General features: G+C 52.0%; 53 protein-coding genes (1 of these 53 running past the window's edge). 9 read left to right on the top strand and 44 right to left on the bottom strand.

Annotation, left to right across the window (positions count from 1 at the left end; genetic code table 11):
* Positions 1-398: 398 nt before the first annotated feature.
* The 3 genes from NST08_RS12060 to NST08_RS12050 form a co-directional block, all read right to left on the bottom strand.
* Positions 399-1286: an aldo/keto reductase gene (locus tag NST08_RS12060; RefSeq protein WP_007130038.1), complete on the bottom strand. Its 888-nt coding sequence runs from the start codon at positions 1284-1286 to the stop codon at positions 399-401.
* Positions 1287-1408: 122 nt separating this feature from the next.
* Positions 1409-2182: an SDR family NAD(P)-dependent oxidoreductase gene (locus NST08_RS12055; protein ID WP_007130037.1), complete on the bottom strand. Its 774-nt coding sequence runs from the start codon at positions 2180-2182 to the stop codon at positions 1409-1411.
* Positions 2183-2257: 75 nt separating this feature from the next.
* Complete coding sequence (locus NST08_RS12050; protein ID WP_028403501.1) at positions 2258-2770, bottom strand: GNAT family N-acetyltransferase; 513 nt, start codon at positions 2768-2770, stop codon at positions 2258-2260.
* A gap of 223 nt (positions 2771-2993) precedes the next feature.
* Here NST08_RS12050 and xerS point away from each other — a divergent pair, with 223 nt between their 5' ends.
* On the top strand, positions 2994-4079 hold the full coding sequence (gene xerS / locus NST08_RS12045) for a tyrosine recombinase XerS (RefSeq protein ID WP_007130035.1): 1086 nt from the start codon (positions 2994-2996) through the stop codon (positions 4077-4079).
* Between the two features lie 11 nt (positions 4080-4090).
* On the opposite strand, the gene mobB is transcribed toward xerS, so the two are convergent.
* From mobB to NST08_RS12010, 7 genes are all read right to left on the bottom strand, one after another.
* Positions 4091-4597: a molybdopterin-guanine dinucleotide biosynthesis protein B gene (mobB, locus tag NST08_RS12040; protein ID WP_341341783.1), complete on the bottom strand. Its 507-nt coding sequence runs from the start codon at positions 4595-4597 to the stop codon at positions 4091-4093.
* Entirely contained in the window at positions 4594-5883 is a 1290-nt protein-coding gene (locus tag NST08_RS12035) for a molybdopterin molybdotransferase MoeA (protein ID WP_340900782.1), read from the bottom strand. Before NST08_RS12035 ends, mobB begins: the two co-directional genes overlap by 4 nt.
* A 257-nt stretch (positions 5884-6140) precedes the next feature.
* A complete protein-coding gene (locus tag NST08_RS12030; protein ID WP_007130032.1) occupies positions 6141-6872 on the bottom strand; it encodes a DUF4247 domain-containing protein in 732 nt (243 codons plus the stop codon).
* A gap of 11 nt (positions 6873-6883) precedes the next feature.
* Complete coding sequence (locus NST08_RS12025) at positions 6884-7390, bottom strand: DUF4178 domain-containing protein (protein ID WP_007130031.1); 507 nt, start codon at positions 7388-7390, stop codon at positions 6884-6886.
* Between the two features lie 30 nt (positions 7391-7420).
* Positions 7421-7825 (bottom strand): DUF350 domain-containing protein, encoded by a 405-nt coding sequence (locus NST08_RS12020; RefSeq protein WP_028403504.1) that lies wholly within the window; start codon positions 7823-7825, stop codon positions 7421-7423.
* Positions 7826-7957: 132 nt separating this feature from the next.
* Entirely contained in the window at positions 7958-8629 is a 672-nt protein-coding gene (locus NST08_RS12015; RefSeq protein WP_007130029.1) for a PspA/IM30 family protein, read from the bottom strand.
* Between the two features lie 84 nt (positions 8630-8713).
* Positions 8714-9736 (bottom strand): NADH:flavin oxidoreductase/NADH oxidase, encoded by a 1023-nt coding sequence (locus tag NST08_RS12010; RefSeq protein WP_340900784.1) that lies wholly within the window; start codon positions 9734-9736, stop codon positions 8714-8716.
* A 162-nt stretch (positions 9737-9898) separates the two neighbouring features.
* Between NST08_RS12010 and NST08_RS12005 the strand changes: the two genes are divergently transcribed.
* A complete protein-coding gene (locus tag NST08_RS12005; protein WP_007130027.1) occupies positions 9899-10759 on the top strand; it encodes a polysaccharide deacetylase family protein in 861 nt (286 codons plus the stop codon).
* 203 nt (positions 10760-10962) lie between these two features.
* Here NST08_RS12005 and NST08_RS12000 read toward each other — a convergent pair whose 3' ends face one another.
* From NST08_RS12000 to NST08_RS11990, 3 genes are all read right to left on the bottom strand, one after another.
* Positions 10963-11682 (bottom strand): 3D domain-containing protein, encoded by a 720-nt coding sequence (locus NST08_RS12000; RefSeq protein ID WP_007130026.1) that lies wholly within the window; start codon positions 11680-11682, stop codon positions 10963-10965.
* A 185-nt stretch (positions 11683-11867) separates the two neighbouring features.
* Complete coding sequence (locus tag NST08_RS11995) at positions 11868-12590, bottom strand: amino acid ABC transporter ATP-binding protein (protein ID WP_341341782.1); 723 nt, start codon at positions 12588-12590, stop codon at positions 11868-11870.
* Positions 12577-14019: an ABC transporter substrate-binding protein/permease gene (locus tag NST08_RS11990; RefSeq protein WP_341341781.1), complete on the bottom strand. Its 1443-nt coding sequence runs from the start codon at positions 14017-14019 to the stop codon at positions 12577-12579. Before NST08_RS11990 ends, NST08_RS11995 begins: the two co-directional genes overlap by 14 nt.
* Positions 14020-14677: 658 nt before the next feature.
* On the opposite strand from NST08_RS11990, the gene NST08_RS11985 reads away from it, so the two are divergent.
* The gene (locus tag NST08_RS11985) at positions 14678-16426 is read left to right on the top strand and encodes an alpha-glycosidase (protein WP_007130023.1); all 1749 of its coding nucleotides are present in this window, start codon (positions 14678-14680) and stop codon (positions 16424-16426) included.
* 108 nt (positions 16427-16534) lie between these two features.
* Here the strand turns inward: NST08_RS11985 and glgA are convergent, their stop codons facing one another.
* Both glgA and glgB read right to left on the bottom strand, forming a co-directional pair.
* Entirely contained in the window at positions 16535-17968 is a 1434-nt protein-coding gene (gene glgA / locus NST08_RS11980; protein WP_213615064.1) for a glycogen synthase GlgA, read from the bottom strand.
* Positions 17965-20007 (bottom strand): 1,4-alpha-glucan branching protein GlgB, encoded by a 2043-nt coding sequence (glgB, locus tag NST08_RS11975; protein WP_244869201.1) that lies wholly within the window; start codon positions 20005-20007, stop codon positions 17965-17967. Before glgB ends, glgA begins: the two co-directional genes overlap by 4 nt.
* Before the next feature lie 225 nt (positions 20008-20232).
* On the opposite strand from glgB, the gene NST08_RS11970 reads away from it, so the two are divergent.
* Positions 20233-21447 carry a glucose-1-phosphate adenylyltransferase gene (locus NST08_RS11970; RefSeq protein WP_341341780.1) on the top strand — a complete coding sequence of 405 codons (1215 nt, stop codon included), beginning with the start codon at positions 20233-20235 and terminating at the stop codon, positions 21445-21447.
* A gap of 175 nt (positions 21448-21622) precedes the next feature.
* Here NST08_RS11970 and NST08_RS11965 read toward each other — a convergent pair whose 3' ends face one another.
* The 6 genes from NST08_RS11965 to NST08_RS11940 form a co-directional block, all read right to left on the bottom strand.
* On the bottom strand, positions 21623-22153 hold the full coding sequence (locus NST08_RS11965; protein WP_213615071.1) for a GNAT family N-acetyltransferase: 531 nt from the start codon (positions 22151-22153) through the stop codon (positions 21623-21625).
* Positions 22154-22219: 66 nt separating this feature from the next.
* Positions 22220-23671, bottom strand: a complete 1452-nt coding sequence (locus NST08_RS11960) for a sensor histidine kinase (protein WP_007130018.1) — start codon at positions 23669-23671, stop codon at positions 22220-22222.
* Positions 23671-24366 (bottom strand): response regulator transcription factor, encoded by a 696-nt coding sequence (locus tag NST08_RS11955; RefSeq protein WP_007130017.1) that lies wholly within the window; start codon positions 24364-24366, stop codon positions 23671-23673. The genes NST08_RS11960 and NST08_RS11955 overlap by 1 nt, the downstream gene beginning before the upstream one ends.
* A gap of 3 nt (positions 24367-24369) precedes the next feature.
* A complete protein-coding gene (locus tag NST08_RS11950) occupies positions 24370-25698 on the bottom strand; it encodes a hypothetical protein (RefSeq protein ID WP_007130016.1) in 1329 nt (442 codons plus the stop codon).
* A gap of 53 nt (positions 25699-25751) precedes the next feature.
* Positions 25752-26471, bottom strand: coding sequence for a phosphonate ABC transporter ATP-binding protein (locus tag NST08_RS11945; protein WP_007130015.1), 720 nt, complete (start codon positions 26469-26471; stop codon positions 25752-25754).
* Between the two features lie 87 nt (positions 26472-26558).
* On the bottom strand, positions 26559-27737 hold the full coding sequence (locus NST08_RS11940; protein WP_341341779.1) for an MFS transporter: 1179 nt from the start codon (positions 27735-27737) through the stop codon (positions 26559-26561).
* 129 nt (positions 27738-27866) lie between these two features.
* Here NST08_RS11940 and NST08_RS11935 point away from each other — a divergent pair, with 129 nt between their 5' ends.
* Positions 27867-28784 (top strand): ArsR/SmtB family transcription factor, encoded by a 918-nt coding sequence (locus NST08_RS11935; protein WP_213615075.1) that lies wholly within the window; start codon positions 27867-27869, stop codon positions 28782-28784.
* A gap of 60 nt (positions 28785-28844) precedes the next feature.
* Positions 28845-29582, top strand: coding sequence for an HAD family hydrolase (locus NST08_RS11930; protein WP_028403520.1), 738 nt, complete (start codon positions 28845-28847; stop codon positions 29580-29582).
* A 108-nt stretch (positions 29583-29690) separates the two neighbouring features.
* Here the strand turns inward: NST08_RS11930 and NST08_RS11925 are convergent, their stop codons facing one another.
* The 8 genes from NST08_RS11925 to pdhA form a co-directional block, all read right to left on the bottom strand.
* Positions 29691-31973, bottom strand: a complete 2283-nt coding sequence (locus NST08_RS11925; RefSeq protein ID WP_028403521.1) for a type IA DNA topoisomerase — start codon at positions 31971-31973, stop codon at positions 29691-29693.
* Between the two features lie 120 nt (positions 31974-32093).
* Positions 32094-33581 (bottom strand): glutamate synthase subunit beta, encoded by a 1488-nt coding sequence (locus NST08_RS11920; protein WP_007130010.1) that lies wholly within the window; start codon positions 33579-33581, stop codon positions 32094-32096.
* 333 nt (positions 33582-33914) lie between these two features.
* Positions 33915-34406 carry a dihydrofolate reductase gene (locus NST08_RS11915; protein WP_210094601.1) on the bottom strand — a complete coding sequence of 164 codons (492 nt, stop codon included), beginning with the start codon at positions 34404-34406 and terminating at the stop codon, positions 33915-33917.
* A gap of 111 nt (positions 34407-34517) precedes the next feature.
* On the bottom strand, positions 34518-35312 hold the full coding sequence (gene thyA, locus NST08_RS11910; RefSeq protein WP_028403523.1) for a thymidylate synthase: 795 nt from the start codon (positions 35310-35312) through the stop codon (positions 34518-34520).
* A gap of 191 nt (positions 35313-35503) precedes the next feature.
* Entirely contained in the window at positions 35504-36919 is a 1416-nt protein-coding gene (gene lpdA, locus NST08_RS11905) for a dihydrolipoyl dehydrogenase (protein ID WP_007130007.1), read from the bottom strand.
* A gap of 3 nt (positions 36920-36922) precedes the next feature.
* Complete coding sequence (locus tag NST08_RS11900; RefSeq protein WP_007130006.1) at positions 36923-38248, bottom strand: dihydrolipoamide acetyltransferase family protein; 1326 nt, start codon at positions 38246-38248, stop codon at positions 36923-36925.
* A 30-nt stretch (positions 38249-38278) separates the two neighbouring features.
* Positions 38279-39256 carry an alpha-ketoacid dehydrogenase subunit beta gene (locus NST08_RS11895; protein WP_007130005.1) on the bottom strand — a complete coding sequence of 326 codons (978 nt, stop codon included), beginning with the start codon at positions 39254-39256 and terminating at the stop codon, positions 38279-38281.
* A gap of 149 nt (positions 39257-39405) precedes the next feature.
* Positions 39406-40473, bottom strand: a complete 1068-nt coding sequence (gene pdhA / locus NST08_RS11890; protein ID WP_028403525.1) for a pyruvate dehydrogenase (acetyl-transferring) E1 component subunit alpha — start codon at positions 40471-40473, stop codon at positions 39406-39408.
* 256 nt (positions 40474-40729) lie between these two features.
* Here pdhA and NST08_RS11885 point away from each other — a divergent pair, with 256 nt between their 5' ends.
* A complete protein-coding gene (locus tag NST08_RS11885) occupies positions 40730-41458 on the top strand; it encodes an alpha/beta hydrolase (RefSeq protein ID WP_007130003.1) in 729 nt (242 codons plus the stop codon).
* Positions 41459-41784: 326 nt separating this feature from the next.
* On the opposite strand, the gene NST08_RS11880 is transcribed toward NST08_RS11885, so the two are convergent.
* Together NST08_RS11880 and NST08_RS11875 are read right to left on the bottom strand one after the other, a co-directional pair.
* Entirely contained in the window at positions 41785-42249 is a 465-nt protein-coding gene (locus NST08_RS11880) for a low molecular weight protein-tyrosine-phosphatase (RefSeq protein ID WP_007130002.1), read from the bottom strand.
* Positions 42250-42342: 93 nt separating this feature from the next.
* Positions 42343-42984, bottom strand: coding sequence for a trimeric intracellular cation channel family protein (locus NST08_RS11875; RefSeq protein ID WP_007130001.1), 642 nt, complete (start codon positions 42982-42984; stop codon positions 42343-42345).
* Positions 42985-43119: 135 nt separating this feature from the next.
* Here NST08_RS11875 and NST08_RS11870 point away from each other — a divergent pair, with 135 nt between their 5' ends.
* Together NST08_RS11870 and NST08_RS11865 are read left to right on the top strand one after the other, a co-directional pair.
* Positions 43120-43764 carry a thiamine diphosphokinase gene (locus NST08_RS11870; protein ID WP_007130000.1) on the top strand — a complete coding sequence of 215 codons (645 nt, stop codon included), beginning with the start codon at positions 43120-43122 and terminating at the stop codon, positions 43762-43764.
* 269 nt (positions 43765-44033) lie between these two features.
* A complete protein-coding gene (locus NST08_RS11865) occupies positions 44034-44531 on the top strand; it encodes a C40 family peptidase (RefSeq protein ID WP_007129999.1) in 498 nt (165 codons plus the stop codon).
* Between the two features lie 36 nt (positions 44532-44567).
* On the opposite strand, the gene NST08_RS11860 is transcribed toward NST08_RS11865, so the two are convergent.
* The 13 genes from NST08_RS11860 to NST08_RS11800 all read right to left on the bottom strand — a co-directional run.
* Entirely contained in the window at positions 44568-45287 is a 720-nt protein-coding gene (locus tag NST08_RS11860; protein WP_007129998.1) for a response regulator transcription factor, read from the bottom strand.
* A gap of 253 nt (positions 45288-45540) precedes the next feature.
* Complete coding sequence (locus NST08_RS11855) at positions 45541-46611, bottom strand: ThiF family adenylyltransferase (RefSeq protein ID WP_445933645.1); 1071 nt, start codon at positions 46609-46611, stop codon at positions 45541-45543.
* Between the two features lie 112 nt (positions 46612-46723).
* Positions 46724-47536 (bottom strand): phosphotransferase, encoded by an 813-nt coding sequence (locus NST08_RS11850; protein ID WP_251536778.1) that lies wholly within the window; start codon positions 47534-47536, stop codon positions 46724-46726.
* Positions 47537-47938: 402 nt separating this feature from the next.
* Positions 47939-49492, bottom strand: coding sequence for an ABC-F family ATP-binding cassette domain-containing protein (locus tag NST08_RS11845; RefSeq protein WP_007129993.1), 1554 nt, complete (start codon positions 49490-49492; stop codon positions 47939-47941).
* Positions 49493-49606: 114 nt separating this feature from the next.
* The gene (locus tag NST08_RS11840; RefSeq protein ID WP_007129992.1) at positions 49607-50605 is read right to left on the bottom strand and encodes a hypothetical protein; all 999 of its coding nucleotides are present in this window, start codon (positions 50603-50605) and stop codon (positions 49607-49609) included.
* The gene (locus NST08_RS11835) at positions 50592-51146 is read right to left on the bottom strand and encodes a hypothetical protein (RefSeq protein ID WP_007129991.1); all 555 of its coding nucleotides are present in this window, start codon (positions 51144-51146) and stop codon (positions 50592-50594) included. The genes NST08_RS11840 and NST08_RS11835 overlap by 14 nt, the downstream gene beginning before the upstream one ends.
* Positions 51147-51152: 6 nt before the next feature.
* Positions 51153-51557 (bottom strand): hypothetical protein, encoded by a 405-nt coding sequence (locus NST08_RS11830; protein ID WP_260842865.1) that lies wholly within the window; start codon positions 51555-51557, stop codon positions 51153-51155.
* Positions 51558-51570: 13 nt separating this feature from the next.
* Entirely contained in the window at positions 51571-52029 is a 459-nt protein-coding gene (locus tag NST08_RS11825) for a hypothetical protein (RefSeq protein ID WP_007129989.1), read from the bottom strand.
* A 77-nt stretch (positions 52030-52106) separates the two neighbouring features.
* Complete coding sequence (locus NST08_RS11820) at positions 52107-54179, bottom strand: hypothetical protein (RefSeq protein ID WP_028403532.1); 2073 nt, start codon at positions 54177-54179, stop codon at positions 52107-52109.
* Positions 54169-56073, bottom strand: a complete 1905-nt coding sequence (locus NST08_RS11815; RefSeq protein WP_210094602.1) for an ATPase, T2SS/T4P/T4SS family — start codon at positions 56071-56073, stop codon at positions 54169-54171. The genes NST08_RS11820 and NST08_RS11815 overlap by 11 nt, the downstream gene beginning before the upstream one ends.
* Positions 56060-56911: a hypothetical protein gene (locus tag NST08_RS11810; protein WP_213615095.1), complete on the bottom strand. Its 852-nt coding sequence runs from the start codon at positions 56909-56911 to the stop codon at positions 56060-56062. Before NST08_RS11810 ends, NST08_RS11815 begins: the two co-directional genes overlap by 14 nt.
* Positions 56908-57615 (bottom strand): ParA family protein, encoded by a 708-nt coding sequence (locus tag NST08_RS11805; RefSeq protein ID WP_213615097.1) that lies wholly within the window; start codon positions 57613-57615, stop codon positions 56908-56910. Before NST08_RS11805 ends, NST08_RS11810 begins: the two co-directional genes overlap by 4 nt.
* 41 nt (positions 57616-57656) lie before the next feature.
* On the bottom strand, positions 57657-57671 hold the final stretch of the coding sequence (locus NST08_RS11800) for an SAF domain-containing protein (RefSeq protein WP_007129984.1). 1077 nt of this gene lie beyond the right edge of the window; 15 of the gene's 1092 nt are visible here — the last part of the coding sequence; its start codon lies beyond the right edge, outside the window; it ends in the stop codon at positions 57657-57659.

The following is a 57671-nucleotide window of genomic DNA, read 5'->3' as shown; positions in this document are numbered from 1 at the left end:
TGTTGGACCGAAAGGGGGATAATCATCTTCTGATGGGGGAAATATTTCCAAGGAAATCAAGGGATATCCAATTCATTTCCATTTCCCTCCTGATTGAATCTTGCACGGAAGGACTCCTGCTTTTGACGAAAAAATGCAAGGCTCAAACGTAAATAGGTGACGCTTGGATGACCGTGATTGGAGCACGGGAGATAGATACGAGGGAGATTAATATCATTTCTATTTCGAATTTTTCATATAGTGTAATATTGGAATTGTAGGGAGGGTGTTGGTACGCTAATATTGCATAGAACCAAGCCGATCCTGACCCATAAAAAAAAGCCCGGATCGGGCACGGAAGGCTGACTTTGTCACCATCAATCCCGAATCGAGCTTTTGCGACTAAAATATCGAAATCATTATACTTTGCCGACCCAATCACTTCCGGCAACCTCTTTCCACCGGCTTCGGATCGCTTGATAGGTCTCTTGGGGCAGCATGCCATCTCGCAGGAGCTGCGCATTCTGGTGCCATCGGTCCGGATTGCCCGTACCGACGATAGCCGTAGCGACGCCTGGCGTGCTTAATGTAAACTTCATCGCGATTTCGACGCCCTGCTGCACATCATTCAGAAAATCATAGTTCAATTCCTGAAGCCGCAGCCAATACGGATACGCGTAATCATCCTCGCTTAAACGCTCATGCTTCCAGGCTACATTCGCTATAGGGCGCTTGGCGATGATCCCCATTCCCTGCTTCACCGCCAAGGGGATCGTCAGCTCGATGGCTTCCTGATCCGCGATGTTCACCGAGGTCTCAAAGCTGTCAAAGACGCCGGTCTCAACCGCATATCGGGCGCTCGTCGAATCGCCGCTGTATCCGATATATCGCGTCTTCCCCTGCTCCTTGGCTCTCTGCAGCACCTCGATTACTTCTCCTCGCCGGAGAATTTCTTCAGAGCAGCTGTGGAGATGGACGACATCGACATAGTCTACCTTGAGGCGCTTCAGACTGCGGTCAATGCTTCTTGCAAGCAGCACCGGATCCCAATCCGGATAATCCATCCCTGACGCGTGACCGCATTTCGTAAACAGATAACAATCATCCCGTCTGCCGGCCAATGCCTTCCCGATCAGTTCCTCGCTGTTGCCGTAGCATTCCGCCGTATCGATCATATTCAGTCCTGCATCCATGGCGCTATGCAGCAGCCGATCAACCGTGCGCTGGTCGGCCTCCCCGATTTCCGCACCGCCGAATCCCAAAATACTGACAGACATATCCGTGTTTCCAAACGCTCTCCGTTCCATCCCTTCACGCTCCTCTACTGTCTGATCGCAGCATCCGATCTTAAAATTTAACAAAGTTCCATACTTTATTACCCATTATTGAACCCTTTTCTAACAGGGGTCAGTTGGGATTCCCAAATTTTCTAAAAGCCGTAAATGCTCATCCCGCCATCCACAAGCAGCGTCTGTCCCGTCATGTAGTTCGCGGCATCGGATGCCAGGAAAACAACGGGACCGACGACCTCCTCCAGCTTCCCGACCCGCTTCATCGGCGTACGGTCCAATATGTCCTTCAGATAGGCCTCGTCGCTAAGCAGCTTCTCCGTCAGCGGCGTGCGGAAATACCACGGGCCGACCGCATTGACTTGGATGCCGTATTGCGCCCACTCCATGGCCAATACTTTGGTCATATGAATGAGGGCCGCCTTCGTTGATCCGTACACAACCCCGGTTCGAAGCGCGGTATGTCCGCCGACTGAAGCGATGTTGATGATGCGTCCTTCCTTCTGTTCCTTCATGTACCTTGCAGCCGCCTGTGAAGCAACGAAAGCAGATTTCAGATTGGTCTGCACGATCAGCTCCCACTCGTCGTCCGTCACTTCAAGAGCAGGTGTGCGGATATTCATTCCGGCATTATTGACCAGAATATCGATCCCGCCGGCTTGCGAAACGAATTCCGCGATAGCCCCTTCCATCTCCGTTCGCTTCGTTAAATCCCCCGGCAGCACGATGCTTCCACCCTTATTCAAACTCTGAATGATCGCAGCCGTCTCCTCCAAATCGCTTCGGGTTCTGGACATCAGCCCGACAACGCAGCCGGCCTCCGCCAGCCCGATGGCAATCGCGCGCCCGATTCCGCGTCCGGCACCCGTAACAAAGGCTCTCTTCCCCTCAAGATTGAAGCTTGGTAAATACATCAACTATCCCTCCGTTTGCTGTTTCCCGGTTGTAAATTGGATCGATTGTGTGCACGGTTATAACGTTAGACAAATCTAGTAACGCTTGGATTGAAAATACTGGCTCGGGTTATTATGCGGCGACTCGATGACTTCCTCGTAATTTCCGCCTGTATATGCCTCGATCACCTTTCTCCAGAAAGCCTGGGCTGGAAAATTAATGCTCACCTGCGTCACCTTCCAGCGCCCCTGGAAGTGCTCGAACAGCCGGGTTGCAGCCCATGTGCCGAGCCGGCTTCGCCGGTATTTCTGCATGATGAAAAATTCCGTCATATAATAATCCGCTTTCGGATCATCCGTCACCCGCTCTATCAGAGCGAATCCCGCGGGTCTGCCGTCATATTTAATCAAGAACGGAAATTTCCTGTCCCGCTTTTTCCAGAATTCATCCAAATCCGGATAGGGCGGAAACAATCCTTTATCATTCACGGAAATATCCAAATATTTGGTAAAGTCATACAGGTACAGTTGCATCAAATTTTCGATTACGGCTTGCTTCCTTCTTGGGACCAGTTCGATCCCTTTCCGCTCCGATTGGATGGATATCACGCTGCCGCCTCCCAAGCATTTTGTTATGTATTATGTGCCGACTGCCATGCATATCCATCTTATGCGATGAACGGCATTTCAATCAAGGATGCAATGCAATCGTAAATCACATTAGCGCGCGGCAGGAGGTTATGAGACTAGGAATTTTCCATATGTTACACTAGAACGTATAATCGTATAATAGGAATCAACACAACAATGATTCAAAATCGAGGTGGCTCATATGAATATACAAAAAGATATGGACCGGGCGAAGCTGGATGAAAAATCTCCAACCATGCCCTGGTATGTACAGCAATTCATCGACTACAAGCTGCCGGACCTGTCCCCCTCAACCCTGCTTGAATACGTGCGGGACTATGAAACCTTCTTCAATTGGCTGCGTTCGGAAGGTTTATCGGAAGCCGCTTCCAATGCCGAGGTGACCTTGGCCGAGCTGGAACGTCTGCGAATGGACAGCATTACGGGTTATCGGCTGTACCTTACCACGCGCAGGGAAGGGGCCAATTCCAGAATTACCGTATCCCGCAAGCTTTCCTCCCTGCGGTCTCTGTTTCATTACCTAAGTCAGATTGCCGAGGATGAGGATTTCTATCCGCTGCTGAAGCGCAACATCATGGCCAAGGTGGAAATTAAACGCATTCATAAGCCAAAGGATACGGCCGCCAAGCTGAAGGGCAAAATTCTCGAGGAGGAAGAGCTCCAGGACTTTATCACGTATATTCACGAAGGTTATGGTCAGGATGTCGCGAACAACAAGCAAGCGCTCTACGCCCATGAACAGAATAAGGTCAGGGACGCATGCATTGCCAGCTTGATCCTGAACTCGGGACTTCGCGTGTCCGAGGTCGTCAATTTGAATTTGTCGGATATCGATCTGAGCAACAAGCTGCTCCATGTGTTCCGCAAAGGCAACAATGACGAGACCTTTAAAACGCCCGTCTACTTCCGGGCGCAGGCCAAGGACGATCTGGAATGCTACCTGCAGCTCCGGCAATCGCGATATAAGGTGCCCAAGAAGGAAAAAGCGCTGTTCGTCGCGCTCCGCAACGGGCAGCAGGAAGGCCAGCGGATGACCAAGCGTGCGATTCAGGCCATGATCATCAAATACGCCAAACGCTTTGGCAAGCCTTCCCTGACGGTTCATAAGCTGCGGCATTCCTTTGCTACCGACTATTATTTGCAAAATGATATTTACAAGACCAAGGAGCAGCTTGGCCATGCTTCAACGGAGACGACGGAAGTATACGCCCATCTGACGGACAAAACGATGTCCGAGGCCATTGAACGCCGCTCCGGTGAATTGTAAAATACGGGCGATCAGCACAGCTTCATTATCATTGCAGCGATCTGCGAAGTATCGTCCCAGGTTAGAACAGGAACCGTCTGCCGCTGCCGGATCTCCGGCAGAACGGACGGTTCTTTCAGCACGGCCGGGCGAACGATGACGGCTAGTACCGCCACCGTCTCATCCAGCAGTGCCAAGTCATCCGCATTCCGAAGCAGCACCAGCTTCGGGTAACCCTCTCGCTTATACCCCTCGATCAGAACCAGATCGAAATCGTCATAGCTGGCCAGCAGGTCTTCCAGTTTCGCCTCGGACTCCTTCATGATAGCGGTTCTGCCAGGCGAAGCGATCGCTACCCCTTCCGCTCCCGCTTCGCGGAACCGAAAGGTATCCGTCCCTTTATGATCGATGTCAAAGCCGTGGCTGTCATGCTTAATCACCGCGACCCGTAATCCCTGCTCCTTCAGGAGCGGCAGCAGGGCGGCAATCAGCGTTGTCTTTCCGCTGTTTTTATACCCGCATATTTGAACAACGTTCATGTCCATGCCCCCGGAAGCACAAGAACCTGCACGGCTTGTCCCTTCGCAGCACCCTTCAGCTCCGGCGGAATGACGATCAAACAATCGCTGTCCTTTATCGTGATCATCACGCTCGATTCATCCAGCAGCGCCGGTGTCGCTATCAGCTTCCCGCCCTGCACCTCGAGCCGTCCCCGGACAAACCGGGTGAAGTTGTTCACCTTGGCATAGTCGGCTCCAAGCTCAGCCGTCCATTCCTTCAAGTAAAACTGCTCCATGCCAAGCATTTTTCGAATTGCTGGCCGGACGAACAGCAGGAATCCGACGTAACACGCGCCCGGATTGCCGGAGAGGGCAAACAACAGCTTTCCGTCTTTCACCGCAGCGGTTGTCACGCTTCCTGGCCTCATCGTCACCTTGTTAAACAGCATCTCCATACTGCCGGAGGTCACAAGCTCCCCCATAATGTCGTAATCGCCGACAGAGACGCCGCCTGTCGTTACGACGAGATCATATTCGGCCAGCGCTTCCTCGACCCTCTGCTTCGCGAGCTCGATGCGATCCGGAATCGCCTCCATGATCACCGGCACCCCGCCAGCCTCCCTGATTTGCGAAGCCAGCATATACGTGTTGCTGTTGCGGATTTTGCCGGGCTCCAGCGGCGATTCGATATCCAGCAGCTCCGTCCCTGTAGAGAAAATTCCGACAACGGGCTTGCGGTATACCTTAACCTGGTGAAGTCCAAAAGTAGCCAAGACCGAGATTTCCCCGGGGCCGATCTTCGTTCCCTTGCGCAGGATGAGATCGCCTTCCTGCAGCTCGAAGCCCATTGGGGTAATATTTTTGCCTGGGGCAAGCGGCCGCTTGATCCCGACCATTGTCTCGGAACCCTCGTGCCGAATCTCCGTCGCTTCCAGCATCACAACGGCATCCGCTCCTTCGGGTACCTGAGCGCCTGTCATGATTCGCGAAGCGGTACCGGATTCAATCGGAATGGAAGATACGTATCCGCATGGAATTTCATCTACCACTTTCAGCCAGACGGTCTCTCCAAGCTCACACCGGCTCGTATCCGCCGAACGGATCGCATACCCGTCCATCCCCGACCGGGCAAACGCCGGGAACGGATGCGGGGCGATCATATCGGCAGCCAGCACGCGCCCGTCGCTTTCCTGAAGCCGGATATGTTCCGTCAATCCTGTAGCTGCATAGGAGACCGCTAGCTCTTGGGCATCCGCCACTTGCATTGGCCGGCGCTTGAATTTACGACGATGGCTCAAGTCGTCTATCGCGTTATGCTCCGACATGTAAAAAACCTCGCTTTCCTGTTAGCTTGCAAACGAACTTCTCCATTCAGTTATAACGCGAACCACGTATCCGTGGCAAACAACGAAACCGTGAACGACGGAAGGTGCAGCTGATCGGTGTTTCGATATCCGAAAAACCTGAGCAGGTTTTCCTAAATCTGAACCGGACAGTCATCTCATTCTGACAAGGCAGCATATCACGATCAGTGACGAAAAAAAAGCGCACGGACAACCTGCCGTACGCTTTCTTTATTTATTCATCTTCGGCCCCGCCTGTATATCTTGCCCGAGCCGGTTCGCGTTTTCGGTTTTTTGTAGGATCGTTTAGGAGAGTCGAACAAACCGCCTCCCCGCTCGCCTCGCTCAATCGAACCTCGGGTGCCCCCGTTGTCCGGAGTTCGCTGAAACAAGCCGCCTCCCGTCCCGACCTTGTCCTGACCCCTGCGGGTAATCTTCCCGCTGCGGTCAACCGTAAGCGGAGGCGCTGCCTTCTTGTCCTGACTCGTCGGCTTGCGGTAATTGCCTTCCCTCGGTTTATACACGTCTTTGCTCGTATACCCGCGGTAGCTCCCGCCGCCGAACGTATCAAACAAATTGCCGATCAGGACCGCCGTTAAGTAGCCCTGTAGAAAGCTTGAATCATAATTACGCTGCACATATTCCTTGGAATCGATTTCAATCAGCGTATCCTCAGGCTTTTGCGGATCCTGCTGCAGATGGTAATACTCATCCCCGTAGACGAGAAACATTCGCTCATTGTCAACGGGTGAAGACTGGTCCGGCGTGCCTGCGGACATAAGCTCGTCAGCAACCTCCGGTACGCTCTTATCCGCCGCACGGTACACGTAGGATGTCGCGTTCCCATCCCGGTTCACGGATTCGAGCGGATACGTATCCGTAACATTCGGCGCTCCGCATCCGCTGAGCAAGGATACGAACAGGCTGACCACCAGCAGCACCTTGATCGTTAAAAAAGAGCGTTCCTTCATGTCACCACTCCCTACGTCGCCCGGATGACTCGTACATCCCCCGGGATCACTTTCTCTCCTTCATACAGCATAAATCTTCCGTTCTGCCATTCGATTCGCAAGAGCTTGTAGTCATCGGATTGGTATTGCCACACATGCTGCTCACCGCCCTGCATGAAAGGGGTTCGCCCCGCAATGGAGACATGTCCGCCGTATTCCTCCTCCAGATGGAAGACATGATCGTCCAGGTCAATGATGGACGGTACTTCATCCGGAGAGTCAAGGCGTCCGTCAATCGGCGTATATAGCGCGTATTGCACCGTTTCCCGTTCTTCAATGTGCAAATACGCGATACGGGCGCCATCCTGAAGCGTCAGGACAACCGCATTCCGGCCCCGGTTATGTACCCGGCCCGTTACTTCGTACGTTACCAAAGATACTTCGCATATATCCCCCGGCGCCAGCTGCAGCATGCTTTTCTCAGCTTTGGGCGGTTCAGGTTTCGCAAATAAGTTGCTGATTCGTTTCCACACACTCATCTTTCCTGTCTCCAATCTCCATTATGCGTTCTATAAGCAAGCGGTAATGATTAACGCGCCTACCACATGAAGCGAACCTGCAAACAAGCCGTATCCCGTTTTTCCATCACGAGTCCCCTTATCCAGGTTGAGGTTGGCAAAGTGGCGCAGCAGCCTTTCCGTCAAGGCCTCAAGCACGAATAAAATGACAAAAGAAACCACAGATACCATGATCGCCTCAAGCAGATGGTAGGATGTTCCGATGGACACGGACAATATATATCCCTGAGCCGCAAGCTTTAGGACCAATCGGGTCGTTACGGCCATGTTGCCGGCCTTGACCTCTTCCAGATCATTGTACTTCGTAAACAGGGAATCCACGAACATCAGTACGAACAGCAGCAGAGCGCCAACAGCGGTCCAAACCAGAACGCTCAAGATCATCTCAAAATCCATCGCCCAAACCTCCACATGATCATTCATCGATAACGACATCTCGAAAACAAAAACGAAGGAGGAGCCAAGCTGTTTCAAGCTTTAGCTCTTCCTCCCCCGCCTAGTCATTCCAATGTCGTTGCCCGGAATGTGTTATTGCTTATTCTCGTACTGCTTCATCAAAGCGGCGAGCTCATCTTCAACCGCTTTGTCTTTGCCGAGGTTTTCAAACTCTTCATCCAGGGACTTTTCGCGCTGGGACATTTCATTGCTCGCTTCCGCTCTTGCTTCCATTGCCAGCATCTTCTCTTCCATTCGCTTAAGGCCGGCAGCTGCCGTATCGGAGCCAAAGCCGTTCATCGCCTTGTTGATTTCGGTTTGCGCTTTGGCTGCATTGTAACGGGCAACCAGCGTTTCGCGCTTATTCTTCATAGCCGTCAGCTGCTTGCGCATTTCCTCCAGCTTGGAGCGCAGGTTGTCTGCCGCGAGTTTATTCTGATCGTAGCTGGCCTTGTATTCGTCGCGCTTGGCTTCAGCCGCTTTCTTCTCTTCAAGCGCCCGGCGGGCAAGCTCCACGTTCTGGGCCTGGGCGGCCGTATGCGCTTGCTGCGTACGCTTCTCGACAAGAGCTGCCTGCTCTTCGTATAGCGCCTTGAAGCGCTTCTCGATCGCAATCTGAGCGGCGACGGCCTTCTCCGCATCCTCAAGGTCTTCCGTCATATCCCGAATATATTGATCCGTCATTTTGATCGGGTCTTCGGCCTTGTCGATAATGGCGTTAATATTGGACATGGTCAAATCGCGCAATCGTTTAAATATGGACATCTTATTCTTCCTCCCGCTTTTACATTAATAATCGCTGTATGGTTATTATTTACGCCGTCCGCGTCAAAACGTTTCAAAAATTTTTTAGTAACCTCTTTGATATTGCTTCGGAACCTTCTGCTCCCCGCCGAGCGCCTTCGCAGCATGCACGGCCCAATATGGATCTCTCAACATGCCTCTGCCGATCGCAACCAAATCCGCTTTGCCTGACAAAATTACATCTTGGGCGACTTCATAATCATCCAGCAGTCCGACGGCAATGACGGGTACCTTCAGCAATCGCTTGAAATCCGCAGCCAAGTCCACTTGATATCCCGGCGCTGCCTCCGGCCCTCCGCCTGATCCGATCGGGCCCTCGCCGCCTGAGGAAATATGAAAGATGTCCACCCCGGCGTCCTTATATCTCGTGCAAACCTCGGCGCAGTATTCCACGTCATAGCCTCCGTCGACATACTCCTTCGCGGACACGCGCATGATGACCGGCATGCCTTCCGGAACCACTTCCTTCACAGCCTGAACGACCCGTTCGCCGAACAGGGGAAGATCTTGTCCATATTCATCGCTTCGCTGATTGGTCAGCGGGGAATGGAATTGGTGAATTAAATAGCCGTGGGCTCCATGAATCTCAATGGTGTCGAATCCGGCTTCAACCGCCCGGCGGGCCGCGTCCTTAAACGCCTGGATCAGCTCTTCGATCTCGGAGGCCGACAGCGCCTTCGGTATTTTATATTGGGAGCTGAACGCGATGGCCGACGGTGCTACCGACGGCTCCGCATCCTGCGCTTTTCTTCCGGCATGGCCGAGCTGAATGCCGATCTTCGTGCCGTAGGAATGCACGGCTTCAACGAGCCGGCGATAGGCGGGAATATGTTCATCGCTCCAAATGCCTGTATCCTGGTTCGTTATGCGTCCGTCAGGATGGACCCCTGTCATCTCAACAATGATCAGGCCGGTACCGCCTACGGCGCGGCTGACATAGTGGACGAAATGCCAGTCGTTCGGGATTCCGTCCTCCGCTTTCACGGAATATTGACACATCGGTGGCATCACGATCCGGTTCTTAAGCGTCAAATTTTTAAAGTTATAGGGTGTAAATAAGTCTGCCAATCGAATATCTCCCTTCCGAATCCAAGTATGTGATGAACACTCAACCGTTATTATACACCTTTTTCGCCCAAAAACTAAAAAGGGGCCTCGAAAGGCCTGCATGGATAAAGTTCAAGGTGGTTGGGAATACCATACAGAAAATGCTATAGGGGGCTGATCGAGATGTTCAACCGAATTCATGCAGGGTTTCGCATCCTTGGGATGATGATTTGCATCCTGCTCGCCATGCCGGCTCTCCCTGGACATGCCGCGGCTTTGAACGGACTGACTTCGCAGCCGGATGAAACTTCCTCCGTCATGTCCGAATCCCGCACATCCATCGAAGACCATGCGAAACGCGCTGGCGGCGGTTCAAGAGAACCCCTGTCGCTAAGCCAATTAATGAAAAAATACCCGGATACCTTCCGGACCAGCGGGCCCCGCGTAAAAAAAATCGCCTTGACGTTCGATGACGTCCCCGATCCCAGATTTACCGGAAAAGTGCTGGATGTTCTGAAGGAACATCATGTTAAAGCTACTTTCTTTGCCGTCGGCGAGCGGGCCAAGAAACATCCGGGTCTGGTCAAACGCATGCATCAAGAAGGGCATGCCATCGGGAACCATTCCTATAACCATGCACAGCTTAACAAGCTGAGCCTCCATAAATTCAAGGATCAGATCGAGCGGACCAATCAAGTCATCAAATCAATTACAGGAATCGAGCCAAGGCTTATCCGTCCGCCATATGGCGAGATTAACGAGGAGCAGCTCCAATGGGCCCGGAAGAACGGCTTCAAAGTCGTAAACTGGAACGTAGATTCATTGGATTGGAAGGGTCTTGGGAAGGATGAGGTCATGAGCAATATTCTATCCACGGTCGGGCCGGGCTCGATCGTTCTGCAGCACGCAGGGGGCGGAGTCGGCTCCGATCTGACCGGAACGATCGAGGCGCTCCCCGGTATCATTAAAGAGCTCCGAAACAAGGGGTATACCTTCGTCACCCTCCCGGAAATGCTCGGATTGCCTGAGAGCTTCAAGCATTAGAAAGCCTCTAGTATCGCAATGCTTCCGCTCTGGTTCGCAAGCGACAAGCATAGAACAGTTCAAGAGACACTTGGAATCATGGACACCAGCCTGCCACGATTTCCGAGCGCCCTATCGCATAAAAAGGCGGCGCTGCAGAGATCTCCCTGCAGCGCCGCCTTTTTCATGTTCATTTACAATCCCCTATTCAACGGGTTAAACCTCTATTCGATAATGTACAATTTGATATCCTGAATGCCGAATTTGCTGACGAAAGACTGCGAGCCTGGAATAAAGATATCAATCTTGTTTCCTTTAATGGCTCCGCCGATATCGCGCGCTTCCGCGACAAAAGCTTTTTTCGGAAGCCCCGGATGCTCATGTCCGGTGACGAGCACCTTCGTGCCGAGCGGGATGACCTTCGGGTCAACGGCGATCGTACCGATCTCCAGCTTGTTGCCGAAGTAATCCACCGCTCCCCATCCGCCGTTCTCGCTGGCTGCTGCGGAGTATGCGGTAGCCTTTACGGACAAGGTCTTGCTGTAGTTGAAGGTCTTGCCCCAAGCTTCGACGATGTTTTTCTCATGGAATACGTTCAGGGTTGGCGAGAACCCTGTCACCGGAGCTGCCGAAGCAACCGATTTAGCGGATACGGTGCCCGGAATTTTGATCTTGAGGCCCGGGTAGATATTCGTCGCTTTGATGGTCGGATTCGCGTTCATCAGCTTGTCCAGCTTCACGCCGTACTGCTTCGACAGGAAGTAGAAGGTATCTCCTTGCTTAGCGACATGAACAGAGCTTGCATGGGCTTGGAGCATACCACCGCTGAATGTCAGTCCAATCGCCAGTGCGGTCATGGTGAACCACTTTGCCGTTTTTCCGGCGAATCGGGTAATCTTATCATGTTGTGCTTTTTTAAATGGTCGTTGTTTCAATGGTGTCATATGTCGATGCCTCCTATGTATGAATCAAGCATTTTTCGATGGTTCATCTGACGGAACTGAATATATCACAATTTTGTAACCAATAGCGCATGCAATTGTTACCAACAGGCACAAAAAAACAGCGTCAATACCTCAATAATTCAGGTATGACGCTGTTATCGAAATTTTCGATTCATTAAAAAAAGTTACAAAACCTTGCTTAGAAACTCCTTTGTGCGCGGATGGGAAGGCTGGCCGAACAATTCCTCCGGCGTTCCCTCTTCGATGATTTTTCCGCCGTCCATGAATAAAATCCGATCGCCGACTTCGCGTGCAAAGCCCATCTCATGTGTGACGATGACCATGGTCATCCCGCCCTCTGCCAGCTTCTTCATGACCTCAAGCACCTCGCCGACCATTTCCGGATCAAGCGCTGAGGTCGGCTCATCGAACAACATGACATGCGGCTGCATGGCGAGTGCCCTTGCGATCGCGATCCGCTGCTTCTGTCCGCCGGACAGCTGGGCAGGATATGCCTTTTTCTTGTCCAGCAGTCCCACAGATTTTAGAAGCTCGTCGGCGGTAGCTTCAGCTTCTTTGGCGGAGACGCCCTTTACTTGCATTGGAGCCAGCGTGATGTTTTGCAGCACTGTTTTGTGCGGAAACAGATTGAACTGCTGGAATACCATGCCCATTTTTTCGCGGGTTGCGTTAATATTGTGGTTCTTGGCCGTAATCAGCTCGCCCTCGAACGAAATCTCGCCGCTGGTCGGCATCTCCAGGAGATTCAGACAGCGAAGGAACGTGCTTTTGCCGGAGCCGCTGGGACCGATGACCACGACGACCTCCCCTTTTGCGATTTCAACGTCGATGCCTTTTAAAATTTCCAGCTTGCCAAACGATTTATAAAGTCCCTTAACGGTTATCACTTGCACTCAACTTCCTTTCCCAGACACCCAGAAGCTTCGAAAGAACGAATGTCAGTATAAAGTAAATCAATGCGGCAACAAGCAGCGGATTCAGTGCGGCATACGTCATCCCGCGCAAAATCTGAGCCTGGTACATGATATCGAATACCCCGATGAACGAGACAATGGACGATTCCTTGATAATGACCACGAACTCGTTGCCGATCGCCGGGAGTACCCCTTTCAATGCCTGCGGGAGAATGATATGACGCATTGCCTTGCCCTTCGTCATCCCGAGCGAACGAGCCGCTTCCAGCTGTCCGCGGTCGACGCCTTGAATACCTGCCCGGAAAATTTCGGCCAAGTACGCCGCACTGTTCAACGACAGCGTCAGAATACCCGATTGAATCGGGGTAAATTTAATGTCAAATGCCGCCAGGCTGTAGTGGATAATAAACAGCTGAACGAGCATCGGCGTGCCGCGCATAATCTCAATATAGGCTGTAGCTAAGAACTTCAGGATACCGACCCCGGACATGCGCATCAGCGCGATCACGAGACCGAGAATAAATCCGAAGAATACGCCGAGAGCCGATATGAGCAGCGTAAATTGAATGCCTTGCGCATAATAGTCGCGGTATTTCCAGAAAAATTCGAAGGTATTGAGGTTCTCCTTCGTACGTCCGGCGGCAAGATCACTGGCCTCGTCCACGAACTTCTGGATCTGGTTATTCTCCTTCAGCCGTTTGAGCGTTGCGTTAATGCTGTCCAGAAGCTCCTGGTTGCCTTTGCGGACGCCGATGGCATACTCGTCATTCTCCGTCGTCGGTTTAGCGTCTGTAATCGCCATCGTTTCGACATTCATGTTCGTAAGGGCGATCGGATACTCCGCCAACACGACGTCCACGCGCTCCGAGTCCAGCTGGAGCATCAGATCCGGTATTTTATCCAGGGAGACGACCTGCGCATTCGGTATCTCTTTCGCGATCGTCTCCTGGATCGAGCTCTTCTGAACGCCGATACGCGCGCCTTCCAGGCTCTCAACGGTGTTGTATTTCTGTTCATCGCCCTTGCGGACAACGACAGACTGCTCGGCAGCATAATACGGATCGGAAAAATCGATGCTCTTGCGCCGTTCCTCCGTCGGGTTCATGCCCGAGATCACGAAATCGACCCGGCCGCTTGTCAGCTCCGGCAGCAGCGCATCAAAGGACGTATCCTTGATGATGAGCTCTGCGCCAAGATCCTTGGCGATCTCCTTCGCGATTTCAATATCAAATCCGACGATGGTATCTACGCCGTCGATCGTTTTGTGGAATTCATAAGGCGCATAATCGGCACTGGTGCCGAGAATGATGGTCTTCTTCTCGCCCTCTGCATGCACGATGCTTCCGAAAGCAAGCACAACCGCCATGCACAGGGTCATCCAAGCTATAAATTTACGTTTCATTTGAGTGCTTTCTCCCCTAACTGATCCAATTCATAATTCCCTTCCTTAAACCTGCGACTGAGACATTATAAAACACGATGCATGAATATGCAATGAAAATTCATGGATTTTTCCATAGCTGCTATGTGACCGTTTTCAAACGTGCTTCATACCGCAAAATTATCATACAACGGTTAATATGTAATTTAGGCTGGTACATATACCATTAAAGATATTGTGCTAACATAAATCATTTTTGAGACAAGCAGCACATGCAGAACATTTATTTAATTCCATATATTAACAGATAAATTAGAGCAGGACGATGATTTAGTTTCTGAAAACTGTTTTCTTATCAAGCAGCAAGGACTAGTTCTTGAGTCATGTCCTGAATCATCAGCGCAACGATCCTGCATCCGTTCGTTTAACGCACGGTCTCTTAAGCATCAGCATCTTGATGCATAATCTGCCCTGGCGTGCCTCATCTTATAATCGTTCGATCGGTAAGCCGCTTCGCATGAAGGGTGGATCCGCATGTTGGACGAGCACCGCATGGGTGCTTGAGCTTCTTGACAGCAGCACCGGGATGCAGCAGCACCGGCACGGCCGCGCTTTCCTACTTTGTTTCATTTTATTGGTCGAATGGTTATTTAATAGCTAAATTCAAGGAGGTGTAGCCATGCTGTTAGAAGCGCTGTATCACGTTCCAAGGGATAAATGGGCTTATGCCTATGATCCTCATACCATCCATTTAAGGGTGCGAACCAAGAAAAACGATATCGATTCGGTTGTGGCCATGACCGGAGACAAATACGATTGGGACCGGACGTACTTCGAAATCACCATGGAGAAGTCCGCCTCCGACGATATGTTTGATTACTACGAATGTCACGTCAAACCGAAGTATAAACGATTATCCTACGGCTTCCGCATTCATGCCGGCGATGAAACGGTTTATATGGTCGACAGCGGCATCGGCTGGGATTATCCTCATCCCCCGGCTGGTTATTTCGAGTTCCCTTACATACATGAAATCGATGTATTCAAGGTACCGGAATGGGCGAAGGAAGCGGTATTTTACCAAATTATGACCGAACGCTTCGCAAACGGGGATCCCGGCAATGACCCGGAAGGAACGGAGCCTTGGGGAGGCCAGCCGAAGGTTGATAATTTTTTTGGCGGCGATCTGCAGGGGGTGCTGGATCATCTGGATGATCTCGTTCACCTCGGAGTCAATGCGATTTACTTCACCCCGCTCTTTCGCTCCCCTTCCAATCATAAATACGATACCGTTGATTACAAACAAGTTGATCCGCATTTCGGGGATAATGAGCTGCTTAAAAAGGTCGTCGACACCTGCCATGCCAAGGGGATCCGTGTCATGCTTGATGCGGTGTTCAACCATTGCAGCGACCAATTCCCGCCGTTTCAGGACGTGCTGAAGAATGGCGAAAAATCCAGATATGCAGAGTGGTTTCATGTGAATGATTTCCCGTGTGAAATCCGGGACGGCATACCGACTTATGACACCTTCGGATTTTTCGGCAATATGCCTAAGTTCAATACCGCTAACCCCGAGGTGAAGGCGTATCTGCTCGATGTGGCGGAATATTGGATCAAGGAGATCAAGCTGGACGGCTGGCGCCTGGATGTGGCCAACGAAATTGATCATCATTTCTGGAGAGATTTCAGACAGGTGGTAAAAAAGGCCAACCCGGATGCCTACATCGTAGGCGAGGTATGGTCCGACTCCCTGCTGTGGCTGATCGGGGATCAGTTCGATTCCGTCATGAATTATCCGTTTGCCGACAAGGTGCTTGAGTTCTTCAACGGACAAATGGACGGCCTTACCTTCGCGAACCGGATCGGAGCGCTGCTGATGAGGTACCCTCAGCAAACGAACGAAGTCGTCTTCAACCTGCTCTGCAGTCACGACACGCCGAGGCTGCTAACCCGCGTAGGCGGGGATACACGCCGGATGAAGCTGACGGTGGCATTTTTGTTCACGTTCATGGGAACGCCTTGCATCTTCTATGGGGACGAGATCGGTTTGACCGGAGACGGGGATCCGGACTGCCGCAAATGCATGGAGTGGGATCCGGACAAGCAGGACCGGGATCTGTATGAGTTCTACAGGAGCATGATCGCTCTGCGCAAAAAACACCCCGCCCTGCGACAAGGACGCTTCCGATTTCTTCAAGCCCGGCACCATGACCCGAGTATTGTTTATGAGCGTGCGGATGATAAGATGCACTTCATCATTTGGATGAACAACAGTGACCGTCCGCGTACCCTCTCCCATCCCATCGTCACGACGGATTGGGTGGATGCCTTGACGGAGGAGCCGGTCAAGCCTGAGAAAGGAACCATGCATATCGAGCTTGAGCCGTTCGGGTTCCGGATTATACGCAGAAAGCTGAAGAACTAAACTGATCCACCCCTTGCATTTTAACAAAAAGAAAGGGACTGAATCGCAGGCAGGTTGCCATCAACCGCCTGTTCATTCAGTCCCTTTCGATTTGCTCGTACAGCCTACTTAACCGGTTATGATCTGCTCATAAATATCCATATACTGCTTGGCCGAAGCGCTCCAGCTGTAATCGCCGCTCAAGGCATTCTTCGTCACTTTGCGCCAGTGCTCCGGCTGACGGTACAAGGATACCGCGCGGCGGATGGTATGCATCATATCATGCGCATTATAATTCTTGAAGGAGAAACCGTTGCCTTCTCCCGTAAACTCGTTATATGACTGGACCGTATCGTTCAGCCCGCCCGTTTCCCTAACGATCGGCACGCTGCCGTACCGCATCGCAATCAGCTGGCTGATGCCGCAAGGCTCGAATTTGGAGGGCATTAGAAACAGATCGCTGCCGGCATAAAACCGCCGGGATAACGGCTCGTTGAAGCGGATCTGGGCCGACATTTTGTTCGGATAGCGGTTCGCCGCCTCCCGGAACCAATGCTCATAGGAAGGATCACCGGTTCCCAGGACGATGAACTGAACCTCGTCGTAATATAAAAGCTCATCAAGGATCCGGATCACCAGATCGAGCCCCTTGGAATCCACGAGGCGGGTCACCATAGATATCATCGGTACATGCGGAGCCACCGGCAGGCCGAGCTCCTGCTGGAGCTCGATTTTATTTTGGGTTTTCTTCTGCAGATCGCTCCGGTACTTGACGGCCAGATGGGGATCGTTTGCCGGATTGTAGCTTTTCGTATCGATCCCGTTCACGATGCCGCTGAGCCGGGCTCCTTGCGCCGAAAGAAGACCATCAAGCCCGTAGCCGTAATATCCCGTTTGGATCTCGGATGCATAGGTCGGGCTCACCGTGGTTACATGATCGGAATAAATGATCCCGGCTTTCATGAAGTTCAGGTTCCCGTAGTACTCCACGCCGTCCGACGTGAAATAACGGCTGTGAATGCCCAGCAGATCCACAAGCACCTCATAAGGAAACACACCTTGATACAGCAAATTATGGATCGTGAAGACGGTCTTAATGCCCGAGTAAAACGGGTCATGGCGGTAAATGTCCTCGAGTAAGAGCGGGATCATCGCCGTGTGCCAATCATGACAGTGGAGCACATCGGGCTGGTAGTCGATAACCGGCAGCATATCGAGCACCGCCCGGTTGAAATACGCAAACCGTTCGCCATCGTCCATATAACCGTAAATGCCGTCCCGTCCGAAATAATACTCATTGTCGATGAAGTAAATCGTGACACCGTCCTCCACCAAAGACTCGATCCCGCAGTATTGCTGCCTCCAGCCGACCTGTACCCGGGTCTCCCCGAGATGTGTCATGCGTTCCCGGTATTCTCCGGGGATATCCTTGTATTTCGGGAGCACGACCCGAATATCGGTGCCGAGGCTGCGCAATGCCTTCGGCAGGGCGGCGATGACGTCCGCCAAGCCTCCGGTCTTGATGAATGGTCCGCATTCCGAAGCGGCGTATAATAGCTTCATGCCTGCTCCCCCCTCTTGCTGTTCTTGTTTGTTATCAGCCGTCCGGACGGCTTTACCTTAGCTCCCGCCCTTGCGGTTACCGCAGTGTTGGCTGCTTTAGCTGTTTTAACTGCTTTCGTCTCTTTCGCCTCTTTCCCCTCTTTCGTCTCCTTCATCCTGCGCGTCTTAGGAGGCTTCTTCTTCAAGATCACCATGCCGAGCGGCGGCAGCTTAATCTCCAGGCTTTGCGCCTGCTGATGCCACGCCAGCTTCTCCGTTTTGATCTCTCCGACATTCAGCAGACCCTCTCCTCCGAAATCGGCATGATCCGAGTTAAAGATTTCGATGTACTGCCCCGGACGCGGGGCACCGATGCGGTAGGCTGCATAGGAACGCGGCTGAAAGTTGATGACAACGAGCAGGGTATCGCCCGGCTTCTTCCCTTTTCGCATAAAGGAAATCACGCTTTGACTGTCATCGTCCGCACTCAGCCACTCGAATCCGTGAATGTCATGATCCATTTCCCACAGCGCTTTCTCATTAACGTATAACCGGTTTAAAGCTGCTGTGTAATACATATGCTTGCGATGGCTTTCATAATCCAGCAGCAGCCAATCCAGCTGCTCCTCATCCTTCCATTCGATGAACTGGCCGAACTCGCCGCCCATGAACAGCAGCTTTTTGCCCGGGTGGGTCATGAGATATCCGAGCAAGATCCGGAGTCCGGCAAATTTTTGCTCGTAGCTCCCCGGCATTTTGTTCAGCAGCGATCTTTTGCCATGCACTACCTCATCGTGGGAAAGCGGCAGCGTAAAATTTTCGGAGTAGGCGTACATCATCGGAAAAGTCAGCAAGTTATGCTTCGAAGGCCGCTGATCAAAATCGTGCTCGATGTAGGAGAGGGTATCGTTCATCCAGCCCATGTTCCACTTATAGTTGAAGCCTAGTCCGCCTTCGTGCACGGGGGCGGTGACGCCCGGCCATGCGCTTGATTCCTCCGCCATCATGAGCGCATTCGGGTAATAGTGAAACACCGTTTTGTTCAGCTGCTGCAAAAACGAGATCGCCTCCAGATTTTCCAAGCCCCCTTGCGCATTCATGCTGTACTGGCCTGCGGGCTTTTCGAAATCAAGCCGGATCATGCTTGTCACCGCATCCACGCGCAGCCCGTCGATATGATACATATCCATCCAGAATAATGCATTGGAAATCAAGTATGAAATGACTTCCGGCTTGGCATAATCGAAAGACAATGTTCCCCATCCGGGCTTCTCCGCTTTCTGAGGGTCCTCGTATTCGTACAGCGGCGTCCCGTCAAATTGGCGAAGACCGTGAGCATCCTTGGCGAAATGGGCCGGCACCCAATCCAGCAGCACGCCGATTCCGGCCTGATGCAGCTTGTCGACCAGATACATGAAATCGTGAGGCGATCCGTACCGGCTGGTCAGCGCGTAAAAGCCGGTGCCTTGGTACCCCCATGAAAGATCATACGGATGCTCCGCAAGCGGCATGAATTCCACATGGGTGTAGCTCATTTCCAGCAAATAAGGGATTAAAAGCTCTGCCATTTCCCGGTATGTATAAAAAGAGCCGTCGTCCTTTTGCCGCCATGTGCCCATATGCATCTCATAGATGTTCAATGGCTTGTTGAACGGGGACTTGCCCCTGCGGCGCCACGCCCCATCATTCCATTGGTAACCGGACAAATCCGTGACCACCGAAGCCGTTGCCGGCCTGACTTCGGCTTGGAAAGCGTAAGGATCGGCCTTCAGGAATGTTTCACCATAAGGGCCCATAAGCTGGTATTTGTAAAATGTTCCAGCTTGCATGCCGGGGAAAAAACGACTCCAAATTCCCGAATCGGGTATCCTATATAACGTGTCTTTGCTGCCGTCCCAACCGTTCCAATCACCGGCAAGCCCGACTTGCTTAGCGTGCGGAGCCCACACGGTAAACCGGACACCCTCCTCCCCTTCTTCCCGGGTGGGGTGCGCTCCCATGCATCGGTAGCTGTGGAACCAGGTTCCTTCATGAAACAAGTACACTTGTTCCGGAGTCATGTTTCCTTCCCTAATTGCTTGGCTCAATACTCTTCACCTGCTTTGTAATAAAAATCCATAGATTATTAATGCTATTACCCCATTCTAACCATGTTGAAAATAAAAAATGTCCTTGAAAAATAATTTTGTAATTTTCAATTTCACATTTCAATATAATCGTTTCAAACCCCGGAAATGACGTTTATGTATGTACAACGCTCGAAAATACATTGGGAGGGAAACGTGATGAAGAAAAAAGACTGTATTGCTATGCTTTTAGCCGGAGGTGAGGGCAAGCGATTGGCTCCTCTGACTTCGAAGCTGGCAAAACCCGCTGTTCCATTTGGCGGCCGCTACCGCATAATCGATTTTCCTCTCAGCAATTGCGCCAATTCCGGTATTGACACTGTCGGAGTTTTGACGCAGTACGAGGCAGAATCGCTGCACGAGCATATCGGAGAAGGCGAGCCTTGGGGCATGGCCCGTACAAACGCAAATGGCATTGCGCTCCTTCCTTCGCACAACACGGAAACTCAGGAATATCTAGGGACTGCAGATGCCATATATAAAAACATACCATTCATTGACGAGCAGGATCCGGAGCATGTGCTGATCTTGTCCGGGGACCACATTTATCAGATGGATTACCGCGAGATGCTGGAGGCCCATAAGCGGCAGGGAGCGCCTGCAACGATCTCTGTGATGGAGGTTCCATGGGAAGAAGCCAGCCGGTTCGGCGTCATGAGTGTGGACGACAATCTGAATATTATCGAATTTGCGGAGAAGCCGGCAGAGCCGCAAAGCAATTTGGCTTCGATGGGAATTTATTTGTTCCGTTGGGACTATCTGAAGCAGCACCTGCTCGAGGATGCCGCCGACCCGAACTCCAGCCATGACTTCGGGAAAGACGTCATCCCTAAAATGCTGTCCGGCCATGAATCCTTGCTGGCCTTCCGTTTCCAGGGCTATTGGCGCGATGTCGGCACGGTCGAAAGCCTGTGGGAAGCCCATATGGATGTGCTGCGCGCCAGCGAACTCGTGCTGGAACGAACCGATTGGCCAATGTACACCCGCCCGTGGATGTCGAAGCCTTCCACGACCCGCACCCGTAATCACGAGTACGCCGACTGCCTTATACACGAGCACTGCTCGTTCGAAGGCAAGGCGAAGAATTCGGTCGTATTCTGCGGCGCGGAAATCGGCAAATATTCCATCGTCAAGGACAGCGTCATTATGCCGAATGCCAGGGTGGGAAAGGGCGTCCATATTGAGCATGCCATCGTTGGCGAAGGAGCCGTAATCAGAGATGGCGCCGTCGTCAAAGGCTCGCCGGGCAACGTCGTGGTTGTCGGCCCTTACGAAACCGTGCTTCCAAAGCCGACGATCCGGACCCAGCCAAGCCGCCTTTTGCAGGATGTATACGAAAAGGGACGGCTGCGGGCCAACGTCTCTTCTTCCTAACATCGTATCGTTCCCATGGACGATAGATGCAGCCAGCCATAATAATCAAAAAGCGATCCGGCCGGATCGCTCTTTTTGATGTTAAACATACTTTCGCCGATTTCGCGCAATTGCCCCAGTGCTTTCAGCTCAGCTCAATGCCGCTTCCTGTTTTACCTAAGCATGCAGCCCGTGATCAGACAAACACCTTTTCGTACAAATTCACGATTCGGCCGCCCATATCCTGCTCGGCCACAAATTGAAATCCCTGCCCCACATAGAACTGGTTCAGCCCCGGGAGATGGGACACGCAGTCCAGGCGAAAGCCTGCCCTGCCCTCTGCGCGCAGCTTCTCCTCCGCGAACGACAGCATGCCCGCTCCGAGGGATAATCCCCGGAATTGCGGCCGAACGGTCAATCGATGCAAATAACCGAACGACGGGTCATCCCGCTCCCCCCAATACGAGGGATCACCGTATTGAAGGGTGAACATCCCGGCCGCTTCACCATCTTGCCGCAGCAGAAAAACCTCGCGCTCCTTCAAATACTGCTGCATAAGCTCCATCGTGAACAGGGATGGCGTCCATTGCCCAAGCCCCTGCTTCACCATGAGCTCGGCTGTCTCCCGCAGCATGGACAGCATATCGCCGGCGTCCTCCTGCACAGCCATCCCGAGCTGAAAGCTGCCTTTTGCCGTGGTAAAAATCTTCAATGCCTTATTCGACATCCTGTTCTCCCCCGTTCTCATAGTCATCTAAAAAAAAAGGCTTTGCCGAATCGCTTCGGCAAAGCCTTATACGGTCGGGCCGGGCATGCCTTCCTCCCCGTTTTCCAGCCCGCCGGCCACCGGAATTTTCCCTTCCGGAAGCGGCAGTTTGACAATGACGGATGTTCCGTGCCCGAGCTCGCTCTCCATCTCCATCGTACCGCCGTGCAGCTCAACGAGCTGCTGTGTGATCGCAAGGCCAAGACCGGTGCCGCCGTTGAGCGGATTGACCTGGAAGAAGCGATCCTTCACCCTGCGCAGATGCTCCTCCGAAATGCCGATCCCGTAATCCCTGACCGTCACCGTGACGAACTTCTCCTCCATCGTAAAGTACAGGTTGATGACGCCGTTCTCATGCGAGAATTTCACCGCATTGTCCACAATATTGAGGAACACCTGCTTCAGCCGGTTGGCATCGCCGTATATGATCGGCTTCTCTTCCGACTCCAGCTTGATGGTGACGCCCTTCTTCTCGGCCTTCGCCCACAGATTCAAAATGATCTCCTGCAGCAGCTCCCGCAGATTGACGATCCCCTTCACCAGCTTCATTTCATTCTGCTGGAGCTTGGAGAAGTCCAGCAGCTCTTCCACAAGCCCGATCAAGCGGTCGGTCTCCTTGGCAATAATCTGCATCCCGATCTTTGTTTCCTCCGGATCATAGCCACCCGAGTCGAGCGTTTCGCTCCAGCCCTTGATGCTGGTGAGCGGGGTCCGGAGCTCATGGGAGATCGAGGAGATAAAATCATCCTTGACCTGGTTGCTCCGCACGATTTCCTGGGCCATGTAGTTCAGGGTAGACGACAGCTCGCCAAGCTCGTATTTGTAATCCCCCTTGATGCGGACATTAAATTTGCCCTTGGCCATCTGGGTGGATACCGTCGTAATATTATTGATCGGCTTCACGATCGAGTTGGCCAGACCGATGCTGAACGCCAGCACGATCGCAAGCACCGCTGCCCCGATACTGACGGCGAATAACGTCAGCTTGAGCAGTCGATCGTTAATGAGATCCAGCGACGTTACGTAACGAAGGATATACGTTTGATCGAAGCCGTTCTGAATCGACTGGGAAACAGCCATTACGATTTGCCCGGTACCGGGCTGTTTGCCGACCCAACGGCTGGTGTCGCCCGCGAGCGCCTGCGTCACGTCACTTGTCTTGATCGTTTGCTCCAGATCGAAGCCGGCCGATGTCGTCAGCACCTGCCCGGACGTGTTCAAAATTTGCAACTCGGTATTGTAGAGCTCAAAATGCCGAACCATCTCGCTCAGCTGATTCACATTATCCGACGACGTGACCCGGAACGGCTGATAGAACTCGTTCGAGAGGCGGATATGGTTGCTGACATGGTTATACACCGTATCGTAATAATAGGTTCGGATTGCGATTAGAAAGATTACTTCAACCAGCAGCAAGGCGATGAACACTACCAGGAAGTAGTGCAGCACGATTTGCCGCCGAATGCCTTTTTTGATCATTAGCCCTGACCCTTCCATTTATAGCCGTGTCCCCATACCGTTTGGAGATATTCCGGCTCGGAAGGATTGCTCTCGATTTTTTGGCGCAGTCTCCGAATATTGACGTCCACGATTTTGGGGTCGCCCATATATTCTTTGCCCCAAACATGGTCCAGCAGGACATCACGGCTAAGCGGCGTATTTTCTTTTTCCAGGAAAAACTGCACCAGCGAAAACTCGGTCGGTGTCAGCTCGACGGACTGGCCGTTCTTCTTGAATTGCTTGGATATCAGGTCAAGCGTGAACGGACCGGACTGGAACGATACCTTAGCGGCTCCGGCTCGCTGAACGTTGACCCGGCGCAGCAGGGACTGAAGCCTTGCAATCAGCTCCGTCGGACTGAACGGCTTGCTGACATGGTCGTCGGCACCGACGGACAGCGCATATACCTTGTCCTGCTCCTGAACCTTGGCGGTCAGAAAGATAATGCCGATTCGCTCATTCGTCTCCCGAATTCTCCGGCACACCTCGAACCCGTCGATCCCGGGAACCATGACGTCCAGCAATGCGATATCGATGTCTGGCGTCGACTGCAACAGGCGCAGCGCTTCGTTACCGTCTCCGGTCTCGAGAACTTCAAACCCGTTGCGTTTAAGATTGATCACGATAAAACTGCGAATGGATTCTTCGTCTTCCAATATGAGTACTTTACTCAAGATCTAGTTCCCCTTTCTTTCGATAGGAGCCACATTGTTGCTTGGCTTGTTCTCTTTTTTGCTAAGCTTTAGATCGCCGTGGCTTCGGTACGCGATAACGCGGCTTTTTTCCTTCACTAAAATCTCCCAATCGGACTCAGCCTCCGCCCACTGGGCCATCGTGAAAAATTTAATCTCCGCCACTGATTCACCAGAATCGATCATCACGAAATTCAGATAGGAATCTTTGTTGGATTCCGGGGTAATCGTAATCTGGTTGTACAGGTCGGCCGGGAAATCCAAATAGAAGTGGTTATTGATATCATAGTATCTTTGAAGCACGAATTGCAGTCCTTCATTTTCATTCACTTCGCGAATTTCTCCGTCCCACTGATAATAGGTGGTAAAGTAAGGGATTTCCTCGAAGAGCCGGTCCTCCCAGCCTGCCGGTCTTTCCAGCAATCCAATCTCCAGAATGCCGTCATCGTTCACGTCTTCGCTCTCGATCGGCAGCTCTTTGAAGGTCAGCAGCTCATCCTGCAGGATATCGACAAACTTATTATCCTCCATGATGATCAGCTTCGAATAGGAGGAATTGGATATAACCGAAGCATCGAGAATTATACCTTCTTTATTTTTAGCCACTTTCCCTGCGACAACATTGTAATAACTTTCAATATTCGGTCCGAGATCCAGCTTATCCAGCTCAACGAAGGCTTCCTCGAACTTGTCATATTGATACGTGCTGACGTACGACAGCTCTTTCTGCTGGAGATAAACGACGGTAATATCCTTGATCTTGTCGCCGTTCAAATCCCCGATATTAAAGTGGGTATAAGGCAGCGGAGCTACCTTCTCGAGCGAGTTGCCCGAGAACGAATAGACGATCAACAGGTTCTGAAGATTCTCCTCGCCGCGGGAGAAGCCTGCAACGATATCGACCTTGCCGTCATTCGTGAAATCTACGAAATCAAACGATTCCAGCACGGTCCCTTCCCCGTCAAAATCCAGCAGCTTGACCCAGGCATCTCCCTGCTGCTGCATGATCATGCCGTGGATCTTCACTTCTTCATCCGGCGTCTGATAGAAGACGACCGCTTCCAGCACACCGTCATTGTCCAGATCCTGAATGCGGATCGAGCTGCTGTCCACGTCGCTCCTTGGTCTGATGATTGCCCCGGTATCGGTCTTCCGTTTCTGAAGGGCTGTCTGGATCGCGCCGTGCAGCGTCGCTTTATCCGCAGGCAGTTCCGGCTTCTTCATCAGCGAGACCGGATCCTGAATAAACGTGCAGCCGCTAAGCAGAAACAGCAGCAAGCCGGACAGCAAGGCTTGTATCACTCTATATTTCAATCCAGATCATCTCATTTCTATTCCATAGCCTCATTTATAAAACCTACAGATAATTACAGTCTTGACTTCTCGCCATGAGTTAAACGCCGTCCCGTCACGTCGACGACCAGCTCCCCGCCGGCGAGCCCCATCACGCGGGTGCAGTATTTTTCCGCCAGCTCCAGCGGGATCACCGTAACGACCGTAAGCCTTTCTTCATCACATAGGGTCTTTAACGTTTTGAGCACGTGCTCGGCCGATCCCGGGTCCAGGCCAGTGACGGGCTCGTCCGCAAGAATCACCTTCGCTCCGTGCACAAGCGCCCGGGCGATCGCGATCCGCTGTCTTTCTCCCCCGCTTAGCTCCCCTGCTTTGCGGTGGGCCTTGTCCAAAAGCCCCAAATGCTCGATCGTATCCATGGCTCCCATATAATCATCCGAGCGGACCATGCCGGTAAGCATCCGCCACCATGGCGTCTGGCTCGATTGTCCGATCAGCACGTTTTTAAGTGCGGTGCGATTGACGTTTAAGGAAGGGTTTTGCTCGAGATACGCCCATTCCCGGCGAATTTTACGTTTACCCGCGGGATTCATCATATCTTCGCCGTCAATCGTCAATTTGCCGCCGTCCCATTTTTCCTGCATGGACAGGCAGCTCATCATCAAGCTTTTTCCGCTTCCGCTCGCACCGATGAGTCCGATCATTTCCCCGCGCTCCATCTGAAAGGTGATATCCTTCAGCACCGGCGTGCGGTCAGGACCTATCGTTTTCTTCAGCCGATCCACTTTAATCATGTCATCGTCTCTCCCGTCAAGTGCGTATTCCTACTCTCTAGTTTAGAAGAAAGCGAGGGCAATTGCCATGAGAACAAACATTCGCATTTACAGCTTTGAATCAGCAGCAGGTTTAAACAGCGCCCCCGCACATCCAAATAGAATGTACAGTCCTCCGAGCAGGAAAAATATGCCGCCATTCCACCCGGTCTCCATTAATGCTCCGCCCGCATTAGGGCCCGCAATGCTCCCGACATTAAAGTGAAAAGAGGCGACGACGTTAGCTGCCGGAAGGAGCAGCTTCGGCAATATATCAGCCGCGTAAGCAAGTCCTAGCGAAAAGAAGGAGCCGACGAGGCCTCCGGCAGCCGTTAACAATATAAGGGTTGCCCAAAAATTCGTTCCTGCCAGCGGAATGAGCGCGAAGCACAGTCCGCCGGAGATCCCTGCGATCGCCAGTACGCGCTTGCGGCCGAACTTATCGCTCCATATGCCGAGCGGGAGCTGGAGCAGCAGCCCTCCGATCCCGACAAAAGGCAGCAGCATCGATATTTCGTCCAGCGTAAACCCGCTTCTTAACCCGTAAACGGGAAAATTGCTGTTCATACCGGCTTCCATATACCCGTACAGGAATGCCGGCAGCAAAGCGTACCATGCCAAACGGTAGCTTCTCATATATCTTCCGGATGACGTCTGATCGCCGCCTTCGACTTTTTCAGGCTTGATGTTCGGCAGCTTGACGAGCACAATGATCAGTATGAACAGAAACAGCACCGCAAGGACCACGAATGGAACGGCCTCTCCGTATTTGAGGAGCGGAATCCCAAGCGGCCCGATGCTGAAGCCTAGCCCGTAAGACATGCCGTAGAAGGAGATGCTCCTGCCCCGGTTCTTAGACGTTGACATCATCAGCACCCATAGCTGGGCTGCATAATGCAGAGCGCTGTCACCGATTCCAACTAGCAACCTAAGCACAAACCAAAACGCAACGCTTGGGATCAGCGGGAACGCAAGCAGTGACAGCATCACCAAAACAAGTCCGGACGCGATCAGCTTTTTAAAGCCGATCAAGCCCAGCAACCTCTCCGCAACCAGCGTCATCGCGAAAGAGCCGACGTACAGCGCAGCGGCGTTCAAGCCGTTCATCGAGGATGATATCCCCATTCGTTCTAGAAATATCGCCAGCACGGGCAGCAGCAGTCCCTGGCTCAGGCCCGCCGCTACAACGACGGCAATTAATATGAAATAATGAGTTCTCCCTTGACGGGGTTGTGCAGCTTCTGTCACGTAAAACAAGGCCTCCTCTATGTAGAAAAAACAATGAATTTAAACAGCCAAATGAACATTATAGTGGACAAGCCCAATCGATACAAGCCATAATAATAACAATGCCATCAATTGGGAGGGTATCTGTAAATGAAATATAAAGTGCGTATCGATGTATCCATGGTATACGAGCTGCTGGGCAGCTTCATGATATATGCAACGAGAAAATGGACCGATAACCTGGACATCGGCAAGCGGCTCATCACCGAAATGGACGAGCGCATGCCGGAGGATGCAAGGGTGCGGTTCATCGCGGCCCGGCAGTGGCCTTTATCCGATTACGACGTGCTGTATGCGCTGGTCATGCTCCGGGGCGACCATCAGGAGATCCCCGATTTCCTGGACTGGATCGAAAACTCTTCAATCGATGCATTAGGCGAGCTGCTGTATCCTCATCTTCCGTCCTTGTCCCGGGATGAAATCGCAAGAATCCGCGAAAGCTATATACCGCTAATGAAGCTCTGGCATTCGCATTACTTCTCCTCCGTCGAGAACGAGCTGCGTCAGCTGCTTGAGGAGGATGCCGAAGAGAAGCAAACGCTGCTTCCGAAGATGGACGATGAGCATCTGATCGAATACGCGACGAGCGGCGTTATTCTGGATCAGGTGCCCCAGGAGAACGTCATTTTGTTTCCCGGCACCCATTTCCGCCCGATCAATACATATTGCTTCTATGAAAATACGCTGCTGCTTCAGTATCCGATCGATATTCCGGAAGAAGATGAGGACGAGCCGCCTGTCGTCCTGCTGCGCATGACCGAAGCGTTGGCCGATCCGGAGCGTCTGCGCCTGCTCCGCTACATCGCCGATGAGCCGAAGGCCGTGTCGGAGATGGCTGCTGATCTGAACCAGCCTTACGAAGAGCTGATGCATCATCTGATGATTCTTCGGGCGGCGGGGCTGCTGCGCTCCCACTTGAAATCCGAGAACAACGAGCGGTTCAGCCTGCGTCCGGATGGAGCCTCCGAGCTTCAGATGTTCCTGGAGGATTATATCCGTTTGACGTGATCCCGCGTAAGGTGACGCGGACGACGATGTACATGAAATAACCGCAAGAAGGAGACAACCATGAGCATAACACCACAGCATATCATCTTCGATATGGATGATACCTTGATCCACTGCAATAAATACTTCGATTTGATACTCGGGGATTTTTTCGAATGGATGACCGATTGGTTTTCACCCTTTGGCTTGACGACCGAGGAGGTCCGGAGCAAGCAAATCGAAATCGATATTGCCGGAACGAAACAGCTCGGCTTCGCCAGTACGAACTTCCCGCAATCCTTGATCGCCACTTATCGGCATTACTGCGAAGCTCACGGACGGACTCTGTCGACTATCGAGGAAGAGCAGCTATTCGTTCTCGGCATGAGCGTCTATGATCAGGAGGTTGAACCTTATCCCGGTATGGTGGAAACGCTGGAGCGGCTTCAAGCCGACGGGCATCGACTGTACTTGTATACCGGCGGGGAAGCACGCATTCAGCAGCGTAAAATCGAGCAGATGAAGCTCGCCGACTATTTCGGAGACCGGATCTACATCCGCCGGCATAAAAATATAGAAGCCCTTGAGGAAATAGTCAGTGCCGGAAGCTTTGACCGCTCCCATACCTGGATGATCGGCAATTCCCTTCGCACCGATGTCGTGCCTGCACTTACCGCCGGCATCAACAGCATCTATCTCAAGCAGCAGCGGGAATGGGAATACAATCTCGTAGAGCTGAAGCAAGAGCCTCATAACGTTCTGTATACGGTGTCCGCGCTGACCGAAGTCCCGGATGTCATTCATCATCATTTCATGTAAATTCAATCGGGGTACCCTGAAGGTTGTTACAAACCTTAAGCAGGGTACCCCTTTTTTTTCATTATTTTAAAAGTCGATTCTATCCCTATACTAACATCGATGCTATTATTACTGTCGAACCGCTGTCCCCGCCTCGGTTTCGAGGGACAGCTTGCCGTCGCCTCCGGATGACAACACCATTCGGGCTTTATACGTGCTTCCGTCCTCGCGTTTAAATGCCAGCAGCTTCGTTCTGCCCTGCTCGAGCAGCGATTTCAGCATGGCCTGGGATATCGATTTGCCGGCAAACTCCTTCCAGATGACGAATGAGCATCCGGACTTGAAGTTGGCGCAGCCGTATCCTTTCCGGCCCTCAATAATTTGACCGCCGCAGCCAGGCCTTGGACAACGGCCAAGAGGCTCGCGAATGGACGGAACCGGAGTATCCGGCTTATTCGGCGACCGCTCCGGACGCTTTCGAGCCGCCGAAGGATTCCCGGCGGCCGCCTTACTGCTTCTTCCCCTGCCTTTTCCCTTCGGCTTGTCCTCATCTCCGCCAAACAGGGAGGGCGGTGCCGGCGGCTGCGAAGACACTTTATTGATTATGGAAACCGTAAACTTCTGGACATTCTGCATGAACGTTTCTGCAGACGCCTCTCCCTTGGATATTTGGTGAAGCCTCCGCTCCCACTGCCCGGTCATTTCCGGCGAAGCAAGAAGCTCGACGCCGGCGTGGCGGATCAGCTCGACGGCAGTCCTCCCTTTCTGCGTAACCGTGATTTTCTTGCCCTGCATCGTAATATAACCGACCTTCTTCAGCCGTTCGATCGTTGCCGCTCGGGTGGCCGGCGTTCCGAGGCCGCTGTCCTTCATTGCATCCCTCAGCTCATCGTCCTCAATGGACTTGCCGGCACTCTCCATCGCTTTAAGCAAGGTTCCTTCGGTATAGCTCTTCGGCGGCTGTGTGGCCTTCTCCTTTACTTCCGATTTCCGGCAAAACACCGGACGGTCCGGTGCGATATCAAATGAACGGTCGTTCCATTCCTGGGTTTCGTCCTCCTCCTCGTCTTTACCTTTGCGGGACGATCCCTTCGACTTCTTCTGTTCCTTATCCTTCTCGATAAGCACCTTCCAGCCTAATGACAGCAGCTCCTTGATCCCGGTCTTGAACGTTTCGCCTTCAACCTCGGTCAACACCGTATGCTGCTTGTACAATGCAGGCGGATAAAAGTGCGAAAGAAAGCGGATGATGATCAGGTCGTAAATATGCGCTTCTTCCTTGCTCAGATTGCCGGGCCGCTTCAGCGTCGGCAGGATTGCATGGTGATCCTCTACCCGCTGCGGATTACAAACCGCCTTGTTATTGATATGGACACGCTTTGGATCCGCTCCTTCCGCCATCTGTCCGTAGGAGGTCGATTTCAGCATATGGAGCGCCTTGTGCATGCCTTCGATATTTTGCTCGTTCACATAGTTGGAATTGGTACGCGGATAAGAAATCACCTTATGCCGCTCGTACAGCGCTTGTGCGAGGTCCAGCGTCTTCTTGGCCGAATAGCCATACTTCGCATTGGCCTCGCGCTGAAGCAAGGTCAGATCATACAGCTTGAACGGGTATTCCTTCGTTTCCTTGACTTCATATTTGGCGACCGCCCCTTGCTTGCCTTGAACCTTTGCAGCGATCGCGTCCGACTTCTCCTTCGAGGTTAGCCGTTCCCCCTGCCATGTTCCCGTATATTCAAGCTTTTCCTGACGAAACAAGGCTTTGACTTCATAGAAGGTCTGGGACTCGAATGCCTCGATCTCCTTCTGCCGGTCATAGATCAAAGCCAGCACCGGCGTCTGCACCCGTCCGACGGATAATAGGGTCTGATGGCGTGTGGTGAACGCACGGGATGCGTTCATGCCGATCAGCCAATCCGCCTCGCTGCGGGCACGCGCCGCTTGCGTCAAATCCTCGAATTCCGCCCCGTCCTTCAGCTCGGCGAAGCCTTTAGCGATGCTTTCCGGCGTTAAGTCCGATATCCACAGCCGCTTGACAGGCTGTCTTAACTTCAGCTGCTGCTGGATCAGAGCAAAGATATACTGTCCTTCGCGCCCCGCATCGCATGCATTGACGATGTGACTGCAACGCTTGGCCACTTCCCCGATGACCTTCAGCTGATCCTTCGTTTTCGGATTCGGAACGATTTTGAATTGCTCCGGTATGATTGGCAAATCTCTTAAATTCCATCGCTTGTATTTCGGATCATAGGCATCCGGCTCCGCCAGACCTACGAGATGTCCGATTGCCCAAGTGATAATATACTGCTCGCCCTCCAGATAGGTGCGGTGATTCTTCGCCCGTGGCTCGATCACCGCCGCGATATTCCGTCCCATATCCGGCTTTTCGGCAATGACCAGTGTTTTCATCTGACATTCTCCTCCCGGCCGAGTTCGCAGCAATATGCTATAGGCCGCTAACTCCAAAAAGGACTTCGCGGCTGCGAAGTCCTTCTTCTAATACAAACTATAGCATATTTAAGAATGTTTTTAAACCAGAACGGTTGCACCCATCAAATATTTATCCACTTCGCGGGCAACCTCGCGGCCTTCGTTGATGGCCCATACGACCAAGCTTTGACCGCGGCGCATATCGCCGGCTGCAAAGACCTTATCCACATTCGTCGTATATTTGCCATACGGAGCCTTTACGTTGGAGCGGCGATCCGTTTCCAGACCGAGCTGCTGCACAAGCGTCTGCTCCGGTCCGTCAAATCCGATGGCAATCAGTGCCATTTGGGCAGGAAACACCTTCTCGGTTCCCGGGATCGGCTGGTAGATTTTGCGACCGGTTTCGTCGACAATCCGCTCGATTTGAACGGTATGGAGCTCCTTCAAATTGCCTTCCTCATCACCGACAAATTTCGTGGTCATGATGGAAAATTCACGCGGATCGCTGCCGAACAGCGCTTTGGCTTCTTCATGCGCATAGTCAAGCGTATACACATTCGGGAACTGCGGCCAAGGATTCGCGATCGGATCCCGTGTAAGCGGCGCCCGCTTATGCGTACCGAATTGGGTCACGCTTCTGCAGCCGTGGCGGAGGGCTGTGGCCACGCAGTCGGAGCCGGTGTCGCCTCCGCCAATGACGATAACGTCCTTGTCTTTTGCAGAGATATAGTTGCCGTCGGCAAGACCGGAATCAAGATAGCTCTTAATCGTTCCGTTGAGGTAGTCCATCGCATAATGGACGCCCTTCAGATCGCTGCCCTCGATGTTGAATTCGCGAGGCTTCGTCGCCCCTCCGCATAATACGACGGCGTCGTAGTCCTGAGTGAGCTTCTGCGCCGGAATGTCTTTACCGATTTCGGTGTTTACCACAAATTCGATCCCCTCGGCCCGCAGCAAGTCAACGCGTCGCTGAACGACTCCCTTATCGAGCTTCATCGAGGGAATGCCATACGTCAGCAGCCCGCCAATCCGGTCTGCACGCTCGTATACGGTTACGCTATGCCCTGCCTTGTTGAGCTGGGCAGCAGCCGCAAGACCGGCAGGACCAGAGCCTACAACCGCTACCCGTCGCCCTGTGCGCTTCTCGGGCGGCTCAGGTACGACCCAGCCCTCCTCGAAGCCCTTGTCGATGATCGCCTGCTCAATCGATTTTATCGTAACCGGCTCGCCGATCAGTCCGACCGTACAAGAGCCTTCGCATGGCGCCGGACATACCCGGCCTGTAAATTCAGGGAAATTATTCGTTTTGTGAAGACGTTCCAAGGCCTCTCTCCACAGTCCGCGATACACCAGGTTGTTCCATTCAGGGATCAGATTGTGGATCGGACAGCCCGAGGTGCCCCCGATCATGTCAATTCCCGTATGGCAGTATGGCGTGCCGCAATCCATACAGCGCGCTCCTTGGGTTTGGAGCTCTTCTTCTTCTAGATGTTTATGAAACTCTTCCCAGTCCTTTACTCGTTCTGCCGGGTCCCGGTCTGCCGGAAGCTGACGCTGATATTCCATAAAGCCTGTTGGTGTAGACATCCTGCTTTTCCCCCATCCGTTCTATCTATTCTGATTTCCATGCACAAAATATCATATCATAATCGCATACTAACGAGCGTCAAATCTGCCTAGAAACGGCACTTTTCCTGATTCATCTTTTTTATTATCCTTAATAAAAGTTTGTATCAGTTCCGAAATCCGCGCAGTATAAGGCAATTCAAGCAATTTTACCTACAAACATTAAAAATATAGTAGCATTTCGCTTTTCGCCAATTAAATGGATTATATGCATGATCATTTGTACTATCCTGCCATAATCGAACAAGGGTAATAGATGGGAGAGAATAGGATATCTATATGATCGATTATCGCTTATCGCTTACGGTCATAAATGACGAATCGGTACGCGTACGGGTTCTTCTCATCCGTAATTCCCGGCGTTTCCTCAACAACCTGCCACTGCTCCCAGTCAATTTCCGGGAAAAAGGTGTCGCCTTCAAACTCTTCGTCGATAAAAGTACAGTATAAGCGATCGGCCAGCGGCAGCATCTGCTCGTATATCTGGGAGCCCCCGATCACCATCAGCTCCTGCTCCCGGGCATAGGGCAACGCGTCCTGCAGATCGTGAATGACGATCCCCTGCTCCGGCGGAAGCGCGAAGCTCTCATCCCGGGTCAGTACGATATTCGTTCGTTTCGGAAGCGGCTTGCTTCCGAATGAATCCCATGTTTTCCTTCCCATAACGATCGGCTTGCCAAGCGTCTTCTCCTTGAAAAAGGCAAGGTCCCTCGGTAAATGCCAAGGCATCGTTCCATTGCGTCCGATCACCTGATCCTTGCCCATGGCCCATATCATCGAAATCATGTCAGCCATCCCCCTTTCTTCGGGGGCCCAATGCTTGCCCCCTCCGATGCAATACTGTCCATTCCTCCGGTCTGTCCTGCATTTCCGGCAACTGGATGCCCGGCTCATCCACTAGACCGCAACCGTCGCTTTAATCGTTGGATGATGCCGGTAGCCTTCAAATTCGAAATCCTCGAAGGTATAGTCGAAGATGCTCTCCGGTTTGCGTTTGATAATCAGCTTCGGAAGATCGTACGGCTCCCGCTGCAGCTGGGTTTTAACCTGCTCCAAATGATTCGAATAAATATGAACATCCCCGCCGGACCAGATGAATTCGCCTGGCTCCAAGTCACACTGCTGGGCTACCATATGCGTGAGCAGCGCATAGCTCGCTATATTGAACGGCAGGCCGAGGAAGCTGTCTACCGAGCGCATCGTCAGCATGCAGGAGAGCTTGCCTCCCGCCACGTAAAATTGAAATACGAAGTGGCACGGCGGCAGCTTCATATTGTCGATTTCCGCCACATTCCAGGCGTTCACGATATGCCGGCGCGAATCCGGATTCGTCTTGATTGATTCGATGACGTTCGCGATCTGATCGATTCGGCGGCCATCCGGCGCTTCCCACGCACGCCATTGCGAGCCGTATACCGGACCCAAATCACCGTTCTCATCCGCCCATTCGTCCCAGATCCGTACGCCGTTTTCTTTTAAATACCGGATATTCGTTTCGCCGCTCAAAAACCACAGCAGCTCGTGAATGACCGATTTTAGATGGATCCGTTTCGTTGTGACGAGAGGAAAGCCCTGCGACAGGTCGAACCTCAGCTGCCTTCCAAAGACGGACAACGTCCCTGTTCCCGTCCGGTCTTCCTTTTCTACTCCATGCTCCAGAATGTCCTGCAGCAGCTCCAAATATTGCTTCATCTTCAAACTCACCTCTCTGGTATCTCATATGCATAGTCTATCATGTTCATGGCAGGTTGGGCAGACGAAAATTCCTCCCGCTCCTCCGAGGTTTATACTTTCTGTTATCTAAAAAAGGAGGCAGATCGCGCCTTTATAGCGTTCTCTGCCTCCTTGGCAATTATATGATGACCCGTTAAAATTCGAACGGATTAGCGGGAGATAATGTGGATCGGATGACCCATAACAACTTCCGCAGCTTCCATTACGATTTCGCCAAGCGTTGGGTGTGCATGGATCGTCAATGCCAGATCCTCAAGCGTAGCACCCATCTCGATCGCAAGGCCAAGCTCGGCAATCAGGTTGGAAGCTTCCAGACCTACGATTTGCGCGCCGAGTACAAGTCCTGTTCCTTCTTCGGCAACGATCTTCACGAAGCCTTCAGGGTGGTTCAGGGATACGGAACGTCCGTTGCCAGCGTAAGGGAATTTACCGGCCTTCACTTTGTGGCCTTTTTCCTTCGCTTGGGCTTCGGTGTAACCTACGCTGGAGCACTCAGGATCCGTAAATACAACGGCAGGGATGCACTTGTAATCGACAACCGATGGCATTCCGGAGATAACTTCGGCAGCCACTTTGCCTTCATAGGAAGCTTTGTGGGCAAGCGCAGGTCCGGCAACGATATCGCCGATTGCGAAGATATGCGGAATGCTGGTGCGGCCTTGATGGTCAACTTTCACGAAGCCGCGCTCGTCAAGCTCAAGTCCGATGAGGTCAAGACCAAGCTCGCCATCGGTGTTTGGACGACGTCCAACCGTTACGAGCAGGTACTCAGCCGTTACTTCTTTGGTTTCGCCGTTTACGGAGTATTTAACGGTAACTTCTTTATCGTTTTGCTCCGCACTTTCAGCTTTTGCACCGGTGATGATCTCAATGCCGGTTTTCTTCATGTTTTTCGTTACGAGGCTCGTCATATCCTTATCGAATCCGGCAAGAACGCTGTCCATACCTTCGATAATCGTTACCTTCGCACCGAATTTGGAGTACATTTGGCCAAGCTCTGCGCCGATGTAGCCGCCGCCGATAACGATCAGGCTCTTAGGCACTTCTTGCAGGTTCAGCGCTTCGGTGGACGACAGGATGCGGCCGCCGAATGGGAATGGCTTCAGCTCGATCGGACGGGAGCCGGTTGCGATGATGCAGTTTTTGAAACGGTAACGCGGAGATTCATGATCATTGAATACGCGCGCTTCGTTCTCGTTGATGAACATGCACTCGCCGTTAAATACCTCGACCTTGTTGCCTTTGAGCAAGCCGGCAACGCCGCCGGTCATTTTTTTAACGACGCCGTTTTTGAACTCCTGGGTTTTCGCGAAGTCAACCTTTACGTTCTCCACGGAAATACCGAATGCATCGGCATGCTTGGCAGCCTCATACTGATGAGCAGCAGAGATCAGCGCTTTCGAAGGGATACAGCCGCGGTTCAAGCAGACGCCGCCGAGCTCGGACTTATCCACGATCAGAACTTTCTGGCCCAGCTGGGCGGCGCGAATCGCCGCCACGTAACCGCCAGGTCCTGCACCAATGACTAATGTATCAATATCCAAAGAAGCATCTCCAACTACCATTAGTTACACCTCCATAACAAGCAGCTCAGGGTTAGCGAGCAGTTGTTTAATATAGTTCATAAAGTTTTGAGCTGTAGCGCCGTCGATGATGCGGTGGTCAAAGCTGAGGGACAGCGCCATGACAGGTGCCGCTACAATTTCACCGTTCTTCACGACCGCTTTTTCGCTGATGCGGCCGGTACCGAGGATCGCAACTTCTGGGAAGTTGATGATCGGCGTAAAGAACATGCCGCCTGCGGAACCGATGTTCGTGATGGAAATCGTGCTGCCTTTCATTTCGTTAGGAGCCAGCTTGCCTTCGCGGCCGCGTGCTGCCAGATCACGGATGCTGTCGGCGATCATCCAGATGCTCTTACGGTCGGCATCCTTGATAACCGGTACGATCAAGCCGTTATCGGTGTCGGTTGCGATACCGATGTTGTAGTACTTTTTGTACACAATTTCGTTCGCTTCTTCGTCGATCATCGCGTTCAAGGCAGGGAACTGGCGGCAAGCCGCAACAAGAGCCTTCACGATGAACGGCAGATACGTAACTTTCGTGCCTTTCTTCTCGGCAATCGGCTTCATGCGGGTACGGAATGCCACAAGCTCGGTTACGTCCACTTCGTCCATGATTGTTACGTGCGGAGCAGTGTAAGCCGATTTAACCATGGCATTCGAGATCGCTTTGCGGATGCCTTTAAATGGTACGCGCTCTTCTTCGGCACGTGGATCCACTGCTGCGGAAGCCGCTGCAGGAGCTGCTTTCGTCTCGGAAGCCGCTTCTTGTGCAGGAGCTGCTGCCGCTTGACCGCCGCCGTTCTTGAAGGCTTCCACATCTTCGCGGGTCACTTTGCCATTGTTGCCTGAGCCTTGCACTTGTGTAATATCCACACCTTGCTCACGAGCGAACTTGCGCACGCTAGGCGTTGCAAGCACTTCGCGGTTCGGAGCTGCAGGCGCGCTAGCGCTGCCGTTTCCGCCCTGCTTCGCATCAGCCGGAGCGTCTTGTGCAGGCGAGGAAGTGGTATCCGCGCTTCCTTTTGCAGCATCAGCTTCTTGAGCGGACTGCTCTTCCGCATGGCCGCCTGCTTGCTCAGGAATGTCGCCTTCGGCATCGATGATCGCAACCACTTCACCGACGCGGCAAACCTGGCCGTCCTTGGCAAAAACTTCTTGAACCGTACCGTTCACGGGACAAGGAACTTCTACGACCGCTTTGTCGTTCTGCACTTCCATGATGATGTCGTCGTCTGTTACTTTGTCGCCAGGCTTGATATGCATTTTGATGATTTCACCTTCATGCAAACCTTCGCCCAGCTCTGGAAAACGATATTCAAATTTTGCCAACTGAAAAACCTCCCTAAATATTTGCTGCAATTAGAAATTCATGACTTTATTAACGGCATCTACAATCCGCGCAGGGGTAGGGAGCCAAGCATCCTCGATCTGAGCGAACGGATACACGGTGTCCGGAGGTGCTACACGCAGAACTGGAGCTTCCAGGTGCAAAATTGCCTTTTCATTGATCTGTGCAATGACTTCTGCTGCCACGCCGGCGGATTTTTGAGCTTCCTGCACGACGATCGCGCGGTTGGTCTTCTTCACCGAAGCAATCACCGTGTCGATGTCGATCGGCGCGATGGTGCGCAGGTCGATGATTTCCGCTTTGATTCCGTTCTTCTCGAGCTCTTCAGCCGCCTTCGTTGCGGTGTGAACCATCAAGCCGTACGCAATAATTGTTACGTCGGAGCCTTCGCGAACCACATTCGCTTTACCGAGCTCAACCGTATACTCGCCTTCCGGAACTTCAGCGCGGAACGCATGATACAGGTTCAAGTGCTCCATGAAGAATACAGGATCGTTGTCGCGGATCGCTGCGATCATAAGTCCTTTTGCATCATAAGGATTGGAAGGAACTACAACTTTAATACCCGGTGTTTGTGCAAGCAAACCTTCCAAAGCGTCGGTATGCAGCTCAGCCGCTTTAACCCCGCCGCCGAACGGGGTGCGGAATACGATTGGCGAATTGTAGCGTCCGCCGGAACGGTAACGCATACGGGCAGCCTGTACGGCGATTTGGTCCAACGCTTCGAAAATAAAACCGACGAATTGAATCTCGGCAATCGGACGGAAGCCTTGAATACCAAGACCTACCGCAAGACCGCCGATCGCGGATTCGGCAAGCGGCGTATCAAATACGCGTTCCTCGCCAAACTCCTTCTGAAGGCCTTCTGTTACCCGGAACACACCGCCGACGTTACCCACGTCTTCACCGAAGATGACAACGTTCGGATCGCGGCTCAATTCAACGCGCATGGCGTCGCGAATCGCTTCTTTCATGTTCATTTGTGCCATTGCTTGATTTCCTCCTTAAGTGTTACAGTTCACTATTCCAGCGACTTAGGCGCCGTTTACGCTATATTCAATCCCTGATCCTTTGCACCCATGACAAAACCGAATAATTGTCCGTTCATTGGCCGTGAACAATTATCGGTTAAGCTTCTTTATTGGAAATCGGCTTTTTGCTCTTCAAGATGCTTCGGAGTTTGCTCGAACATGCTGTCGATCAATCCTGGGACCGTCATTTTCTCCGTTTGTTCTGCTTTCTTGATCTGCTCATTGACTTTCGCTTTCGCTTCTTCTTTCACGCGAGCCGTATCTTCTTCTGTCCAAAGACCCTTCTTCTCCAGATATTTCGCAAGACGCGCGATCGGATCCTTCTCGCTCCATTCGCCCTCTTCTTCCTTCGTGCGGTATTTGGTTGCATCGTCGGAAAGGGAATGCGGACGGAAACGGTAGGTTACGGCTTCAATCAGCGTTGCGCCTTCGCCGTTGCGAGCGCGCTCAGCAGCGTCACGAACCGCTTTGATAACCGCGAACACGTCCATGCCGTCAATTCTAACGCCCTTGATGCCGGCAGCTACCGCTTTGTGCGCGATGGACAGCGCTGCTGTTTGCTTGGAGAACGGAGTCGTAATCGCGTAGCCGTTGTTCTGTACGAAGAAGATGACAGGCAGCTTGTAAACGCCAGCGAAGTTCAAGCCTTCATAGAAATCACCTTCGGACGAACCGCCGTCACCGGTGTAAGTAATAACAACTTGCTTTTGCTTCTTCAATTTATAACCCATAGCAATACCCATCGCGTGCAAAATTTGCGCACCGATGATGATTTGCGGCATCAGGACGTTAACGCCTTCCGGAATTTGTCCGCCATGCTGATGTCCGCGGGAATACAAGAACGCTTGGTAAAGCGGAAGACCATGCCATACGATCTGCGGCATATCACGGTAGCCCGGGCAGATGAAATCGTCTTTCTCGATTGCAAATTCACTGCCGACCATCGTTGCTTCTTGACCGGAAACCGGCGCGTAGAAGCCGAGGCGACCTTGGCGGCCGAGGTTAACGGCACGATCGTCCCAAGTACGGGTAAACACCATGCGGTACATAATTTCTTTCAGTTGATCGTCCGACAGTTCTGGCAGAAGATCCTGGTTTACGATTTCGCCATCCGGGGAAAGTACAGATAGAGTATCCACTTCCTCGGTATATACTTCATAAGGAACCTTGGTCATTTTTTTCACCTCAATAAATATTTGAATATCAAGTTCCGCTGTTATAGAATTATTATACACCTGTTTTACTCCATTCGTCAAAGAAATACCTCATAAAATTTCAGATTTCTTAACGTTTGTATGTATAACAGCGGGTGTATAATACTATAACAGCATGACAAACATCATAGTACAGCAGACAGGAAAGTACGAATAGGGTAATTTTAACTTATTGTGTACTCCATTTCAAAAACTAACCCGAAAAAGGTGACGAGTGATGACGAATGAACGACTATTGAAGCGAACCATTGTGAAGGAAACGATTGAAAGCCGGTTTCTTCAAGAATCACGGACGCTGCGCATCTACCTTCCACCCGGCTATAACGAAATTCTCAGCTATCCTGTTGTCTACTGCCAGGACGGCGAGGAATTTTTCAACTTCGGCCGGATTGCAACCTGGGCTAACCAGCTGATCCTTGACGAAGGGGTTGAACCTTTTATTATCGTGGGAGTCGAAGTGAATACCAAAGTCCGTACCGAAGAATACGCACCGTTCGGCAACCGGTTCGATGCCTACGTATCCTGCTTCGCCGAAGAGATTATTCCCTTCATTGAACAGAATTATCCTGTTCGAAGAGAAGCTGGCGAGCGGCTGCTTGCAGGCGACTCCCTTGGCGGCAGCGTATCCGTGCATCTGGCGCTCCGCTACCCGCATCTGTTCACGCGAGTGATCAGCTTGTCCGGTGCCTTCTACGAGATGTCCCAGAGCATCATCAAGCAGGAGCAGGATTTGTCATGGCTCGACATCTATATGATCGTAGGTCTGCAAGAAGACAATTACGCTACCGATACGGGCGTCTACAATTTCGTAGAATTGAATCGCCAGACCAAGGCTTTGCTCGAAGATCGCGGGGCTAAAGTAGCCTATTATGAGAAAGACGGGCGTCACCTTTGGGGCTTCTGGCAAAAAGAGCTGCCTGCTGCCCTTATGTACTTTTTGGGCTAACTCGGGCTGACATGATGGTCGTTCCTTAAGAGGTACAGACTATCCATAAGGATTCGTTACGATTTGCGGCTATGGCCTGATCCCTTCTACAGGGAGTCGGGCCATTTTACGTTCTGCATGGCTGTTCTGACTGATTCATTCCGGCAAAAAATTTAGGGAGGTCCTGCCGCATCTTACCCTCGCTTTCGTCTGTAAAAAAAGATGAACAACCGCGCATTATTATGGAATGTGCATTGTTCATCTTATGGAACATCCTTCTTGGTTACGCTTTCAATCCGGTTCGTTGAATAAGCGGCTTAGAAAACAGACCGCTTTATTCGAATCGATTATAGCTTTTCTTGGATGATCTTGTCCAGCAGGATGTCGCATCCGGCATCGATGAGACGGTACACCTCTTCGAAATTCCCTGTGAAATAAGGATCCGGCACCTCTCTCAGCTTTTCGTCAGGCAGCAAATCCATAAACTTCATGATGCTTGCATCACCGCCGCCTGGCAGCTTCCGCATATTAGCTACATTGGAGTCGTCCATCCCGATCACGTAATCGAACGCCTCCAAGTCCTTGCTCATCACCTGCCGTGCCGTCATCCCCTCATAGCTGATGTTCCAGCTGTCCAGCAGCTTGCGTGTCCCTTCATGGGGGATTTTGCCGACATGCCAGTCTCCGGTGCCTGCCGAATCCACCTTAACTTTATCCTGCAAGCCCTTTGCAGCGATCTTGTGTCGAAGCACCGCTTCCGCCATCGGCGAGCGGCAAATATTGCCCAAGCATACAAACAAGACGGATACCATCGCTTCCACCTCCTCGTCATCAATCATACCTTAAAAACATCGTTTAAACGGATGATATTCGATCATTCTCCAAAGTTGTCACCCGAGTGATTCTCAGCTGCCGGCACTCATGCCGCCGCCCGATGCGCCTCCATGCGAAAGCGATCTTCTGGGCAGTCTCCATTTATAATGAACGGACAGCATTCGGAATACAATGACGACCACGAACAACGTCAACAACTGCCACGTCGTCGTCGCAGCGCCGAGACCGACGGCCGCTCCTGCCGCCATCGCCCAGACTGCATAGATCTCGTCCCGCAGGACAAGCGGCTTGCGCCCGGCAAGCAGATCGCGGACCATGCCGCCCCCGCTTCCTGTCAGCACGGCTGCGACAAGAACTGCGCTTAGCGGGTGATTCATTTGCGTCGCATAGAGCGCCCCTTGAATCGCGAAGGCGGACAATCCGATCGCATCGAATAACGCTTCGGTTCTCTTCCAATGGTGGAGCCATCCGAGAGGAAGCACGAACGCGCAAAATACCGAAATCAAGGCCAGTATAATCAGATCGCTTTGGCCCCACAGGGTCGTCACGGGAACCCCGATCAGCACGTTTCTAATGATGCCTCCGCCGAAGGCGGTTACGAGACCAAGGACCACAACTCCCAGAATATCATAATCCTCTTCCATTGCCACAACGGCTCCGGACATGGCGAACGCTATCGTCCCAATAATACTGAATACATCAAACACATGCATGTCCACAATTCCCGATTCCCCCGCTCCGCGAAAAATTACCTACTACATTGTAGTCACGCCTATTAAATTGTGCAAGTATGAATCCTGCTATATACTAGATGAAATGGCAATTCTCTTAATAAAGGAGGAAATGACATGTTGCCTGCACGCGCTCTGATCTTTACCGGAGGGGAGTTGTCTGCACAATTTTTAGAGGAGATCCGAAGCGGGGATTTCATTATCGGCGCAGATCGCGGCGCTTTGTTTTTAATCGAGCACGGGATCAAACCGGATTTGTCGGTCGGGGATTTCGATTCCATCACCCCCGAAGAATTGGCGAAGGTTCAAGCGATGAGCGGAAAAATCATCGAATGCGATCCGATCGATAAAAACCTAACCGATACCGAACTTGCCTTTGACCTGGCGCTCGAACAGTCGCCTGAATCCATCTTGATCATGGGAGCAAGCGGCACCCGGCTGGATCATACGTTGGCTAACATCCATATGCTGATCCGCGGGCTGCAGCACCACATTCCATGCTCCATATTAGATAAGAACAATTACATCACCTTAACAGGCTCAAGCTGCGTTGTGGAGGATCGCGGGTTTAAGTACGTCTCTCTGCTCCCCCTCACCACCGAGGTCACAGGCATCGAACTGGAAGGCTTTGAATATCCGCTTCATAACGCTTCGCTTCGCATGGGACAATCACTCGGGGTCAGCAACCGGCTGTCCCAGGAAAAAGGCATCGTGCATATCGAAGGCGGGCTGCTTCTTATCATCCAGAGCAAAGATCAGTAATCGTTACTTTTTTGTCATCTTTATTCGGTGGATTTAACCCATTCGTAACAATCGATAAAACCCTTGCCACGCAAGGGTTTTTCTTAATTTTTCAGCTTGGGCCAACTGCTATTTCTTAATTTTTTGTAACTTTTAATCGTTTTTTAATAATTCGCTTTCATTCCATGCGCACCAAGCGATTGCGCCGATTATCCACATTTTAGTCGGTTTCAAATCTGCTATACTCGGTTCATCGCAAAAAACAAAAACGCATGGAGGTACTATACAACATGAATCGACAGAATTGGATTAAGAAAGCTGTAGTCGTTAGCTTGAGCGCAACTTTGGGCGTAGGGGCGGTGCTTACCGTTGCTCCACCGGCTCCTGTAGAAGCCGCATCCGTCAGCAAGGGAAGTCAAGTCGTCAACTACGGCAAACAATATATGGGAACACCTTACAAATTCGGCGCATCCACATCCACAACAAGAGTGTTTGACTGCTCTTCTTTCATGAAGCATATCTTTAAGAAGTATGGCGTAAATCTGCCGCGGACATCTGCTGCACAGTCCAAAGTAGGTAAAGCTGTTTCCAAGTCCAACCTGAAAGCCGGCGATTTGGTATTCTTCTCCAGCGGAAGCCGCGCTAACGGCAGAAACGTAACGCATGTGGCCGTATACATGGGCAATGGTAAAATCCTGCACACCTATGGCAAGCCGGGCGTTACGATTTCTAACCTGAACTCGGGCAACTGGAAGAAGACTTACCTGAAAGCACGCCGCGTACTTTAATATAGCTGAATAGCAAGCGACCGACCGTCTTCCTAATCAAGGAAGGCGGTTTTTTGCGGTCTCTTCAATCTCATCCTGAGCCATCAGCTTATAGCCTGCGCCCCGAATCGTTCGCAGCAGTTTTAATTTCCTTCCTTTGTCGACCTTTTCTCTTAAATGGAGAATATATACATCTACCACATTCGTTCCGGTATGGAAATCATAGTCCCAAACATACCGCAAAATATCTTCACGTGTACAGACCTGTCCCGCCCGCTTAGCCAAAAAAAGCAGCAGGTCGAATTCGCGCTGCGTCAGCTCGACGGGCTCCTCTCCCCGGACAACGCTCCTTTTTAACGGGTCGATTGCAAGATCGCCGATCTGGATTGCCTCGTTATTTTCGCGTTGAACCGGCTGGAAGATGCGGAGCAAATTCGCGATGCGCGCGAGCATCTCTTTTGGATCCCATTCTTGCGGGATGTAATCATGGGCGCCGGCCTCCAGTGCTTGCACCGCCTCTTCCGGTCCGTCATTCCCTAACACCATAATCGGAACGGCCTTCCCATTCCCCGTCAACCGTTCCACCAGATTAAACCGGCTCATCCCCGGCAGCTTGCTGTCGATTAGCAGAATGTCCGGGTCCATGCGCTCGATGGCAGAGACCACTTCGGAATAATGATGAGCGAATGCGATCTGGTATCCCGCCTCTTCAAGCATTCCGGACACCGCCCGGGAGCGATCCGATGGATCTGCCGCAATAAGGATCAATATTTCCACAATTCCTCCTCCCACTCGTTCCCTGCTTCATACAGTAAGTATGTCTGATTTCCGCCGTTTTCACTCATGAATGGCGATGCTGCCAGGCTCTTTACTCTATGGCGTTGAGGCGGCTTAATTTCACCCAAAACGGAAAAGGAGTGCCCAAAGGTCCAACGACCTTGAACACTCCACTTCCCTATCAATCGAAGGCCTAAGAGACAATTGCAGCAATCCTCTCACAGATTAACAGTATACTCGGCTCTTGCGCCCCTTAGCCTCCGACGTATTTATTGTACAGCGTTCGTGCTGCGGCCATATCGGACGTGCCGTGAACTAACGTTCGTCCGTCTTCGAAAATGACAAGACGATGCCCTTTAACCTGATACATGACCATAAAAGGAGTCGCTGTCGCTTTGCCTTCCCGAAGACTGTTCAGCCGCTCCGCCAGCTGTCGAAGGGCAAGCCGCTTCGGTCTGGCCGGCCGGATTTGAACGGTATCTCTCCCGCACAACACTTCGCTTTTTTCAACATTGGCTGCCGACAAATACGGATATACCGGATGCTCGCCGCAAGTGGGACAGTCCGTTCTCCTTGCCCGCTCCACACCGAATTCCACGCGTTCGTTGCGCCACACGTCAAAAGAAAGCATCTTCTTTCGGAGGACGTGACGCTGCCCGGCCAGCAGCTTCATCGCCTCCATTGTCTGATGTGCAGCAACCATCTGGACCGCTTGTGGAAGAATGCCATGAACGTCGCATGTATCGCCGCCCATTGGAATTGTTCCGAGCAGGCAGTTCAAGCAAGGTGTCTCCTCCGGCAAAAACGTAAAGCTCATGCCGGAGCTTCCCACACAGCCGCCATAGATCCATGGGATTCCGCGTTTATAAGCGATGTCGTTTATGATCAGCCGTGTCTCAAAATTATCGGTAGCATCCATGATCACATGAACACCTTGGGAAAGCTCCGCTAATTCCTGAGCCCGAACGTCGGTTACCTTCCCGATCACCTCGACACCGGAGTTGATCCGGGAAAGACGCCTTTGTGCCGCGATAGCTTTAGGCAGGCGTTCCTCGGCATCCTGCTCGGTAAACAGCTGCTGACGCTGCAGATTGCTCCACTCCACATAATCGCGATCGGCGATCGTAACGCGTCCCACACCCGCACGAACGAGCGTTTCCGACACGGCGCTGCCAAGGGCTCCTGCTCCAACGACCAGAACATGGCTGGCTAGGAGCTGCTTCTGCCCCTCTCTGCCGAAAGGAGCAAACCGTTCCTGCCTTGAATACCGCTGGCTGTGATCCGAACCCGGATATTCCTTGTCTTTTTCGCCCTCCACCTCTATATCCTTGCTGCTCTTAACTGTTCCGCTGTTCTCATCCGCACCGTTCAAGTAGACCCCTCCTGCAATTTCTCAAGCATCCCTAAACCGTAGATTCCATTCGACTGTTCCGAGCTTATCCGCCTGACTCGAGCGCTTGCTCGATCAAACGGCGATGACGCAATATCCAGGCTGCGCTTCTCGCTCTCCAAGCCAGCCCCCAAAGAGGCCCCAGACTATCGGGCGTGACCTTCATTTCAATCGCTTCCTCTGCCGTTTCCGTGACGACGACGGCAACGATCAAATCAAGTAAAGCCGCTCTACCGCCAGGCTCCAGACCGTAAGCGTCCACGAGCAGCCGAACCTGTCTTGCACGCGCTTCCGGTGAAGGCAGTCCGTTCATCATAGCGACGTCATCGTCATGCAGCTGCGGAAACAGCCAGCACACGCGGGCAAGCTCAACCAGCGGATCGACCGGCCCCGCGTATTCCCAATCGATCAAGGCGGCAGGCAGACCATCCTTCGTTACCATGTTCCACGGTGCAATATCCCCATGGCTGTAGACCAGGTTGGATCCCCCGAGTCTCCTTAGAAACCAGGGCTTCCACAAAGCATGCGGACCCGGGCTCCATGAAGCCGAAGCATCATGGAGCCTTCGAACCATTCGGCCTACCTCCACGATCGCATCATCGCTCCAAGGTCCGGGATGGATGAATTCTCCTTCAATATAGCTTACCATTTCTTGTCCTTCCTCATTGGTGCCGGCACCAATGACAGTCGGCAGCGATTCGAAGCCCGCCGCCCGCAAATGCCTTAGCAAGGCATGTATACTGGGTGTCCACGGACCCGCCGGCCGGTAGACCACGCCGCCGCGAAGGACCACTGACTTCTCCTCGGAAAGGAGGACGTTCTCTCCATCATTTCCATTCTTATTCGATTCCAAGGTCATTCCCCTTTCGGCGGGGATATCCGCACGGTCTGGCAGGGGCTAGTAATGCGGAACCCCCCATAATGATGACAGCCCCCAACATGGATCCAACTCTTCCATGCACGATCCCTCCGTTCTTCGTTAAATTGACTTTAGCATATCACAATCTGCGTGAAGGTACGACATGATCCATCACACATTAATCTCAGCGATTTCATCGGATCAAACACTTGCTCATTAATAATGAGAACAAGAAAAAGCGGTGCAGGGACATCGAGATCCTTAGCACCGCCTACTTCTATGTTGAAATCATGGATTGTTATTCTACTGGTCCTTCCTTCAAGCGAGACACCCCATTGGGGATTTTCCCTCTCAAAATCAGCAAGTTTACGCTCCTGAATGTTTCATGTAAGAACGCGGTGATTAAGCCTGCTGGTTGGACCAGTCCTCGACGTTCCAGATTTTCGTGACCCAATCCTCGTAAAAGTCCGGCTCGTGGGAGACGAGCAGGATCGTTCCCTTATACTCCTTCAAAGCCCGCTTCAGCTCATCCTTTGCAGCTACGTCCAGGTGGTTTGTCGGTTCGTCAAACAATATCCAATTGCTTTCACGCATCAGCAGCTTGCACAAACGCACCTTGGCCTGCTCGCCGCCGCTGAGCGCCTTTAACGGACGGGTAATATGCTCATTCTTCAGGCCGCAGCGCGCAAGATGGGCTCGTACCTCGTGCTGGTTCAAATGCGGGAACTCGTTCCAAACGTCATCGATCGGCGTCAAGTTGCCTGGGCGCACCTCCTGCTCGAAATATGCCGGATACAGGAAATCCCCTTGATACGTTTTGCCGCTGAAAGGCTCAAGCTTGCCCAAAATCGTTTTCAGCAGGGTCGATTTACCGACGCCGTTGCAGCCCACGATCGCAATTTTCTCTCCGCGCTCAATGGTCATGCTCATTTTTGGCAGCAGTGGGCGGTCATAGCCAATCTCAAACTCGATTCCTTCGAATACGGTTTTGCCGCTGGCACGAGCTTCTTTGAAATTGAAGACCGGTTTGGCCGCTTCCTCCGGCCGGTCAATCCGCTCAAGACGCTCAAGCTGCTTCTCCCGGCTTTTGGCCCGCCCTGAAGTGGAATACCGGGCTTTGTTCCGTTGTATGAAATCCTCTTGCTTCTTAATAAACTCCTGCTGCTTCTCGTACGCATCGATATGCTGGTTCTTGTTAATATCCGCCATCTCGAGAAATTTCTCATAGTTGGCGGTATAACGGGTCAATTTAGCAAATTCCAAATGATAGATGACATCCACGACTTGATTCATAAATTCCGTATCGTGTGAAATCAGGATGAAAGCATAGGGATACTGCTTTAAATATTGCGTCAGCCACTCAATATGCTCCACATCCAAATAGTTCGTCGGCTCGTCTAACAGAAGCACATTCGGCTTCTCCAGCAATAGCTTCGCGAGCAGCACCTTCGTCCGCTGTCCGCCGCTCAGCGTCGCGACGTCGCGGTCGAGTCCAATGGCAGACAGGCCCAGTCCATTGGCCATCTCTTCTACCTTCACGTCCAGCAGATAAAAATCCCCCATATCCAGCTGCTCCTGAATCTCGCCCATTTGCTCAAGCAGCAGTTCAAGCTCCTCGGGAGAGGCATCAGCCATCTTGTTCGTAATTTCCATCATTTCCTTCTCCAGCTCTAGCAGAGGAAGAAACGCATCCTTAAGAACATCACGCACGGTCTTGCCCGGCGTAAGCTTCGTATGCTGGTCCAGATAGCCGTAGCGCACCTTTGGCGTCCACTCTACCTTGCCGCTGTCCTTTAACAGCTGTCCGGTTAAAATATTCATCAATGTCGATTTGCCAACCCCGTTGGCTCCGACAAGACCGACATGCTCTCCAGCCAGCAAGCGGAAGGACACATTTTTGAAAAGAGTCCTGTCCCCGAAGTTATGCGATACGTTCTCTACAGTCAATAAACTCATGGCTATAGTAACTCCTGTCTGTATAATATGAAATTCTTTCTTGGTAGTTAGCGAAAAGTACACAGTCAAGAATTTATTGTATCACACCAAGCCTCTCCCCTGAAACTACAACTTTCAGGGGGCCAGAACCCCCGGATTACGGCAGCTCCGCTCTCGATAACCTGCTGCGGCCGCCTCTTTCGGATGGGAAAACGTCTCTTCTACCTGGAAAGGAAACGAACAGTCATCCCGGAAATAATATTTCAGCCCCCGCTCGTCAACACCACCGAAATATACCGGGGACTTAACCAGTCTTGCCCCGCCAATTGCATAGTTGTTATAATAGCGATCCCCCAGCGGAATTCCCTGAACAAAGGCCAGCATGCCGACATCATCGATCGTATTCACCCACTCCTCCTGCGAGATGACGGGTAGCGTAAAGATGTAGGTCATGCCGTTGCGCAGAGCCGATTCATTATGACGCTGTATGTAATACGCCAGCCGATCCTGAACGGCGTTCACGATCGTGATTCGCCGAATATGTTCAAACGTCTCCTCATTCTGGAGCAGGGACACGCCCGATTGACCGGCCAATTCATGCCGCCACCCGGCGTACCAGCGGGAAGAGCTTGATTCATAGACGCGAACAAACGAATCCAAAGTGAACTGCACGCTATTGCCCTCGCCATCCGACCATGCATACGGCAGCTTCGGAGTCCATTGGTGGCGCATCTCCTCTTCACCGGTTGCATTGGTATAGCTCTGTAAGGCGTAGATGAAATACCCGTCATAGTCCAATACGACGAGAGCGGGGATATACCACCATAGAGCAGCCTGTGACGCCGAATCGCCGTCTTCTATGCCCATATTCATGTACAATGTTTGGGCAAACGCCTTCATTGCCTGATCTTTATCTGCCCGCATGAATTTCTTCGAATCATAGGCTGCTTCGAAAGACTGGGTTTCGTTCCTGTTTAAATTTGTACTGCCGTCCTGCACAGCGGATCGCAGTGCGGCGGTATATTTCATTTCAACATAGCGGATATCCTCCAGGCTTTCGTAACGGAAGCCAAGGATGAGAAGAAGCGGAAAGAATATGGCTGTGAACACGATCGCCAGGTCAGTAATCTTCATTAAGCACAAGCCCTCCGTAAGGAAAAACGATGGCTGCTTTTCCACTCGAATCCGTCCCGGTTAACGCATCCATGATCAGCATCCCCGGCGTTCTGTTTAGGCTCTGTACCCGGACTTGAAACAAGTCCCCGGCTGTCAGACGATACACCCGCCGTTCGTCATCCCTTGGCATATCCGTCTGCGGAAACAGATAGGCTGCGAGGTCTTCCTGATAGTAAGCATCATATACAACGACATACCGGTTAAGAAATGTGTCCGGGTCGGCGGGATCCGCATACTCCGGCTGGTATTTCTTATGGCGATGCTCCATCTGGACGTCATATTCATTGCCTGTCGCTGCAAGCTCTTGTAGAAAATCCTGATACATGGTCGGCGTGATATACCCTTTCGTACGGACACTATCCACAAATTTGGTCACCGCCTGGTAAACGACGATCCGAGATAGGTCATCCTGCCTTCTGGCCAGCTCCCCTGCAGGGACGATGTACAAAAGCAGCAGTGCGAGAAAAGCTGCAAACCATTTCGATACCGAGTTCGACACTTCGCCCTACCTCACTTTAACAAACCGAATTAAGTCCACCGCCCCGTTGCTTTCCCGGTGGTAGTCCGCCGCATAACGGCCATCCAAATCGATAACCGAGAGATCCATCGATTCGAGCTCGGTCCCTGGAGCGAACCGCAACCCGTCTATAACCGCTTCAAGCTGCCCTGACTGTACTTCGCGAAGCGTAAACAGCACCTCACTGCCCGTAAAATATGGTTCAATTGATTCAGATACGGCTGAAAACGAAGATACCCCGACATTTTGCTCCTCCGTCATCGCGGCTGCCGCCGTCAATCCGGAGTCAAGTACGGACAGCATGGTCATGGCATACAAGCAGGCGCTCAAAAAAAGACCCAGCCCGGCTGCGAGCTCTATCGCACGGATCGTTTGCTCGCGCAATCCTATCACCCTCTATCCCAATCTACTGAATAAATTTGATCCCCCGGATCACGTTGGAATCATCCTTTACGATACTCGCCTGAAACTTCCCGCTTGGATTTACATACTCCGCGCTCTTCTCGTTCATGGTCAAGCTGATATTGCCCTGCCTCGAATCCGGATTCAGAATCATCCCGCTGTTATCCAGCACATTCCCGTACCATTGTCCCGCTCTATTCTTGCCAGTAGCGATAAATATGCCGAATTGATCTTTATCCTTATACTTGCGCAGCGCGTTTGTCACTTGCGAGCCGCTAATCGTCGTGCCGTCATATACGGTGAATGCGGCTTGCGACAGCTCGGTCTGAATGTCCGAGAAGTTGTTTTGCGCCGTTTTGGTAGCTTCTTGTGCAGAAATAAACAGGATGACTACGATCGTGATCAAGGCAATGGTCAGAAAAATTCCGGCAGCGACTTTTAAAGCAGACGAAGCGTTATTCATTTGATTCTCCTCATTTCTTTACATATTTTTATACTTTTGTTGAGACAGCCATTTGCGAGCTCCGTTCCATCCCTCGTTCAAAGCCGTTGAATCTGTTCATAATAAACTTCCATCTGGGTGAAGCTCATCCCGATTAATGGAATGACGAGATACATAAAGATCAGAGCATACATCGGGGTAAAACCGATCATCCTTGCCCATGCAGCCTTGGTGTCGATCATGGCCTCATATTGCTGCTTGCGCTGCTCAAAGCTGAAGATCATCTCCCCCTCAAGATCATCAAACACGTCTTTGATCGGCACTTTGTCCATGGCGAGCAGAAGCTTGTCCACCAATCGTTGAAATTCGGGAAACCATACGTCCTCCTTCAACTCCTCCAGCGCCATCTGGGCACCATGCTCATAATGAAGCAGGCATTTCTGGATCGGAACCTTAAATATGACAGCAAAACGGTTGATCCATTCGAGGATTCCTTCAACCGAGATACGCTCCATTCCGCGAAGGATCGAAATAACCGTCTGGAATTGATATACTTCATGCCGCATCTCCATATTGCGCACTTTGCGGTGAAAATACAGCAGCCACAGCGGCGAGCAATAGGCGAGCCAGCCCAAGCACAGTGAAAACAGCAGCTCCCACCATCTTAGATACTCTCCTTCATATCGGCTAATCTTGGACAATATGCGCTTCACCGCGGCATCCATCTGCTCTGCGGATAATCCCGTATGTCCGGATTGGCTGATCCCATTCCGTACTTGTTCAGGGGTCGCATCAGGAGACATGCCTATCCTTCTCATCACGTTCCGATCCTGTTCTGCTGTCTTCTCTGCTTGAACGCGCTCCACTTCGTTCATCTGACCAAACAAAGATGGATGGGGAGGGACCGGGGTATAGAGCAAATGATGCCTTGCTTGCACATGCAGACCAATGGCCAAGCTCAACGATAGGATGAAAACCATAAAGAACAGCATCAATCTCCTCACATACAGCCATTCGAATTTGATTCGCGCATTGCTTTCCTTCAATAAGCGCAGCTGGCGGTGAAAGATGCTTGTCCCGATTCCCGGGGCCGCCATGCGGACAAGGGCTCTGACAATAGGAACTCGATATAACCGCTCCTCCCAGGAAGGGCGTTCCAATCCGGCACGATAGTCCGTCTCCCGGTGCTGCTGAAGCTTCTGGAGCAGGATATAGGAAATTACGATAATGACGTAAATGGATATCTTCGTCACAAAGCCGAGCTTGCTCATATAAAATTCATCCATGGAGGGGAAGCTGCTTCTCGCCCAACGTTCAATCGGCTTGGTAAAAAAAACCGGTGCCAGGGCAATAACATGCAATCCCTTCATCAGGTAGTCGAGCTTATCCCTTCTCAAGATATCGAGCTGAATTTCCTTGGACAATCCGCTCAATCCCTGCAAATAGATCGAGCCTTGTTTTCGTGCCTGATCTCCGAACTCCATCACAAGATGGGAGATCCCGGCAAATGCTTTCAGATACCGGTTCGGAGCAATTTCATAATAACGCTCAAGCGCGTCGTCAGGATCTTGCGATACTAGAGCATTGTAGATCCGGTTGGCATGCAGGGAGATTTCATGCCCGGCGCTCTCAGCCGCTTCGTACAGTGCCTCTTCTACCATGCCGTGCTGCTGGTAATGATGGCGGACGACAGAAAACAATTCGACGGCCTGTCCTAACAGTTTCCGTTCAAGCCTTAGGATAAACATTTCAACCAGCATATTGCTGATAACGACCGCAGCCATCAAGACAATGACGATAAAGCTCCAATCCGGACGGCTCCATATAAGCAGCAGCGCCGTCAAACCGATCGTTCCTGTAATTGCCAAGGTCAGCTTCATGGTCTCGTAGCGAAGTGCAATTTCATCATATGGATGGATAAGGACGATCCGCTGCCGGATGCGCTGGATGTAAGATTTGATGAACGGCAATTTTATCCCGTATTGATAGGCAAGCTGTGCCCACTGCCGATACAACTCGCGCAGCGTTTTGCCTTCGCCCTTGCTTGTATTGGAAGGGCCAATCTGTGATCGCCGCTTACTGCGGCTGATCCAAGCCGATATCCCAAAAGCAATTGCGAAGCAGGCCAGCGACAGCAAGAACACAATCATCAAAATAGGTTTAAGTGCCAACTGACTCCCCCCAACCTGCCGCAAGGAACGCTCTGAACCGGCTTGCATCCTCCGACTGCATCTGCTCGGTCATTTCGCGAATGCTGCGATCCGTCAAGCGCGCAGCTGGTACGTAAGCCCCGTTTTGATACTCGATCACGTTGCGCGATATATAACAAGCCCCCGCATCATCAAGCTGAAGCTCAGGTTCCGGCTGACCTTCCATCGTTTCCTGTTCGATATCGAGGGAAGCGGTGAGGCGACCGCTACGATGAATCCCCCGATCCAGAGGAATGCACTCGGTAATCCGTTCGATATATCGATTGCCGAAAGCATCGCGCTTAAGATGAATATCAAAGTTTATGACACCGGCAACTTGTTCCTCAGCAATTCGTTCCTGCCTAAACACCCCGCTCTTCAATAGCGAGTTGCGAAGAGATTGAACCAGGTCTTTGAAAGTCTTGGCATGATGGGTAAATACGGTGAATAGGCTGGCTACCTGCGACATCTGGATCATCCATGCCGCAACCTCATCACTGGCGACTTCCCCCAGGATATTGACCGTTCCGTCCGTTTTTTTCTGGAGATCAAGACCTGCTTGCCCGGTTATATGCTCCGTTTCCCTAAAGCTGAGAATGTTCCGTCTGCTGTAAATTTTGCGCAAATGAAGCTCAAATGCCATCTCTTGAACCCGAAGGGTGTAGGTAGCATAGATATGCCCAACCATTGCCATTAGAAGGGTCGTTTTGCCGGAGCCTTGCGCACCTGTAATCGCTGTGATCCGGCTTCCCTTCATTAAATATTGAAGCAGTCCGACCGCGAGCTCCGACCCGTCTCCTGTTATCAGCTGATCCAGCGAGGCTTTGGGCAGATCGAATTTACGGACAAAAAAAGCCCACGATTCTGCAAAAGGAGGTCTAACCACCACAACCCTCGATCCGTCCTTCATTTCGTTCACCTTATACCCGCTTGCCTCCGATAATTGGCCGGGATGGTTATATTTATAAATATTTTGGCAGACCCGTTTCAGCTCCAACATGCTCCCGAAAGACAGGAAGGATAAATGCAAGGAAATCCCGCGGTAGAACACCCAGACGCTTTCACAGCCGGTGGCCTGCTGTTCCTGTTCCAAGTTCCCCCTCCCCCATCCGAACCCATCGTGCCCGTAAGGAAATGCTTCCATACGGCTGTCTTCGAGTACGCCGCTGACCCCTCCGCTGACCCCGTCTATGCGCTGGTCCCGGAGTTCATCGATGACGGAAAAGCCCTTATACTCCTGGTAAATACGCTGCACCACAATGTCCAGCTTCTCCTGAAACCGAAGCGGGCGCTGCTCCGACTCATAGATATAGGCAATATCATCGGCTGTGACGGCATAGACACTGTCGTTGCCATAGCCAGGCAATACACGCGGGCGTGCAAGATCATAGGTCTCGAGCAGCATGGACAAAGCGTCCTGCCCATGATTCTGTTTATACAAATACAGGATAATCTCAAACTGGTCCTGCGGAGTTAGGATGGCTGGGTGCTCAAAAGGGATTGCCTGATCGATATTGGTTTCGTTCACGCCCAGATTGTTCACGAGCAGCTCCTTCATGAAATCCTTCACGTAGGCTTTATCCAGCACGTCCCCGGTTACGCATCCCTTAAGCGCCCGCCGCAGCTCGCTTCGCTTATTCAACCTCCGGCGGTATTCCTCCTCATGCAAGCCCAGGTCGGATAATTGACTGTGGGTCAGCTGATGGAGCGTTTCTTTCACGAATGCTGTCATCGCCGGTATAGAGTATGGATCGGTGTCATGGACTACCGCTGAAGGAGCCCCTTTTCTCTCCAGATACCGCAAATAGACCAGCAGCAGCAAAAATAGGAGGATAACGATGATCCACACCATATTCATCGCGCTACCCAAGAGCATGCATAGCCCTCGCTTTCGCCGGAACGGCTGGGAGTCCGCACTCCTCCGCAATCCCTTGTGCCAATCCCTGCATGGCCAAGTACAGTGAATTCCATCTTTTTCGTCCGTTTCCTCCGCGGCTGCGCTGCATGTACATTAATACGTTTCTCGTATTCCACGCATCCGTCATTCCGGAGCAGTAAGGCACCCCAGCCGCATATCCTTTCAGACCAAAACGCCGCTTGATATTCTGCAAGGTTGCACTGCATTCCCGGTCATATCGGCCGATGCTGTAGAAGCAAGGCTTCTCCTTAACTTCATCCGGCAATCCTCCCTTGGAAAGAACCGTCTCCAATAGATGCAGGTTCTGATTCATACCGATGACAACAAGGTCGGCGGCATTTAAGATTGCCCGGTCGGCAGCACCCGGAGCACCATTGCCTGCATCGGCTACCGTAACATCATGGCTATGCCGGGATGCCTCCAGAACCCTCGACATCAAGGTAGCCCCCTGCTCATTCGCACTTAAGTCTGTCCTCAATACCCGGGACCCACCCAGCAGATCCAGACGCCCGGCGATAAGCGGAACCGAATAATTACGAACATTTTCCGGATTCAATCTGCCGCTTGTGCTAAGACGCTCCAGAGCATCCATGCCGTTATCGTGGAACGAAAGCGCATTGTCCATCATTTCCTTACGATCGGAAAATGCCAACTCGACCCGTTCGCCGGCATGTCCGCCATGGGTCAGCAGGACTCGCGTCTGATATTCCATTGCTAGCACGATTGGCAGCGCGGCGGCCAGCATCGTGCTCCCGGTACCGCCATTCAACGGACTCCAAACAGCAACTAGACTCATGCGCGTCTCCTCTCCGCATGCCTCATGGCTCGTCGCACATGCCTGCGATCCCATTCGGACAGTTGAAGAATCAGCTCGATCAAGGAGCGCTTGTAATGCCTGGACAGAGGCTTCAGAACCAATCTCCCCGCATGCTCGTTTTGAATTTTCAAGCCATAGAACAGCTCGTCCCACGGCATTTTTACCGGCTGGCCCAGCCAGGCCATCCCGCCCGGATTCAGATAGCCTTCAATATAGGCTTCATCCGTCATATCCTCGATCACATTCAAATACACGCGGTGAAACGAGGGGGAGACTTGATCCGACCACTGTCCACTTAATTCCTCCAGCAGAGACGCGCTTCTCTTCAGACCCGTCAGATCGAATCCGCTAACCCAGATACAAGCATCGGCGTCCAGCCAATCGCCAGGATGTAGAAAATCGGTTCTCTCCACATCCATAAGGATGTAGTCGTAGTCCTTCTCGTCCTCATTGAGCAAATGCTGCTCAAGACTGGAAAGTGTAGCGAACCCTCCGGCCACGTCGAACCCGGCGAACTCCGTAACAGGAAGCTGCGGGTGCTGGTATCCGATACAGTACCTATACTTTGCATCCAGCGCGGCATCCACAAGCAGAACCCTTTTGTCGCCATGGGCTAGTATTTTGCACATATACAATAGCAGGTCGCTTTTGTCGCATATCCCCGTAAATATCCACTTTTTCACGCATGCTGCCCCCTTCATATTTACTCGTTCACTCCACCAGATTACGGAGCGGAAAA

Origin of the sequence: Paenibacillus sp. FSL K6-1566, assembly GCF_038050475.1 — a bacterium.
Classification (GTDB): domain Bacteria; phylum Bacillota; class Bacilli; order Paenibacillales; family Paenibacillaceae; genus Paenibacillus_AQ; species Paenibacillus_AQ lactis.
Note: the sequence above shows the minus strand (reverse complement) of the source record. Positions and strands in the feature narration are given on the sequence as shown.

What these genes read in the sequence shown, in the direction of transcription:
- NST08_RS12025 (WP_007130031.1), bottom strand. Translation starts at nt 7,390, where the DNA reads ATGAGTGTGTGGAAACGAATCAGCAACTTATTTGCGAAACCTGAACCG.
- NST08_RS12035 (WP_340900782.1), bottom strand. Translation starts at nt 5,883, where the DNA reads ATGTCGGAGCATAACGCGATAGACGACTTGAGCCATCGTCGTAAATTC.
- NST08_RS12060 (WP_007130038.1), bottom strand. Translation starts at nt 1,286, where the DNA reads ATGGAACGGAGAGCGTTTGGAAACACGGATATGTCTGTCAGTATTTTG.
- pdhA (WP_028403525.1), bottom strand. Translation starts at nt 40,473, where the DNA reads ATGACCAAGGTTCCTTATGAAGTATATACCGAGGAAGTGGATACTCTA.
- NST08_RS11985 (WP_007130023.1), top strand. Translation starts at nt 14,678, where the DNA reads ATGCTGTTAGAAGCGCTGTATCACGTTCCAAGGGATAAATGGGCTTAT.
- NST08_RS12005 (WP_007130027.1), top strand. Translation starts at nt 9,899, where the DNA reads ATGTTCAACCGAATTCATGCAGGGTTTCGCATCCTTGGGATGATGATT.
- glgB (WP_244869201.1), bottom strand. Translation starts at nt 20,007, where the DNA reads ATGACTCCGGAACAAGTGTACTTGTTTCATGAAGGAACCTGGTTCCAC.
- NST08_RS12030 (WP_007130032.1), bottom strand. Translation starts at nt 6,872, where the DNA reads ATGAAGGAACGCTCTTTTTTAACGATCAAGGTGCTGCTGGTGGTCAGC.
- NST08_RS11935 (WP_213615075.1), top strand. Translation starts at nt 27,867, where the DNA reads ATGAAATATAAAGTGCGTATCGATGTATCCATGGTATACGAGCTGCTG.
- NST08_RS11915 (WP_210094601.1), bottom strand. Translation starts at nt 34,406, where the DNA reads ATGATTTCGATGATATGGGCCATGGGCAAGGATCAGGTGATCGGACGC.
- xerS (WP_007130035.1), top strand. Translation starts at nt 2,994, where the DNA reads ATGAATATACAAAAAGATATGGACCGGGCGAAGCTGGATGAAAAATCT.
- NST08_RS11825 (WP_007129989.1), bottom strand. Translation starts at nt 52,029, where the DNA reads ATGAATAACGCTTCGTCTGCTTTAAAAGTCGCTGCCGGAATTTTTCTG.
- NST08_RS12055 (WP_007130037.1), bottom strand. Translation starts at nt 2,182, where the DNA reads ATGTATTTACCAAGCTTCAATCTTGAGGGGAAGAGAGCCTTTGTTACG.
- NST08_RS11970 (WP_341341780.1), top strand. Translation starts at nt 20,233, where the DNA reads ATGAAGAAAAAAGACTGTATTGCTATGCTTTTAGCCGGAGGTGAGGGC.
- NST08_RS12000 (WP_007130026.1), bottom strand. Translation starts at nt 11,682, where the DNA reads ATGACACCATTGAAACAACGACCATTTAAAAAAGCACAACATGATAAG.
- glgA (WP_213615064.1), bottom strand. Translation starts at nt 17,968, where the DNA reads ATGAAGCTATTATACGCCGCTTCGGAATGCGGACCATTCATCAAGACC.
- lpdA (WP_007130007.1), bottom strand. Translation starts at nt 36,919, where the DNA reads ATGGTAGTTGGAGATGCTTCTTTGGATATTGATACATTAGTCATTGGT.
- NST08_RS11850 (WP_251536778.1), bottom strand. Translation starts at nt 47,536, where the DNA reads ATGACCTTGGAATCGAATAAGAATGGAAATGATGGAGAGAACGTCCTC.
- NST08_RS12015 (WP_007130029.1), bottom strand. Translation starts at nt 8,629, where the DNA reads ATGTCCATATTTAAACGATTGCGCGATTTGACCATGTCCAATATTAAC.
- NST08_RS11945 (WP_007130015.1), bottom strand. Translation starts at nt 26,471, where the DNA reads ATGATTAAAGTGGATCGGCTGAAGAAAACGATAGGTCCTGACCGCACG.
- NST08_RS11885 (WP_007130003.1), top strand. Translation starts at nt 40,730, where the DNA reads ATGACGAATGAACGACTATTGAAGCGAACCATTGTGAAGGAAACGATT.
- mobB (WP_341341783.1), bottom strand. Translation starts at nt 4,597, where the DNA reads ATGAACGTTGTTCAAATATGCGGGTATAAAAACAGCGGAAAGACAACG.
- NST08_RS11865 (WP_007129999.1), top strand. Translation starts at nt 44,034, where the DNA reads ATGAATCGACAGAATTGGATTAAGAAAGCTGTAGTCGTTAGCTTGAGC.
- NST08_RS11895 (WP_007130005.1), bottom strand. Translation starts at nt 39,256, where the DNA reads ATGGCACAAATGAACATGAAAGAAGCGATTCGCGACGCCATGCGCGTT.
- NST08_RS11810 (WP_213615095.1), bottom strand. Translation starts at nt 56,911, where the DNA reads ATGAGTCTAGTTGCTGTTTGGAGTCCGTTGAATGGCGGTACCGGGAGC.
- NST08_RS11930 (WP_028403520.1), top strand. Translation starts at nt 28,845, where the DNA reads ATGAGCATAACACCACAGCATATCATCTTCGATATGGATGATACCTTG.
- NST08_RS11880 (WP_007130002.1), bottom strand. Translation starts at nt 42,249, where the DNA reads ATGGTATCCGTCTTGTTTGTATGCTTGGGCAATATTTGCCGCTCGCCG.
- NST08_RS11925 (WP_028403521.1), bottom strand. Translation starts at nt 31,973, where the DNA reads ATGAAAACACTGGTCATTGCCGAAAAGCCGGATATGGGACGGAATATC.
- NST08_RS12020 (WP_028403504.1), bottom strand. Translation starts at nt 7,825, where the DNA reads ATGGATTTTGAGATGATCTTGAGCGTTCTGGTTTGGACCGCTGTTGGC.
- NST08_RS11990 (WP_341341781.1), bottom strand. Translation starts at nt 14,019, where the DNA reads ATGAAACGTAAATTTATAGCTTGGATGACCCTGTGCATGGCGGTTGTG.
- NST08_RS11815 (WP_210094602.1), bottom strand. Translation starts at nt 56,073, where the DNA reads ATGCTCTTGGGTAGCGCGATGAATATGGTGTGGATCATCGTTATCCTC.
- NST08_RS11845 (WP_007129993.1), bottom strand. Translation starts at nt 49,492, where the DNA reads ATGAGTTTATTGACTGTAGAGAACGTATCGCATAACTTCGGGGACAGG.
- thyA (WP_028403523.1), bottom strand. Translation starts at nt 35,312, where the DNA reads ATGAAGCAATATTTGGAGCTGCTGCAGGACATTCTGGAGCATGGAGTA.
- NST08_RS11840 (WP_007129992.1), bottom strand. Translation starts at nt 50,605, where the DNA reads ATGAAGATTACTGACCTGGCGATCGTGTTCACAGCCATATTCTTTCCG.
- NST08_RS11875 (WP_007130001.1), bottom strand. Translation starts at nt 42,984, where the DNA reads ATGCATGTGTTTGATGTATTCAGTATTATTGGGACGATAGCGTTCGCC.
- NST08_RS11870 (WP_007130000.1), top strand. Translation starts at nt 43,120, where the DNA reads ATGTTGCCTGCACGCGCTCTGATCTTTACCGGAGGGGAGTTGTCTGCA.
- NST08_RS11920 (WP_007130010.1), bottom strand. Translation starts at nt 33,581, where the DNA reads ATGTCTACACCAACAGGCTTTATGGAATATCAGCGTCAGCTTCCGGCA.
- NST08_RS11960 (WP_007130018.1), bottom strand. Translation starts at nt 23,671, where the DNA reads ATGATCAAAAAAGGCATTCGGCGGCAAATCGTGCTGCACTACTTCCTG.
- NST08_RS11965 (WP_213615071.1), bottom strand. Translation starts at nt 22,153, where the DNA reads ATGTCGAATAAGGCATTGAAGATTTTTACCACGGCAAAAGGCAGCTTT.